This is a genomic window from Amycolatopsis sp. cmx-11-12 (assembly GCF_046269425.1).
Classification (GTDB): domain Bacteria; phylum Actinomycetota; class Actinomycetes; order Mycobacteriales; family Pseudonocardiaceae; genus Amycolatopsis.
Genome location: NZ_JADNQM010000015.1, coordinates 112033 through 167796 on the forward strand (window position 1 = coordinate 112033; position 55764 = coordinate 167796).

A 55764-nucleotide genomic window follows, 5' to 3' on the forward strand; every position below is an offset into this window, starting at 1 on the left:
GTCGCGAAACCGGCGAACCGGGGCACCTTGGACGAGTCGACGGGGCCGATCGGGCTCTGCTCAGGCACTGTGTCTCCTTCTTGGGGTGTAAGGGTTTCAGGACTTCGAAGCGGCGAGTTTCGCCGCTTCTTCTTCGGCGACCGCGCTGCCGTTCAGGCGGCGGGTCCACACGGTGAGGATCTCGTCCGACGTCCGCGGGGTGAGGAAGCTGACCAGCAGGTACACCGCCAGGCTGGAGCCGAGGCCCCAGTAGATCGGGCTGTTGGCCTCGACGCCGTCGACGAACATGAACGTGACGACCACGACGGTGCCGACGACCATGGACGCGAGCGCGCCCTGGCGGGTGCCGCGCTTCCAGGCCAGCCCGCCGATGATCGCGACCAGCAGGCCGCCGACGAGGATGTCGTAGGCGATGGTCAGCGCGTTGACCACGTCGTCCACGACCATGGCGATACCGATCGCGGCGATGCCGAGGACCAGGGTGGTGACGCGGTTCCTTGTGACCTCGTTGACGGCCTTCTTGAGGCCCAGCTTGGAAAGCAGGTCCGAGGTGCTCACCGTCGAACACGCGATGAGCGCGCCGCTCGCGGTCGACATCATCGCCGACAGCGCCGCGGCGAGCACCAGGCCGCGGATCCCGGCGGGCAGTTGCTCCTCGACGATGGTGGCGAACGCGTCCTGCGCGCCGGCCAGCGTCGGGTAGAGCGTCTTGGCCGCGGTGCCGATCAGCGCGCCGGCGAGGCCGTAGATCAGGCAGTAGACGCCGGAGATGACGCCACCGCCGGTCGCGATGCCCGGGGTGCGGGCGGTGAACACGCGCTGCCAGATGTCCTGTCCGATCAGCAGCCCGAAGCTGTAGATGAGGAAGTAGGTCAAGATCGTGTCGCCGCCGATGGCGGTGAGTTCGAAGTAGCTCTCGTCCAGCCGCGCGGCCATCCCGTCGAAACCGCCGGCCGAGACGATCGAGACCGGCAGCAGGATGAACAGGATGCCGATGGTCTTGACGACGAACTGGACGATGTCGGTCAGCGTGATCGACCACATGCCGCCGAGCACCGAGTAGAGCACCACGATCGAACCGCCGATGGCGATCCCGGCCCAGCTCGGGACGTTGAAGAGGACCTTGAAGATGGTGGCGAACGCCAGTGTCGAGGTGACGGTCAGCATCAGCGTGTAGGCCCACATGACGACGCCGGAGAAGGCGCTGGTGGAGCCGCCGTAGCGCAGGTCGAGCATCTCGCCGACGGTGTAGACGCGCAGCCTCACCAGCCGCCGCGCGAACAGCGTGTGCAGGACCAGGATGCCGACGCCGATCGCGATCACGAGCCAGGCGCCGGAGATGCCGTAGGTGTAGCCGAGCTTCACCCCGCCGACCGTCGAAGCGCCGCCGAGGACGACCGCGGACATCGTGCCCGAGTACATGAACCAGCCGAGGCGGCGGCCCGCGACCAGGTAGTCGGACTTGGTCTTGGCGAGCCGCAGCCCGAACCAGCCGACGCCGATCATGCCCGCTATGTAGAGCGCGATCACCGCGTAGTCACCGGCCACGGTGTCCTCCTTGCCATCGTCGTTCGGGTCACCGTAGGTTCACGCGTTGCCTGAACGACATGGGAGGATTCGTCCAAGGTTCCCGCTAATCGAGGACGAAATGACCCGAACCCACGATCCAGTCGACTCAGATGTGAATGTCCCGTTACGGGCCGTGGTCGGCAACCCGGAACTCGCGATCGACCCGGTCGTGGAGACGCTGCGTCCCGGCGCGCTCGACGCCCCGGTGCGCTGGGCGCACGTCAGCGAACTGCGGGATCCCGCGCCGTACCTGCTCGGGGCGGAACTGCTGCTCACCGCCGGGGTGAACCTGCCGGTCGAACCGGCCGAGGTCGACCGCTACGTCCGGCGGCTGGCCGACAGCGGGATCTCCGCACTGGGGTTCGGTCTCACCCCCGGCGCCCACGAGACGCTGCCGCCGCCGCTGCGGACGGCGTGCGCCCGGCACGGCCTCCCGTTGCTGACCGTCCAGCCGCGGACGCCGTTCCTGGCGATCAGCCGGGCGGTGTCGGTCGCGCTGGCCGAGGCGGGACAGCGGGAACAGCGGCGGGTCGCGGTCGCGCGCGAGGCGCTGACCAGGGCGGCCGGTGACGGGCTCGGCGAACTGACGAGCGCGCTGGCCGTGCGGCTGCGGGCGTGGGTGGCGCTGGTCGGCGTCGGTGACGTCCTCGCCGCCGATCACGGCACGCCGTCGCCGCTGCCGGCCGAGGTCCGGGAACTGGTCGCCACGCTGCGGGCCGGCCGGGGGATCCGCAGCGCGACGACGGAACTGGCCGACGGCACGCACGTCGTCGCGCAACCGGTGTACCCGCAGGCGACGGCGTCCCATCTTGTCGTGGTCGGCCGGGTCGAGCGATTCGACGGCGCGGACCGCGCGATCCTGTCGGTCGGGGCGGCGCTGCTGGGGCTGGCGGGCCGCGCGGGATCGGACGCGGCCGGATTGGGCGCCGCCGCCACCGCGTTGCTGCTGGGGGAGACCGGCGTGGTCGGCGCGGACGAACGGCGTCTGGTCGCCGGGATCGCCTACCGCCGTGGCCCCACCGAGGCCGCCGCGCGCTACGACTGGCTGCGTGCCCGGCTCGACACGCCGCTCGTGCGCCTGCGGCCGGGGCCGCGGTTCGACGCGATCGTCGTCGAGGCACCGGAGATCGGCGATCTCGACCGGCTCCGCGCCGACGGCTGGCTCGCGGTGGTCAGTTCACCCGTTCCGCCCGATCGCCTTCCCGAGGCCGTCACCGAAGTCGAACTGCTGCTGCGGCGGGCCGCCGCGCTGGAACGGCCGGTGGTGGCGGAGGCGTCAGGACTCGGGCTGGACGCGCTGATCACCCCGGTCGCGGCGGCCGGGTTCGCCGCCAAAGCCCTGGCGCCGCTGCGCGAACTCGACCGGAAAGGTGACCGCGAACTGGTCGAGACGCTGCGGACCTGGCTCGCGCATCACGGCGGCTGGGACCGGACGGCCGCCGAACTGGGCGTGCACCGCAACAGCGTCCGGCACCGGATCGGGCAGATCGAACGGGCGCTGGAGGTGGACCTGGCGGACCCGGAGATCCGGATGCGGCTGTGGTTCGCCCTGCGCTGGGCGTGAATGCTGACGCGCCGTAGTCCAATCAGGTCACTCTCAGGTAAATGTGGCAACGTGGTCCTGTGCGAATTCTGGTAGTCGAAGACGAAGAACCCCTCGCCGACGCGATCGCACGCGGACTGCGGCGCGAGGGGATGGCGGTGGACATCGCGCTCACCGGGGACGACGGGCACGAGAAGGCCGCCGTCACCCGGTACGACGTGGTGCTGCTCGACCGCGACCTGCCCGGGATGTCCGGTGACGACCTGTGCCGCGAGATCGTCGCGTCCGGCGAATTGACGCGCGTGCTCATGCTGACCGCGAGCAGTTCCGTTTCGGACCGCGTGGACGGGCTTTCCCTCGGCGCCGACGACTATCTCGCCAAGCCGTTCGCGTTCCCCGAACTCGTCGCGCGGGTGCGGGCGCTGGGCCGCCGCGCGACCCCGGCCGCACCGCCGCTGCTGACTTCGGGCGACGTCGAACTGGACCCCGCGAGACGGACCGTCCGCCGCGCGAGCGGCCCGGTCGAGCTGACCCGCAAGGAGTTCGGCGTGCTGGAGGTGCTGCTGTCGGCCGCCGGTTCGGTGGTCAGCAGCGAGGAGCTGCTCGAACGCGTGTGGGACGAGAACGCCGACCCGTTCACCACCACCGTCCGGGTCACCGTGATGACCCTGCGGAAGAAACTCGGCGAACCGGGGATCATCGAAACCGTCGTCGGCTCCGGCTACCGGGTGCCGGAGCAGGGGACCGCACGCGGGTGAACGCCCGCAGCCTGCGTGCGCGGGTCACGCTGCTCGCGACCGGGCTGGTGGCACTGGTCAGCCTGCTGTTGCTCTGGCTGACCTGGAATCTGGTCGGCGACGCCGTTTCCGCCGTCCCGCAGCTGCCGCCGGGCACCACGGTGCGGGTCGACGGCGTCGACGTCGACGCGTCCGCCGTCACCGAGCATCTGCGGGTGTACGCCCGGAATCGGGTGCTGTTGTTCGGCGCGGTCGCGTTCTGTTTCGTCGTGCTGGCGGCGGGGATCCTCGCGTGGACGTTCACCGCGCGGGTCTTGCAGCCGTTGCGTGAGATCACCGGGACGGCACGGCGCCTGTCGATCGAATCGATGGGGGAGCGGATCGGCGAGGTCCGCACCAAGGACGAACTCGCCGAACTGGCCGAGACCTTCGACGACATGCTCGACAGGCTGCAAGCCGCGTTCGACGCGCAACGGCATTTCGTCGCGAACGCCAGCCACGAACTGCGGACGCCGCTCGCGGTCATCCGCACCGAACTCGACGTCACCCTTGCCGACGAGCACGCCGACGAAGCCGAACTGCGGCGGATGGCGGGCGTGGTCCGCGACGCGACCGAACGGGCGGAACGGCTGGTCGGCTCGCTGCTGCTGCTCGCGCGCACGGACGGCGCGGGGCTGGTGGCCAGGGAACCGGTCGACCTCGCGGTGATCGTCGCGAGCGCGTGGCGCGCGGTGCGGGCCGACGCCGAGAAACGCGGCATCCGCACCGAATTCGCGACCCCCGGCGCGCCGACGTTCGGTGATCCCGCACTGCTGGAACGCATCGCGGGCAACCTGCTGGAGAACGCCGTGCGGCACAACGTCGACGGCGGCTGGCTGGACGTCGTCACGCAGGCCGGTCCACAGTGGTCGGTGCTGCGGGTGCGGTCGTCCGGTGGCCTGCTGGACCCGGCCGCGGTCCCCGAACTGTTCGAGCCGTTCCGCCGCGCCGGTGTCGCCAGGACCGCCCGCACTGGGGCGGGGCTGGGACTCTCGATCGTGCGGGCGGCCGTCCAGGCCCACGGTGGCATGGTCTCCGCGGAACCCGTTGTGGGCGGCGGTCTTTCGGTGACCGTCCACCTGCCCGCTCTGCCTTGACCCTCGGCTGGGGTTACGGTTCAAGGATGGTCCCCAGCATTCGGCTGAACAACGGAACGTCCCTCCCGCAACTCGGGTTCGGGGTGTACAAGATCGGCGACGACGAGGTCGCCGGTGTGGTCCGCACCGCCATCGAGGCGGGTTACCGCGCGATCGACACGGCTACCCTCTATGCCAACGAACGTGGTGTCGGCGAGGCCGTCCGCTCCAGCGGGCTGCCGCGCGAGGAACTGTTCGTCACCACGAAACTGTGGAACACCGAACACGGTTACGACTCGGCGTTGCGCGCCTTCGACACCAGCATGGGCGAACTCGGCCTCGAGTATGTCGACCTGTACCTGATCCACTGGCCGCTGCCGTCGCAGGACAAGTACGTGGAAACGTGGCGGGCACTGGAAAAGATCGCCTCCGACGGCCGGGCGAAGGCGATCGGGGTCTCGAACTTCCAGATCCCGCACCTGGAGCGGCTGATCGAGGAGACCGGGACCGTCCCGGCGGTGAACCAGATCGAGTGCCACCCGTGGCTTCAGCAGCCGTTGCTCCGGAACTTCCACGAGAAGCACGAGATCGTCACCGAGGCGTGGGGCCCGCTGGCGCGTGGCGGGGAACTGCTCTCCGACGAGAAGATCACCACCATCGCGCGGAAACACGGCAAGACACCGGCTCAGGTCGTGCTGCGGTGGCATATCGAGATGAACCATCTGGTGATCCCGAAATCCGTCACGCCCGAACGGATCGAAGAGAACATGGACGTCTTCGACTTCGCGCTCGACGCGCACGACGGCGCCGCGATCGCGACCCTGGAGCAGGGCAAGCGTCTGGGCCCGGACCCGGACACGCTGGGCGCCTGAGCCGCAATTAGTCCTCTAGTTGCGGGCTGCCAGCGCCAGGCCCGCCCGCAGCACGCCCGCCGCGTGCAGCAGCGCCTGTCGCGCCGAAGGGTCGACTCCCACCCGGCTGGCGAATCCGTGCAGCTGCCCGGGATGCCGCCGGTGGATCACCGGCACTCCGGCGTCGGCCAGTTTCCGCGCGTAGGCCTCGCCTTCGTCGCGCAGCGGGTCGAAACCCGACGTCGCGATGTAGGTCGGCGGCAGGCCCGCGACATCGTCGTACAGCACCGAAGCGTGCGGGTCGCGGTAGAGCGTCGCGTCCGAGAGGTAGCGGTCGCGGTACCAAGCGCGTTCCTCGGTGTCCAGCCGGAAACCGAGGCCGAACAGCTCATGCGACGGATGCGTGCCGAACGCGTCGGTCACCGGGTTCAGCAGGAGGCTGAACGCGGGCCGCTCGACCTCGCCGCGGGCGCCCGCGTGCGCGACGACGGCGGCGATCCCGTCCTCGACGGCGGCGGGGAACGGGTTCTCCGGAGCCAGCCGGTAATCCACCGAGACCACGCGTATCCCGGCTTCCTCGGCGAGGTAGCGGCAGGCGCCTTCGTGCGTCTCGATCCCGCCGATCCCCGCGCCGGCCAGTTCCCCCGCCTGGTTCAGTTCCGCGCGGGCCTTCGCGACGCTCCCGTTGCGGTGCGGGTAGTCGAACGGCGCCAACTTGGACATTTTGATCAGCACCTGCGAACTGGTCGCCAGCCGTTGCCCGTCCAGGCGGACGGGACGGCCGGCGACCAAGCGCAGCAAAGGTTCCGGAAGACCGAGTAAGAACCGGAGAGCGGCCATCAGTGAACGCACGAGCAGTCGCCTGCTCAGGGAAAGCATGGCGGAACCCTACGCTTACCGGACGTCCACGAAGATCGGATTCCCGTAGAGCCAGAGGTCTTCGAACGGATTCGACTGCCCGATCACGTCCGCGCTCGGCTCGATCCCGCCGGGCACGTGCTTCTTGCCGTCCGTACCGCGCGTGCGCACGAAGAACGATTCGCGCACGTTGCGGAAGGTGTGCCGGAAGGCGACCGTCCGCCCCGGAGCCCACCGCGGTTCGAAGGAACGCACCACGCGGGTACCCGGCGCCGTCTGGGTGTCGCGGTCGGCGGCGGGGCCGGTGACCGGTCCCGAGATGAGGTCGAGCCGCGCGAGCCGGGGGATCGTGCCGCCGCCGTTGGGCCGCGCCGCCAGTTTCGCCGAGACGACGACCGTGACGTCGGATCCGCGCCGGACCCGCAGTCTGCCGCCCATCGTCGCCGAGCTCCAGCCGCTGTACGCGCCGAACTCCAGTTCCTGTGCGAGCCCGCCGTGCACCACCCAGACGCGTCCCGCGCGCAGGCCTTCGAGCACACCTTCGTGGCTTCGGCGGGTCACGCCGACGACCGTGCGGCTGAACTCAGCGGGGGCGAAGTCCGCGTACGGAGGCTGAGTCTGCGGGACGCCGGTGTCGATCGGGTCCGGGTAGCCGCCGTGCTCGTCGTAGTAGCCGTCCGGGACGCCCGGCCGGACGAGGGTGTCGCCGCGGTTGTAGTGCGAGTCGGAGTTGCTGGTGATCCACCACGGCTTTCCTTCGGCCAGCAGGGAATCCCAGAGCCCGCCGACGGTCGCGGCGCTCCAGTCGAATCCGCCGTAGGTCCGGTAAGCCGACTCCGGGAAGCCCGGCCACGAGTTCGAACCGGGGGAGTTGCCGTACCCGCCGCGCGCGCCGCCGCCGCTTCCGAGCGGTTTGGGGAAGCCGTCGGCCTGCGCGCCGGGTGCGCCTTCCATGCCGATGACGATGCCGGGTGCGGCGTCGCGCAGCGCGCGGATCTCGTGCGGGGCGATCCGGCCGTTGCGCAGCGGGTGGTTGATCACCACCACCGGTGCGTGGATCCGCCGCGCGCGTTCTTCGGTGGCGAGCCAGCGGATCGCCTTGACCGCCAAGGCCTCGTTGTCCGGTGTGCTCGCTTCTGTCCCGGTCAGCCGCCAGTCGAAGGCGCGCTCGAACTCACGCAGCTTCGCGGCCTGGTGCGCGCCCGCCTGGAAGAACAGCGTCGCGTGCTCGGCGCCCGGCACGTTCCACTCCATGCCCTGCCACAGCAGGAGATCACGGTGCTCGCGCTGGGCAGCCCGGATGGCGGCGTTCGTCCGCTCCACCGACGACTTCTCGTGCGTGGCGTGGCCGTGATCGGTGATCACCGCCCAGTCAGCGCCGTGACGGCGGGCGCCGTCGGCGATTCCGTCCACTGTGTACATCGCGTCGTAGGAGTACTGCGTGTGGATGTGGTGATCGCCCACCAGCCACCGGTAGCGGTCGCGGCCGAAGAGGAGGTTGACGTCGATGCCGAGGTCGAGGGCTTCCGCCGGGGTGGCGGCGGCGAGGGGGACACCCGCGGCCGCCGCGGAGACGAGGCCCGCGCGCTTGAGGAATCCGCGGCGGTCGACGCCGGGCTTTTCGCTGTTCACCGGCGGCACGCTAAAGAGCTTCGCTGAACGGTCGGTGTCCGGACGGCCAACGCACGGCGCCGTGTGATGATCGTCGCTGTGGAGGAAGAAAGCCCGTCTCCCCGGGGGATGGCCGGGGAGACGGGCTTTCCCGCACCGGCCCAGGGTTTCACGAAAACGCAGCCGCTTGCCACAAACTCTGCGAAAAACGCAAAAGACCACCGCCTGCGACCAGAAGATCGCCGACGGTGGCCTTTTGGCAGCGGTCAGGAGAGCGGAACGCTCGCCACACCCGGCGCCAGGAACGGCTTGCCGTTGACCTTCTCGGACACCCCGGCCCGGTCCAGGTACGGCGTGATGCCGCCCAGCCAGAACGGCCAGCCCGCGCCGAGGATCAGGCACAGGTCGATGTCCTGCGCCTCGGCGACCACACCCTCGTCGAGCATGATCCGGATCTCCTCGGCGATCGCGGCCAGCGCGCGGTCACGCACCTGCTCGGACGTCGACGGCGAGTCGCCGCGCTGCCAGAGTGCGTCCACCTCGGGGTCGACGGTCGCGTTGCCGTGAGCGTCCCACTGCCAGACGGCCTTCTTGCCCGCCTTGACGAAGCGGTCGAGGTTCTCGCTGACGGTGAACCGGTCCGGGAACGCCTCGTGCAGGGTTTCCCCGACGTGCAAGGCGATCGCCGGGCCGACCAGCTGCATCAGCGTCAGCGGCGTCATCGGCAGGCCCAGCGGTTCCAGCGCCTTGTCGGCGACCTCGAACGGCGTGCCCTCGTCGACGGTCACCAGCACCTCGCCGAGGAACCGCAGCAGCAGCCGGTTGACCACGAACGCGGACGCGTCCTTGACCAGCACGCTCGACTTCTTGAGCTGCTTGCCGAGCGCGAACGCGGTGGCGAGCGCGGCGTCGTCGGTCTTCTCCGCGCGGACGATCTCCAGCAGCGGCATCACCGCGACCGGGTTGAAGAAGTGGAACCCGACCACGCGTTCCGGATGCTTCAGCTGCGACGCCATCGCGGTGATCGACAGCGACGAGGTGTTCGTCGCCAGGATCGCTTCGGGGGAGACGTACTGCTCCAGATCGGCGAAGACCTTCTGCTTGACACCCAGCTCCTCGAACACCGCCTCGATCACGAAGTCGGCGTCGGCGAAGGCGGACTTGTCGAGCGAGCCGGAGACAAGCGCCTTCAGCCGGTTCGCGCCGTCCGGCGAAACCCGCTTCTTGGCCAGGAGCTTGTCGATCTCACCGTGCACATAGGACACGCCCTTGTCGACCCGCTCCTGGTCGACGTCGGTGAGCACCACCGGCACCTTGAGACGGCGCACGAACAGCAGCGCCATCTGGCTGGCCATCAGGCCCGCACCGACGATGCCGACCTTGTTCACCTTGCGCGCCAGCGACTTGTCCGGTGCCCCGGCCGGCCGCTTCGCGCGCTTGTTGACCAGGTTGAACGAGTACAGCCCGGCACGCAGCGTGTCGTCCATGAGCAGTTCGGCGAGCCCGTCGGTCTCGGCCGCGTAGCCGCGGTCGAGGTCGTTCTCGCGGGCCAGCTCCAGCAGCTCGACGGCCTTGGTCGCGCCGGGGGAGGCGCCCTTGGTGCGTCCGTCCACAATGGCCTTGGCGCGGCCGATCGCGGCGTCCCACTCGGCACCGCGGTCGATCTCGCGGCGGGCGGGGGTGATCTCGCCGTTGACGACCTTCGCCAGCCACAGCAGCGACTGTTCGAGGTAGTCGGCCGAACCGAAGACCTCGTCGACGATGCCGAGTTCCGCCGCCTGTGCGACCTTCAGCATCTTGTTCTGCGCCAAGGCGTTCTCGATGATCACGGTGACCGCGGCGTCTGGCCCGATCAGGTTCGGCAGCAGCTGCGTGCCACCCCAGCCCGGGAACAGGCCGAGGAAGACCTCGGGGAACGCGATCGCGGCGGTGTTCTCCGACAGCGTGCGGTAGTGGCAGGAGAGCGCGAGTTCGAGCCCGCCGCCCATCACCGCGCCGTTGATGAACCCGAAGGTCGGGATCTCGGTTTCGGTGAGCCGCCGGAACACGTCGTGCCCGGTCTGCGCGATTTCCCGCGCCAGCGCCGGATCCGCGACCGCTTCGACGCCGGAAAGGTCGGCGCCGACGGCGAAGATGAACGGTTTGCCGGTGACCGCGATCGCGGAGGGCTCGGCCGCGAAGGCGGTGTCGATCGCGGCGTTGAGGCTCACCAGGCCCTGCGGGCCGAAGGTGTTCGGCCGGGTGTGGTCGTGGCCGTTGTCCAAGGTGATCAGCGCGACGGGCTTGTCGAGGCCGGGCACCTTCACCAGACGCGTGACCGCGTTCGTGACGACCTCGTCGGGGAAGGCGGCTTTCGCCTGCTCAGCGGTGAAAGTCATTGTTACTTGGCCCCCTCGGACGCCGAGTTCTCCCAGGCTGGGTTCTCCCAAAGAACGGTGCCGCCCATGCCGATACCGATGCACATGGTGGTCAGGCCGTAGCGCACGTCGGGGCGCTCGGCGAACTGACGCGAAAGCTGCGTCATCAGCCGGACCCCGGACGACGCGAGCGGGTGACCACAGGCGATCGCGCCACCCCACTGGTTGACCCGTGGGTCGTCGTCGGCGATGCCGAAGTGGTCGAGGAACGCGAGCACCTGGACGGCGAACGCCTCGTTGATCTCGAACAGGCCGATGTCGTCGATCGACAGGCCGGTGCGCTTGAACAGCTTCTCGGTGGCGGGCACCGGGCCGATGCCCATGACCTCCGGCTCGACACCGGCGAAGGAGTAGCCCACCAGGCGCATGCCGATCGGCAGGCCGAGTTCGCGGGCGGTGTCCTCGTCGGCGAGCAGTGCCGCGGTGGCGCCGTCGTTGAGACCGGCCGCGTTGCCCGCGGTGATCCGGCCGTGCGGGCGGAACGGCGTCTTCAGTCCGGCGAGCGTCTCGAGCGTGGTGCCCGGGCGCGGCGGCTCGTCTTCGGTCGCCAGCCCCCAGCCAAGTTCCTTCGAACGGGTGGCGACAGGGACCAGCTCGGGCCCGATCTTGCCGGTCTTCACGGCCTCGGCGTACTTCTCCTGGCTGCGCGCGGCGAAGGCGTCGGTGCGCTGCTTGGTGATCGCCGGGAACCGGTCGTGCAGGTTCTCCGCGGTCTGGCCCATCACGAGCGCCGTCGGGTCGACGAGCTTGTCGGCGATGATGCGCGGGTTCGGGTCGACGCCCTCGCCCATCGGGTGGCGGCCCATATGCTCGACGCCACCGGCGATGGCGATGTCGTACGCGCCGAAGCCGATGCCGCTCGCGGTGGTGGTGACCGCGGTCATCGCGCCCGCGCACATGCGGTCCAGCGCGAAACCGGGCACGGACTTCGGCAGGCCGGCCAGCAGCGCGGCGGTGCGGCCGATGGTCAGGCCCTGGTCCCCGATCTGGGTGGTGGCGGCGATCGCCACCTCGTCGACGCGCTCGGGCGGCAGCTCGGGATGCCGCCGCAGCAGTTCACGGATGGCGTTGACGACGAGGTCATCGGCACGGGTGCCGGCGTACATTCCCTTTTCGCCTGCCTTGCCGAAGGGCGTTCGCACCCCTTCGACGAAGGCGACATTGCGTACCGACCGCGCGTTCGGCGCGAGCGGTGTTGCTCCTGCGGCCACGAATGCTCCTGAAGTAGAGGTAGTCCTGACCGCACCCTAGCCCCGGTTACCCGTCGGTAACCAGGATGGTGGCCCGGTCGAGTGGGGGAAGGCACACTCCCGGGTGCGCTCGGGTCGGCCGCTTGGCCGATCCGAGCGCGGTGGGGAAGTTGCTATGTTCGAAGTGATCAGGGGGAGGGATCACGATGAACTCGCCGGGGCCGGCCGTCACCCGTCGTGCGCTGCTGGGGATGGCGGTCCTCGTGCCGCTGGCCGCGTGCACCCGCGGAACCCCGCCCGCGACGCCGTCGACCCCTCCGTCGCCCCCGCCTCCCACCACTCGGCAGTTCCACGACCGATTGATGGAGCTGGAGAAGAAGTTCGACGCCAGGCTCGGCCGGTCAGCCGGGTCCGGTTCATGTTCCCAATGTCGCATCTGAGACGCTCAGCGACTCAAATGCGACATTGGGAACCTCGCCGCTGAGAGACGCTCGCCTAGTTGCCGGTGGCGCTGGGGAGCAGGGCGGGGCAGCCGCCGGTGAGGTAGGCCGGGTCGTACTCGAAGTGCCACTTCTCGTTGTCGTAGCGGCGGCACCAGCCCAGCGCACCGCCGTTCTTGTCCACCCACGCGGCCGAGTTCAGCGGCTGGATGTCGACGGCGATTCCCTTGACGTGCATGGACGTCTCCGGCTGTAGCGCCCACTTCTTGGCCTGCTCCACCGAGCCGAACCGCTCGACGGCCTTGTCGAACTCGCGCTGCTGCTGGACCCTGCTGCGCTTGCCGTCATTCACGCACAGCACGACGTTCTGTGCTTTGGCCTTGGCGAGCAGGGCTTTCCACGCTTCGACCACGTCCGGGCGCATACCGGTGGTCGCTTCGTCGACATACCGTTTGTCGACGGCGCACGTCGGGCCGTCATCGGGCCCGGGGACCTCTTCGAGGATCGCGAGCGCCTGCCCGTTCACCGGCTTGACGGCCACGCCGGTGGCGCCCAGCGCCACCATCGCGAGCCCGACGAGCCCGAGCGCCACGAGCACGCTGATCACGGTCCTGCGGCTGGAGGTCACTGTGGTGGGCACCACTCCGAAGTTACCTCTCGGCCGGTGGGCCGCCAGGGTTTGTGACCTTCTTCCCACAATGCCGTCGCAGGCCAACCAAACCGGAAAGACGCTGGTGAGCAGGGGGTCTCGTGAGCGGCAGGGACGATTAGGGCCAAGGTGTCTTAGGTACCTACCGGTTCCGGGTGCGGTGTCGCGAAAGCCACTTTCGGGACATCAGACGTCCCGAAAGTGGCTTTCGCGACACCCGGGATGGCAGCCGCGCTCAATAACCGTCCCTACCACTCACGAGACGCTACTCAGCGGCCCAGGTGACCGAGCCAGCCGCCGTACCCCGTGATGTCCTCGGCGCCTTCGACGGCGATGGGTTCGCAGACGAACCCGGACACCTCGCTTCCGTCGGCCAGCCGCACTTTCCCGATCGCCAGCGGCGCGGGGACACCCGCCACGAACTCGCCGAAGCCGGCGAACGGCAGATCCCACACCTCGGCCTCGATCGGCTCGCCGCCGGAAGCGACCCGGACGAGACCGGGTTTGGGCGGCACGGTGTCCAGCGCGTAGAGCCGGTACTCGGCCGCCGTCGGCCCCGCCGAGACGAACCGGCCTCCGCGCGAGGTCAGTTCGTGGTTCAGCGGCTGCCCGCGCAGATGGGCGCCGACGACGGCGATCCGGGTCCGCCGCGGCACCAGGCGGGCGACGTCGGCGAGGATCCGGTCGGCGTACGCGGCCCCGACCAGCATCACCCCGAACGGCAGCCCGCCGACGGTTCCGGCGGGCACGGCCAGTGACGACAGGCCCAGCAGGTTGGTCGAGTTCGTGAACCGGCCCAGCCGGGCGTTCACGCCCAGCGGGTCGGCCTCGACTTCGGCGATCGTCGGATGCTCTGTCGTCGTGGGCAGCAGGACGCAGTCCACAGTAGACAGAACGGCCGACGCTTCCCGCGAGAGACCGTCGAGCGTCGCGAGGTCGGTGAACAAGCGGTGCGCCGGGATGTCCTTGGCCGCGCCGATGATCCGCCGCACGGCCGGGTCGACCACGTCCGGACGCGCGTCGATGAACTCGCCGACCGCCGAATACCGTTCGGCCACGAACGCGCCCTCGTACAGCAACCGGCCCGCGGCCAGGAACGCCGATATGTCGACGGGGACCAACTCGGCCCCGGCCTCACGGAACGACTCGGCCGCCGCGGAGAACGCCTCGGCCCAGCCATCCTGCAACGGGCCGCCCAACGAGGCAGGCACACCGATCCGGAAAGGACGGTGGACCACCGGAAGATCCCGTGGCTCGCTGAGACACGCGAACGCCGTCGAGGCCTCGTCGACCGTCCGCGCGAACACGGTCACGCAGTCGATGCTCGCGCACGCGGGCACGACACCGGTCGTCGGCAACAATCCCCGTGTCGGCTTCAGCCCGACGATCCCGTTGAACGCCGCCGGAACCCGGCCGGATCCGGCGGTGTCGGTGCCCAGCGCGAGATCCACGATCCCGAGCGCCACCGCGACCGCCGAACCCGAACTCGACCCGCCCGACACGAACGCCGGATCGATCGCGTTCCGCACCGCGCCGTGCGGACTGCGGGTACCGACGAGCCCGGTCGCGAACTGGTCCAGATTGGTCGTGCCCAGGATCAGCGCGCCTGCCGCGCGCAGCCGCGCCACCACCGGCGCGTCCTCGTCCGGGCGGTAGGCGTACTCGGGACAGGCCGCCGTCGTCGGCAACCCGGCGACGTCGATGTTGCCCTTGACCGCCGCGAGTTTCCCGTACAGCGGCAAGGATTCCCCGGCCGCGCGGCGGGCTTCCAGGTTCTCCGCGTCGGCGAGCACCTCGTCCTCGGGCCGCAGGTCGATCCAGATCTCGGGCCGGTCGACCCGCGCGATCCGGTGGTACGCGGCGCGCACCCGCTCCAGCACACTCATCCCGCGCTCCTTCCCAGAACCACCAGCGGCGTGCCGGGGGCGACCTGGTCACCGGGGGAGACGAGTACTTCGACGACCTCCCCGGCGGACGGCGCGGGGATCCGCGCCTCGGTCTTCATCGCTTCGAGGATCACCAGCGTCTCCGCCGGGTCGACCTTCCTGCCCGCCTCGACGTCCACCCGCCACACGGTCGCGGCGAACGGCGCTTCGACGACGTGGCCACCGGGCGGGGCCTCGACCTTCGTGGTCGGCACCTTCACTCCGACAGGTTCGGGGCGAGGGTCGAATTCGCCCGCCGCCGCCCAGGCCTGCCGCTCCGCCTCGAACGCCGAACTCTGCTTCGCCCGGAACCCGGCGATGTCGGCGGCGTTGTCGGCCAGGAACCGCTCGTGGTCGGCCAGCGCGAACTCGCCGTCGGTGATGTCGAGTTCCAGTTCCCCCGCCGAACTCCGCGCCCGCAGGTCCAGCAACTCCTCGGCGGACACGGGATACCACGAGATCCGGTCGAAGAACCGCAGCAGCCACGGCGAACCCGGCTCGAACGAGCCACGTTGCCGCCAGCCGCTCCACACCTGCACGGTCCGCCCGACGAACTGGTATCCGCCGGGGCCTTCCATCCCGTAGATGCACAGGTACGAGCCGCCGATGCCGACGGAGTTCTCCGCGGTCCACGTACGCGCCGGGTTGTACTTCGTGGTGACCAGCCGGTGCCGCGGGTCAAGGGGAGTGGCCACCGGCGCGCCGAGATAGACGTCGCCGAGCCCCAGCACCAGGTACTCCGCGTCGAACACCGTCCGATAGACGTCGTCCACACTGGACAGACCGTTGACCCGACGGATGAACTCGATGTTCCACGGGCACCACGGCGCGTCGTCGCGCACTCCCGCCATGTACCGCTCGATCGCCTCACGCGTCGCCGGGTCGTCCCACGACAACGGCAGCCGCACGGTCCTGCTCGGCACCACCAGATCGGCGGTACGCGGCAGATCGTGCTCCACCTCCTGGACGAGGCCGAGCAGTTTCGAGACCGGCAGCGCGTCCGGGTCGACGTGGACCTGGAGCGACCGGATGCCCGGCGTCAGGTCGACCACGCCGTCCAGGCCTTCCGTCGCCAGCCTGTCGGCCAGCGCGTGGACCCGCATCCGCAAGGCCAGGTCGAGTTTCATCGGCCCGTACTCGATCAGCAGGTTGTCGTCGCCACTGCGCCGGTAGGTGACCTCGGGATTCTCGTCCGATGTGGACAGACGGCCGAGGATGCCACCGTCGTCGATCGGTTTCCGGCTCGCCTTGACCGCCTTGCCGGGTGCCTCCCTCAGCGAAACCGCGTGCTCGGTGGTGATCGGCACGAACCGGACGGTGTCCCCCGGCCGCAACTGGCCGAGTTTCCAGCGCTGCCCGGTCACCACGGTGGCCGGGCAGACGAAGCCGCCGAGGCTCGGCCCGTCCGGGCCCAGCAGGATCGGCAGATCGCCGGTGTAGTCGACGGCGCCGATCGCATACGGCGTGTCGTGGATGTTCGACGGGTGCAATCCCGCCTCACCGCCGTCCTCCCGTGCCCACCGCGGCCGCGGCCCGACGAGCCGGACGCCGGTGCGCGCGGAGTTGAAGTGCACCTCCCAGTCGGTGGCGTAGAACGTCTCGACGTCGTCCGGGGTGAAGAACTCCGGAGCCGCGTGCGGTCCTTCGGACGCGCCGATCTCCCAGTGCGTCCCGAAAACCGGCCGTGCGGACTCCGGAACCGGCCCGAGGACGTCGTTCTCCGGGAGCGGACCGGGGGAGAGGACGTCGCCGGTCGCCAGCGCGCGTCCGCCGTGCCCGCCGAAACCGCCCAGCGTGAACGTCGCCGCGCTGCCCAGGAACTCCGGCACGTCGAAGCCGCCGCGAACGAGGACGTACGCGCGGAGCCCGGCCGTGCCGGTCCCGACGTCCAGCACCCCGCCCGCGGGCACCTCGACCGGTGTCCACTGAGGAACGTTCGCTCCATCGACGGTCACCGGCGACGGAGATCCCGTGACGCAAACTACTGCGTCTTCGGTGAACCGCAGCGAGACACCGTCCACAGTGCACTCAAGACCGGGAGTGCCTTCCGGATTGCCCAGCGCGCGGTTGCCCAGTCGCAGTGACAGGTCGTCCATCGGTCCGCTCGGCGGGACACCCACGTGCCAGAACCCGAGCCGTCCCGGCCATTCCTGGACGGTGGTCATCGTGCCACCCCGCAGGACCTCGATCCGCGGTTCGGGATCGGTGATCGCGTCGAGCGTCGCGGTGTCGTGCGTGACGTCGTGCAGCCGCTGATCGGCGGCCACCGCGCGCAACTGCCCGAGGTTCGTGCGGACGCCGTCCACCCGGCTTTCCCCGAGCGCGGCACCCAGCGCGGCCAGCGCCTCCGCGCGATCCGCACCGACCGTGATCACCTTGGCGAGCAACGGGTCATAGTGCGTCGTCACCTTCGTGCCCGCCTCGACCCAGGTGTCCACCCGGACCTCGGCGGGGAAGTCGGCGCGGGTCAGCAGACCCGCGCTCGGCCGGTGCCCGGCGGCCGGATCCTCGGCGTAGACCCGTGCTTCGACCGCGTGCCCGCGTGGTTCCGGGGCGTCGGCGAACATCCCGGTGTCACCGTCGGCGAGCCGGAGCATCCACGCGACCAGGTCGATTCCGTACACCGCCTCGGTGACCGGATGCTCGACCTGGAGCCGGGTGTTGACTTCGAGGAACGCGGCCTCTTCGCGGTCCGGGTCGTAGATGAACTCGACCGTACCCGCCGACCGGTAGCGCACCGACTTGCAGAGGTCGACCGCCGCCGAGACCAGCTTCTCCCGCACCGCTTCGGAAAGCCCTGGTGCGGGGCACTCTTCGAGCACCTTCTGGTTACGTCGCTGGAGCGTGCAGTCCCGCGTGCCCAGCGCCAGCACCTCACCCGCGCCGTCGCCGAACACCTGGACCTCGACATGCCGGGCCCGCGTCACCAGGCGTTCCAGGAACACGCCCGACGTCGAGAAGCTCTTCGCCACGATGCTCCGCACCGCGTCCCAGGCGTCGCGGAGTTCTTCGGCGGACGCGCAGGCACGCATGCCGATCCCGCCGCCACCGCCGGTGGCCTTGAGCATCACCGGGTAGCCGATCATGGTGGCCGCCGCTTCCGCGTCGGCGAGGGTGTCCAGCAGTCCGGTGCCCGGCAACAACGGGACCCCGGCTTCGACGGCCTGGTGACGGGCGGTGTGCTTGCTGCCGAAGACTTCGAGCTGGTCCGCGGTGGGACCGGCGAACCGGATCCCGGCCGCTTCCGCCGTCCGGGCGAAAGCGGCGTCTTCGGACAGGAACCCGTAGCCGGGGTGGATCGTGTCCGCCCCGGTCTTCAGTGCGGCTTCGATGATCGCGTCGCCGAGGAGATAGCTCTTCCTGGCGGGCGCGGGGCCCAGCCGGATGGCCTCGTCGGCGAGCCGCACGTGTGCGGCGGTGCGGTCCGCGTCGGAGTAGACCGCCACCGTCGCGATGCCCATCTCCTTGGCGGTCCGGATGATCCGGACCGCGATTTCCCCCCGGTTGGCGACGAGCAGTTTCACGCGTCACCGCCGGTGACGATCATTCTGACCGGAGTCGGATCGAATCCGTTGCACGGGTTGTTGATCTGCGGGCAGTTCGACACCAGCACCAGGACGTCGGTTTCGGCACGCAGTTTGACCTCCATGCCGGGTCCGGAAATGCCGTCGACGATGCCGAGCGTGCCGTCCTGTTCGACCGGAACGTTCATGTACCAGTTGACGTTGCTGACCAGGTCCCGTTTCGAGAGGCCCCATTTCGCGCCCTCGGTCAGGAAGTTCTCGACGCAGGCGTGCTGGTACCGCGTGTGCTGGCCGTAGCGGAGGCTGTTCGACTCCTTGCTGCACGCGCCGCCGATCGTGTCGTGCCGCCCGCAGGTGTCCTCGACGACGGTGAGCAGCGGAGCGCCCTCGCCGGTGCGCAGCACGCTGCCGGTGGTGAGGAAGATGTTGCCCTGCGCGGCGATCGTGGCGGCCGCGCTGTACCGCTTGGCCGTGTCGGCGGCGTCGTAGCAAAGGAAGTCGACGGCCTGGTTGCCGCCGAGATCGATGATCGCGAGGGTCTCGCCTTTGCGGAGCACGGTTGAGTACGGAGCCCGCGCGGCGACCTCGGTGTCGGAGATGATGGTCATGCCAAGCCCCTTGCGGTGAGGTAGTCGGCGGTGTTCTCGAAGGCGCGCTGGGCTTCGGGCGACGCCGTCCATTCAGGACTGTCCGGAGTGGACGGTGTGCTGCGCTGAGCGAGGACTCGCAGCGGTGTGACCGTGTAGTCCGGGCGCGGGTCGAGTGGATGCGCCACGTTCGCGATCAGGACGACGACCGGCAGCTCGGTCCGCAGGACCACGGATTTGCCCGCGCCTGCCGAGCCGGTGAACGTCAGCCCGCCGTCGGCCTCCACGTGGATGCCCTGGAAGAACGACAGGCTCGGCGGCAGATCGCGCGGGGTGAGGCCGTGTTTCGCGGCGGCCAGCGTGAACAGCGCGTTCCCGGACGGCGAACCGCTCTGCGGGCTGCCATCGCCGTAGCGTTCCGCGTTACCGTCCACAGTGGACGTACCGCACAGCGCGTCGTGCTTTCCGCTCTCATCGGTGACGACCGTCGCGAGCACTCGTGCCTGATCGGAAAGCAGCGCGATCGCCTCGCCGAGGTACGCGTTCCACTGGACCTTCACGGTGTCCGCGACGTTCAGCCGCTCCCACGGCTGGTCGGCGTTGAACAGCAGCAGATGCGCGCAGGCGTCGCCCTCGACGTCGGTCAGCCGCAGTTCGGTGCCGCGGGCGAGGACCTTGTGGGTGTAGCCGCCGCCGGCGACGGTCTCGGCCCAGACCAGCTTCGCCGGGTCGATCCCGGGCGGCGGATCCGGCCAGGTGGACGCCGGGATGGAGGGCATCGCTTCGGTCACCGTGCCCGCTTGGGCGCGCGCGTGGTCGCGAGCGCCGTACGTGGTCGATGTCGTGCTCATGGAACCTTCCTTCAGATCGCGGGGACGGGAACCGTGGTGAGCGCGGAGCGGCGGCGCCAGCAGAGATAGCCGGTGAGGATCGCGGCGCCGACGAACTCGATCGGGAACAACAGGGCCCAGACGGAGCCGGTGCCCGCCAGGTCGTAGATCTCGGCTCGTGGCCAAGCGATGTTGACGATCATCATCGCGCCGTACCCTACTGCCGCGACGTTGACCGGAATAGCCCATCGCCCCAGGGAGAAATGGCCGGGTTCGGCGGCGAAACGGCCTTGACGGCGCCGTACCAGCAGCGGTCCGGTCACCAGGAGATAGGCGAGGTAGACCACGACCACCGAGGTGCCGGTGATGGTGCTGAAGATGGTCGGATTCCCCAGATTCAGCGCCAGAAGCCCGATCGCGAGCGCGCCGGACAGGACGGCGGGCGCGATCGGCGTCCCGGTGCGGGCGTTGACCGCGGAAAGCCGTTTGGCGCCGGGAAGCGCGCCGTCGCGGGCCATCGCGTAGATCAGCCGGACGGTGCCGGTCTGGATGGTCAGGGTGCAGACGACGACCGCGATCGCGACGTCGGCGAGGAAGATCCGGCCGAGCGTGTCCCCGAAGACGGCCGTGATCACATACGGCAGGCCCTTCCCGGCGAGCTGGCCGTCGGTGAGGCTCGGTGCCGCCATCAGCGCGGTGATGACGACGGCGAGGCCGCCGATCCCGGAGATCAGGAGTGCGCGGAGCACGGCGCGCGGCGCGGTGCGGCGGGCGTCCTTGGTCTCTTCGGCGACCGAAGCCGCGGTGTCGAAGCCGTACAGGACGTACGCGGCCATCAGCGCCGAAGCGAGAACGCCGCCTGCTCCTGGGCTTTCGCCCGCCGGTGCGAGCACGACCTGCGGACCGCGGACGGCGAAGAGCGCGAGCCCGATGATCAGGATGAGGACGCCGACGAGTTCGGCCGCTACCCCGACGTCGTTGATCCGCGCCATGAGCCGCACACCGCCCGCGTTGATCGCGGTGGTGAAGACGATCAGCAGGGCGCCGAGCAGGACGGCGTTGGTGGCGCCGGTCGGGGACGTGATCGCCGGATCCCCGCCGACGAGCTGGAAGCCGCCCCAGACCGAGGGGAGGACGACCTGCAACGCGATGGCGGCACCGGCGAGCGCGACGACGCAGCCCACCAGCATCATCCAGCCCGCCAGCCAGCCCGCGAATCCAGGGGAGAGGTGTTTCGCCCACTGGTAAACCGATCCGGCCAGCGGGAATCGGGCCGCGAGTTCGGCGAAGTTCAGCGCGACGAGCAATTGGCCGATGATCACCAGCGGCCAGGTCCAGAAGAAGAGCGTGTCACCGAAGGAATAGCCGAAGGCGAACAGCTGGAACACCGTGGTCAGGATGGAAACGAAGGAGAAACCGGCGGCGAAGGCGGAGAAACCGCCCAGTGTCCGGCGGAGTTCTTGGCGGTAACCGAAGGCGGAAAGGTCTTCGGACGGCATTACGGGGGCTCCTGTCTGAAGGGCCGAATTTCGATCGAGTGACCGAAATTAAGCGCATGCGGAGTCCTTCTGATCTCCGCCCGGTAAGCGCGGTGTTAAGTGATACCGGATTCGGTAACCTGGGCCGACCACCGGACGTAACAAAGATCGCCGCGAAGAAATGGCAGGATCGGATAGATGACTAAAACGACCGGGGTGGGCAGGCCGAGAGCCAGCGGTGCTGCCGCGAGCAAGCGGGAAGCACGGCTCGCGGTTTTGGACGCGGCGGGGGAGCTGTTCACCGGCGCCGGGTACGCCGCGACGACCACGCGGGCCATCGCCGAACGCGCCGGCTTGCGCCAGGCGTCGCTCTACTACCACTTTCCGTCCAAAGAGGACATTCTCGCGGCGCTGCTGGAGGACACCGTCCGGCCGTCACTGGACGTCGCGGGCGGCCTGTCGGTGCAGCTGGCGCCGGTCGGCGCGCGGCTGTGGGCGCTGGCGTACGCGGACATCCACCTGCTCGGCAGCGCGCGGCACAACCTCGGCGCCCTGTACCTGCTGCCGGAGATCTCCTCGCCGAGGCTGGCGCGCTTCCGAGCCGAGCGGGCGGAGCTCAAAAACGTCTACGGCGCGCTCGTCGCGGCGGCCGGCGTCCGCGACGACCTGCGCGGCATCCGGACCGATCTCGTCTTCGGACTCGTCGAGAGCATCGCGATCGTCCGGCGTGACCAGCCGGATCTGGACGTCGAGGCGCACGCCGTCGAAGGCGCGGACAGCGTCCTGCGGCTCGCCGGTCTCGGGGAACCGGACGCCGATCTGCGCGCTTCCGCGCGCACGTTGCTGGAGGACTGAAAGCCGGGTCAGGCTGGGGTGGCGTGGAGCGCCTTGCTCAGCGCCGCCACGGTCAGCTCGATCTGCCACGGCCTGGCCCCGCCGTCACCGAGGACCTTGGCGACCGAGTCCTCGCTCAGGTCCGCGGGCGGGCGCCAGCAGGTGCGGCGCACGAGTTCCGGCAGCAGCAGGTTCTCCACCGGCAGCTTGCGGTCCTCCGCGATCGCGGCGAGCGCCGCGCGGGCGGCCGAGAGCCGGGCGGCGGCGTCGGGATCCTTGTCCGACCACCGGTTCACCGGCGGCGGGCCGTCGGTCTGCTGTGCCGGGGTGGGCAGTTCGTCGGCCGGGAGCGCGCGGGCGGTCTGGAGATGCCGCAGCCAGCTCGCGGTGTACTTGCGCTGGACCCGGCCGCTGAACACCGGCAGTGCCTGCAACTGGTCGACGGTCTTCGGGTCCGCGGTGACGGCGTTGATGATCGCGCTGTCGGGCAGAATCCGGCTCGGCGCGCGGTCGCGTTTGCGGGCGAGTTCGTCCCGCGCCTGCCACAGTTCGCGCACGGCGGCGAGGCCGCGCGCACTGCGGATCTTGTGCACGCCGGACGTCCGCCGCCACGGCTCGGCCCGAGGGGCGGGCGGCGGCGCGGTGCGGACGGCCTCGAACTCCTGCTGGGCCCACTCGAGCTTGCCCTGGGCCGAGAGGTCGGCTTCGAGCTTCTCGCGCAGTTCGATGAGCAGTTCGACGTCGAGGGCGGCGTAGTTCAGCCAGTCGACGGGAAGCGGGCGCTTCGACCAGTCGGCGGCGCTGTGCCCCTTCTCCAGCTGGTAGCCGAGGAGGAGTTCGACGAGGGTGCCGAGGGCGACCCGTTCGTATCCGGCGAGCCGTCCGGCGAGTTCGGTGTCGAACAGGCTCTTCGGGCGCAGGTCGAGTTCGGCGAGGCACGGCAGGTCCTGAGAGGCCGCGTGCAACACCCATTCGGCGTCATTGAGGACTTCCGCGAGGGGTTCGAGCTGCCCTTCGAGCGGAATGGGGTCGATGAGGAAGGAGCCGGCACCTTCGCGGCGCAGCTGGACCAAGTAGGCCTTCGGCCAGTATCGGTAGCCGGACGCGCGCTCGGTGTCCACGGCGATGGCCCCGCTGCCGCCCGCGATCTTCGCGCAGGCTTCGGCGAGTGCTGTCGCGTCGGCGATCACCGGTGGAGTGCCTTCGGCGGGCTCGCGTAACAAGACGGCGGCACTGATGTCATCAGTGCCGGTCATAGAGTCCGCCTGCGGTTCTCCGGGTCGGTCGCCTTCCATAGGTGAAGACCCTACGGGACGAGCGGGCCGCGCCTGGTCCGCCCGCCCCGCAGGGCAGTTCGCCTTTGTCAGCGGATCACGCCGGCACGCATGGCCAGCGCCACCATCTGAGCCCGGTCACCCGTGCCGAGCTTGCGCCCGATGCGGGAGAGGTGAGACTTCACGGTGAGAGCGGAGAGGCTGAGTTCCTCGCCGATCTCCTTGTTGGACTGGCCGTCGGCGACGAGTTGCAGCACCTCGACCTCGCGCGCCGAAAGCTCGCGCGGGGTGTTGTCGGTGCCGGCGACTCGGGTGCCGGTGGCCAAGACCGGTGCGACGCTCGGGTCCGCGTAGACGCCGCCCTCGAGCACCCTGCGGACGCCGTCGGTCACTACGACCGGCGATGCCGACTTGAGCAGGTATGCCTGGGCGCCGGCCTGGAACGCCGACCTGACCGCGTACGGGTCGTCCGATGAAGCGAGCACCACTACTCGAGGCCAGCCATGGCTACGGAGTTCCGTAACCAGCTCGATGCCGCTGCCATCCGGCAGTCCGAGATCAAGGATCGCCAGGTCACAAGGCCCAGTGGCCTGTGCTCGCGCCCTCGCCTCGGCCACCGTGGCGGCCTCGTGGACGGTGCCCGCACCCATCTGTGCGAGTCTTGCTGAGATTGCCTCCCTCAACAGCGGGTGGTCATCGACCACCAACACGGAAAAAAGCTCTTCCCGCGGATGCGGAACCATGCTCGCCGGCAATGAACCGGCTGGCGTGGATCGGACGGCCTGAGAAATGCCGACGGTAGCCACGTCACTACCTCCCTGGAGTCGGTCGTGCCCCCCGACCGGCACCGGGACTTTCGGCCGTTTAGCCGCGCCAGCTTTAGACCGAAAGTGGTGTCGTCGTTGGCACTGTAGCCGCCCTGAGGCCTTCACGGGGGGATCGAATGGGTATCTATCTCAAACCAGTGGTTACTCAGGGAGTTCGTTGTAACACGATCGGGCTAGTACACAGCCGGTGGCTAACACATCGCCCAAAGAACACGATGCACTCCAGTTACCGGGGTCCAATCGACTGTGCAGATGGGCCGTGCACCTGCCGGTGCCTCTGCCCGGGACCCCGGGAAACCGGTGCTCCGCGGGCCGGAAACCGGCCCCCGCTTGGGACTTGATCAACTTCGCGGAGCGTCATGATCGCTTCGCTCGGTGACTGTGACGGTAACGCTCCGGAGGCGTTTCGAGAGGGCTAGGCGGCCTGCCACGGTGTACTTGATCTTGTTGCTGACGGTGACACTGTGCGTAGCACGAACGGGGTGGTCCAGACCTCTAGGCGGTCGGCTCGCTGCTGGTCGGAGCTGGTCTAGTCCATCTGGCCCTGAAGGCCGTCTCGATGGCGTACGGACGCTCTGAGGGGCTCGCGTACGGAGTACGTGAAGGTGCTTCGGTGGCTCTTGCGGGTTGTCGACAGTACGTGAAGGACCCCTTGCTTGCGCTAGGCGCAATGAAGGGGGCCTTCATGTACTTGGGTCGCGGATCCGGGCGGGGGAGCAAGGGGCCTTTAGTGTCGGCAGCTTTACTAGCGTCGCTAGATGGCCAGGGATCGCAAGATGACCCGAATGCTATGTCTCGATTACTGGGATTCCGGCGTGTCGGGACAGGGTCAGGTCTCGGTCGGCAGGGTGGACGGGGCGCTTTGAGCCTTCGTCGTCCCGAGCGCGGGGCGAAGGGGACTGTCCCCGCGTGGCATGCGGGGAAGCGTCCTTCTGCTCGCCGCCGTTGTGGCTGATCCCTCCGACGCCAGGTCGGCGACGTCGTGAAGGCCTCCTTCCCTACTCTCAAGGTAGGGAAGGAGGCCTTCACGGACTAGGCAAGGCGCTCAGGAGGACTGGCGCTGCTCGAACAGGGTCACGCCGACCGGCGGCAGCCCGACGACGCTCGCCATCACCTGACAGAAGGCCTGCCCGTGCGGCCGCAGCGCGGCGTCGGTCGGCGTCCAGGACGCCCGCAGCTCCAGGTCGTCAGTGCGTGAGGGGCCGGAGATGTCGCCGAAGCGGGCCGACGACGTCTCGGTGACGGTGCCGCCCAGCGCCGTCCACTCGGCACCGGAGCTTTCCAGCGCGTCGGTGAGCCACGACCAGCCGACGGCGGGGAGGAAGGGATCGGTCGCCAGTTCCCGGTCGAGTTCCGCGCGGACGTACATGACCAGCCGCAGGACACCGTCCCAGCCTTCCTGGCCGTCCGGGTCGTGCAGCAGCACCAGCCGCCCCGACGCCAGCACGTCCGCCGGGCCTTCCACCTCGCAGCTCACCGCGTAGGACCACGGCGCCAGCCGCTGCGGCGGGCGCATCGTCTCCAGCTGCACTTCGGGACGGGGCCGGACCGATTGCAACGCCGCGACGGCTTCACGGAAGAGATCGGGTACTGACGTCATCGCGGTCACCAACCGACTGTAAGACGCGAGTGTCCGGTTCGGGGCGCAGACGCGCCGAGAGTAAGGCCGCGGAGCGCCCATGGCACCATGAACCGTGATGTCTCCTTCAGCTGGTTCTCCCGCGCAGATCGTCACTGCGGCCCGTCGTGCCCTGCCCGGTTCGCCGTTCCTGGCCGCCGCGCGCGGCGAACGCCCGGACCGCACTCCCGTGTGGTTCATGCGCCAGGCGGGCCGGTCGCTGCCCGAGTACCGGGCGCTGCGCGAAGGCACCTCGATGTTCGACGCGTGCTTCGACCCGGAGATGCTCGCCGAGATCACGCTCCAGCCGATCCGCCGTCACGGTGTCGACGCGGCCATCCTCTTCAGTGACATCGTCGTCCCGCTCAAGGCGGCGGGCCTCGACATCGACATCGTCGCGGGCACCGGCCCGGTCGTCGCCGAGCCGATCCGCGACGCCGCGGGCGTGCGCGCGCTGCCGGTGCTGGACCCGGAGCAGGTGGAGCGGGTCGCCGAAGGGATCCGGTTGCTGGTCGGGTCGCTGGGCGAGACGCCGCTGATCGGTTTCGCCGGCGCGCCGTTCACCCTGGCCTCCTATCTCATCGAGGGCGGGCCGAGCCGCAACCACGAGCACACCAAGGCGCTCATGCACTCCGAGCCGCAGCTGTGGCACGAGCTGGCGGGGCGACTGGCGGACATGGCGATCACCTTCCTGTCCGCGCAGCTCCACGCCGGAGCCGACGCGATCCAGCTGTTCGACTCGTGGGCGGGTGCGCTCTCGGAGCGGGACTACCGTGAGTTCGTCCTGCCGCATTCGGCGAAGGTGCTGACCGCGGTCGCCGGGTACGGCGTGCCGCGCATCCACTTCGGCGTCGGCACCGGCGAGCTGCTGGTGGCCATGCGCGACGCGGGCGCCGACGTGGTCGGCGTCGACTGGCGGATCCCGCTCGACGAGGCCGTCCGGCGGCTCGGCGGCGGTGTGGTGCAGGGCAACCTCGACCCCGCGCTGCTGCACGCGTCCTGGCCGGTGCTCGAAGCGGAGGTCCGGCGCATCCACGCCGAAGGCCGCGCCGCCGACGGCCACATCTTCAACCTCGGCCACGGCGTGCTGCCCGGCGTCGACCCGGACGTCTTGACGCGCGTGGTCGGGCTGGTGCACGAGCTCCCGGCATGACCACCGTCGCCGTCGTCGGTGGCGGTATCTCGGGGCTGACCGCGGCCTACCGCCTGCGGACGCTGCTCGGCGACGACGCGCGGATCGTCGTCTTCGAGGCGACCGATTCCCTCGGCGGGAAACTCCGCACGATCGAACTCGCCGGTGAGCGTTACGACGTCGGCGCGGAGGCCTTCCTCGCCCGCCGTCCCGAGGCGCTCGCCCTGGTCCGCGAGGTCGGGCTTGGTGAAAGCCTCGTCCATCCCACCAAGGCCCGCGCCAAGATCCACGCCGGCGGATCCGTGCTCGGCCTGCCGCCGGGCACGGTCATGGGCGTTCCCGCCTCGGCCGACGCGGTCTCCGGAGTGCTGTCGGAGAAGGGCCGCGCGCTGGTCGAAGCCGAATCGTCCCTGGCTTCAGTGGAACTCCCGGCCGGGGATGTGCCGCTGGGCCCGCTGCTGCGCGAGCGCTTCGGCGACGAACTGGTCGACAGGCTCGTCGATCCGCTGCTGGGCGGCGTCTACGCCGGGGGAGCGGACGGGCTCGGGCTGCGCGCGACGATGCCCGGTCTCGCGTCCGCGGTCGATCGCGGCGCGCGGTCGCTCACCGAAGGCGCTGCCTCGCTCATGCCCGCCTCGCCGAGCACGGCGCCGGTCTTCGGAACCTTGCTGGGCGGGCTCGGCACCTTGATCCAGCGGCTCGCGGAACTGTCGCGCGCCGAGATCCGGACCGGGGCCACGGTGACGGCGCTGAACCGCACCGCCACCGGCTGGGAGGTCGACGGTCTCGAAGCCGACTCCGTCCTCCTCGCCGTCCCGGCGCCCTCGGCCCGGCGACTGCTGGACGGCGTCGCGGGAGTGGCGTCCTCGGCGCTCGCCGAGGTCGAGCTGGCGTCGATGGCGGTGATCGCGCTCGCGCTTCCGCCGGGGACCGCGCTGCCGGAGTCGTCCGGCGTGCTGATCGGTGCGGGTGAGCGGGACGCGGCCGGGAAACCGTTCGCCGCCAAGGCGTTCACCTTCTCCTCGCGCAAGTGGGCGCAGTACGGCGACGGCCCGGTCCTGGTGCGCGGCTCCGTCGGCCGGTTCGGCGAACCGGGCGCCCTGCACGCCGACGACGACGAACTCGTGCGCGTGGTCCGCGACGATCTCGCCCGGCTGACCGGGGTCACCGCCGCGCCGATCGAAACGCTGGTCACGCGTTGGGGCGGCGGGCTCCCGCAGTACGGCACCGGGCACCTCGAACTCGTCGAGCGGATCGAACGCGCCGTCGCGGACGTTCCGGGGCTCGCCGTGGCCGGTGCGACGCTGCACGGTGTCGGGCTTCCCGCGTGCATCGCCACCGCCGACGAGGCCGCCCGCCGCATCGCCGGGATCACACCGACCCACGAGGGCTCCTGAGCACCGGCAGTGCCAAGATGGCGGTATGGCGCGGCTGAACTACAACGAGCTCAATGACACCATCCGCTACACCGCCTGGTCGGTCTTCCGGGCCGAGCAGGGCAAGCTCGGTGACGATCGCGCACGGGCGACCGCGGAGACCACCGAGTACCTCGACGCGCTGGAGGGCAAGGGCGTCGTCGTCCGCGGCCTCTACGACCTCTCCGGGCTGCGCGCCGACGCCGACTACATGGTCTGGTGGCACGCCGAGGAGATCGAGCAGGTCCAGGCGGCCTACAGCGGTTTCCGGCACACGCCGCTCGGCCGCGCCTCGGTGCCGGTGTGGAGCCAGGTCGCGCTGCACCGCCCGGCGGAGTTCAACAAGAGCCACATCCCGGCGTTCCTCGCCGGTGAAGAGGCCCGCAAGTTCATCTGCGTCTATCCGTTCGTGCGCTCCTATGAGTGGTACCTGCTGCCGGACGACGAGCGCCGCAAGATGCTCGCCGACCACGGCAAGGAGGCCCGCGACTACCCGGACGTCCGCGCCAACACGGTCGCGTCGTTCGCGCTGGGCGACTACGAGTGGATCCTGGCCTTCGAGGCCGACGAACTGCACCGCATCGTCGACCTGATGCGCCACCTGCGCGGCACCGAGGCGCGTCTCCACGTGCGCGAGGAGATCCCGTTCTACACCGGGACCAAGGTGGAACCCGCCGAGCTGATCACCCTGCTGCCCTAGTGAACGCAGTGGACGCACGCGTCTGGACCACGCTCACCGGCGACACGCTCGCCGAAGACGCCGTCGAGGTCACCGGCCCCGAATCCGTGCTGCCCGGCACCTTCCGGGTCGAGGAAGCGGCGACGACCAGCATCGCCGCGGCGACACTCGCGGCCGGGGAACTGTTGCGACTGCGGGGGATCGAGCCCGGCCGGGTCTCGGTCGACACCCGGCACGCCGCGACGTCGTTCCACAGCGAGCAGTACATCCGTGTCGACGGGGAGCCGGTGCCGTTCAGCGCGCCGCTGTCCGGCGACTACCGCGCGAACGACGGCTGGGTGCGGCTGCACTGCAACTACCCGCGTCACGTCTCCGCCGTGTGCTGGGGCCTCGGCGTACCGGCGACCCGCGAGGCGTTCGAGAAGGTCGTCGCGGCCAAGTCGAAGTTCGAGGTCGAGTCGGCGGTGATCGGCGCCGGCGGTGCCGCGGCCGTGCTGCGCACCCGCGAGGAATGGCTGGCGCACAAGCAAGGACAGGCGTCGTCGGCGTTGCCGGTCGCCGAGATCCGGTCACTCGGGACGTCGGAGCCGGTGCGGCTGTTCGAGTCCGATCGGCCGCTGGGCGGCGTGCGGATCCTGGACCTGACCCACGTCATCGCCGGGCCCGTCGCGGGCCGGGTGCTCGCCGCGCACGGTGCCACCGTCATGCACATCGGGTCGGACCGGTTGCCGACCGTGCCGCCGCTGGCCGTCGACACCGGGATGGGCAAACTCTCGGCGTACGTCGACCTGGAGACCGAAGCCGGACGTTCGCGGCTGCGCAAGCTGATCGCCCGCGCCGACGTCGTACTGCAAGGCTTTCGGCCGGGATCGCTGGTGGCCAAGGGTTTCTCACCGGAGGCGATGGCCGAACTCCGGCCGGGGATCGTGGTCGCGGACCTGTCCGCCTATGGCTGGGAAGGGCCGTGGGCGCGCAGGCGTGGCTTCGACAGCTTGGTGCAGATGGCGTCGGGGATCGCCGACGAAGGCGGCAAGACCGCCGGGATCGACGGCCCGGGACCGCTGCCGGCGCAGGCGCTCGACCACGCGACCGGCTGGCTCACCGCGGCGGCGATCATGACCGCCCTCCGCCGGGCGGCCACCGAGGGCGGCAGCCAGCACGTCCGTACCTCGCTCGCCGGAACCGGGGAGTGGCTGAATTCCTTGGGACGCAAGGAACCCGGCGTGACCGAGTTCGACGCCGCCGAGTTCCTGGAGGACGTCGACAGTCCGCTGGGGCGGCTGACCCGGGTCAAGATGGCGGGCGTTCTGCCGGGCGCGAATCCACAGTGGACGGAAGGAACGCACGTGGCGGGAAGCGACCGACCGGTCTGGTGACCGCCGCAAGTAGGTGACTAATTGCGGCGTTGGCGTAGCCAGGTCGTGAACCGGCGCCGGGGTTTCGGGACCGCGCCGCGTTCGACGAGCCAGATGCCGAACTCGTCCGCGTAGGCCCGCGCGCGGATCGTGTCGGTCTTCGGGTGGCTCGTCGAATACTCGCGGAACAGGGCGGCGAACCGGTCGCCGAGCGCTTCCGCGAGGTCCGGCCGCAGGAAGGCGGCGAGCCTGCTCTGCTTGGTGCGCAGCACGTTCGCCTCGATGCGGAGCCTGTCCGCGTCGAAGCCGGCCGGGGCGTCGCCTCCGGCGAGGAGCGCCTTGAGTAGCTCGGCCTGCTGTCCGGCGAGCCGCTCCCGGGGCGAAGTCACGGCGTGACCGCTTCCCGCAGCGCGGCCAGTTCGGCCGCCAGTTCGCTGTCGGGCGGGTAGTCGTCGTCGCGTTCCAGCAGCACGCCAGGCGGTCCTGTACGTTTCCGAAGCTCTTTAAGCAGGTCCAGCACCTCCGGGACGACCGGATGGGCGTGCGTGTCGTGGTAGACGCCGTCGCGTTCGACGCCGCCCGCCATATGCGCGTACGCCAGCCGTTCCCACGGGATCTCGTCGAGGAACCGTTCGGGATCGGTGCCGAGGTTGCGGGCGTTGGCGTACAGGTTGGCGACGTCGATGATCAGCAGGCAGCCGGTCCGGTCGGTCAGCTCCCGCAGGAACTCCGACTCGGAGAACTCCGCGTCCGGCCATTCCAGCACCGCCGCGATGTTCTCCACCGCGAACGGCGCGGCCACGATGGACTGGGTCAGTTTGACGTTGTCCACCAGGACATCGAGCGCTTCCCGGGTGCGGGGGAGCGGCATCAGGTGACCCGAGTCCAGTCCACCCGCGCGCACGAAGCACACGTGGTCACTGGCCATCGGCGCGCCGAGTTCGCGGGTGATCTCCGCGAGGTGCTCGACGCGCGCCGTGTCCAGCGGTTCGGCCCCGCCCAGCGACAGCGAGACCGCGTGCGGCAACACCGGGATCCCCTTGTCCCGCAAGGCGACCAGTGTCTCGGGGAGATGTCCGGCGTGCAGGTTCTCGGCGACGACCTCGACCCAGTCGACGCCGGGCAGCCGCGCGATCGACAGGTCCAGTTCGTGCCGCCACCCGATGCCGATCCCGAGCCTGCCCGGCCCGTCAGCCACCGCAACCCCCGCCACCGCAGGAACTCCCGCCGCCGCTGCTGCACGAGCTTCCGCCGCCGCTACTGCACGTGGAGCCGCCGCCGGACGAACCGCCGCCGCCGAAGCCACCCGAGAGGGGCGGCGGGATCAGCGCGGCGCTCAGCTCTTCGTCCGGGTACAAGGCGAGGCCGCCGAACGCGACCGCCACGGCGGCACCGCCCAGGAGAGCGCCACCGGCCGCGCCGCCCATCGACGGATCGTGGGCGATACCGCGTTTGCGTTCCCGTCCGTGGAGGGACCTGGCCCGGTGGAGGACGCGGTCCCCCTCGCTGGTCGGGCGAGGGCCGACCCGCTTGTTCCTGGCGGCACGGGCGAGGAGGGTCGCGATCCCGGCGACGATCACCAGGAAGATCAGGAAACCGACCGGGTGGTCACTGGCGATCCCGGCGATCAGGCGCACCACACCGAGGATCAGCGCGCCCAGGTAGATGCTGAACACGACCTGGCGGATCTGCGGCGTCTTGTCGACGACGACCAGGCCCCGCGCCTCCAGATCCTTGGCGAGTGCCTGCATCGGCCCCGACATCCGCAGGCGGTCGCGGATGCCGCGGGTCGTGGAGTTGTGGCCCGGCCGGGCGGCCTTGGCGACGGCCTTTTCGATCGGGTCGGCGGGCTCCGGACCCGCCAGCTGGAGCTTCCTCAAGCTGCTGACCCGCAACGTCCCGCGGTTGACCAGTGCCGCGATGGCCGTGTCGACCACCCGGTCCGGGCCGCCGGCGAGATAGGCGAGCTCGTACACCGTCGGCTCCGGTCCGCTCACGGCGGCGCGCGGCGTCGTGCGGCCCAGCTTGACCGCGATCGTCCACAAGAGACCGACGACCAGCGGGAACACCAGCAGTGCGCCATAGATCGCCAGGAACGTGGGTCCGGGGATGCCCCAGGTGTCTTCCATCGCACGGGCCTTTCACGAGCAGGTGCACTTACCGTAGTCGGACGCTTTTCCGTCCGGTCGTGGTTCCGTGATTCGAACAGCCTGAGTGGACTTTCGTGACGGCAGTTGAGCCGTCAGAAAGTGCCGGCACTCCCATAGGACTCGGAGCCCGTCCCGTCGCCCCAGGCGAAGGTGCGAGTGTCCTTGCCCGGTCGCCCGCTGTAGCGGCTCAGGATGCGGGCGATTTCGCGATCGGGATACGCGGCGAAGCCGCCGATGGCCACCGCGCCCGCCGCACCCGAAACGAGGCTTTGATCCGTCTCCGCCTCGGCCAGCACCTCACGGCCCGCGGCGGTCGTCCTGCCCTCGTAGTCGGTCCGGCCGAACCGGAGGGTGACGATCAGCAGGGCCAGTGCGACGACGAGAAGCGCGATCAAGACCCAGGTGCCGACGCCGGCGATCCACCGGACCGTCCCGATCCCCAGAAGAACGGCGTAGACGGCGGCGGTGATCCGCCACGTGAGCCGTCGTCGTCCTTCCGCGACGACCAGGCCGCGGCGGCCCAAGTCGGCCCACAACGCCCGCATCGCGGGCCCACGGCTCATCCACGCCCGCAGCCAGTAGTCGGGTATCACGGAGAGCGCACCGGCGAGTTCCAGCCCCAGCGGATCGACCGGGACCAGCGGGGTGCGGTAGAGCCTGCCCGAACCGCCGAGCCGGGCCTGTTCGCGTTCGAGCATCGCGGCGACCACCGTTTCGGTGACTCGCGAGGTGCCGCCCGCCAAGGCCGCCACATGCTGCACGTTCGGCAGCCTGCCGCCGTCGTGGAAGCCGCGCCGGAGCCAGAGGGTGTGAAGCCCCGCGATGGCGAAGGGGAGCGCGATGGCCAATGCGTACAGCCAAGCGAAATCCGGTCCCGAGATGCCCCAGGGGTCGTTCATAATAGACACCGCCCTCCCCGACGCTTCCTGTTCATCGAGAACGCGTCGGAGAGGGCGGTGGTTCGCTTCGGTTGGTTACGACTCGGGAACGAGCGTCAGCGAGATCGAGTTGATGCAGTACCGCTGATCCGTCGGCGTGGCGTATCCCTCGCCTTCGAAGACGTGCCCGAGGTGGCTGTGGCACGACTTGCACAGCACCTCGATCCGGCGCATCCCCATGGCGGTGTCCTCACGGAGGAGGACGGCGTCGGTATCGGCCGGGTCGTAGAACGACGGCCAGCCGCAGTGGCTCTCGAACTTCGTGTCGCTGCGGAACAGCTCGGCGCCACAGGCGCGGCACTGGTAGACACCGGTGGTCGTCGCGTCGGTGTACTCCCCGGTGAAGGGGCGCTCGGTACCCGCCTTGCGGAGCACGGCGTACTCGTCGGGGCTGAGCTGTTCCCGCCATTCCTGCTCGGACTTGACCACGCGCGGCGTGGCTCCGACAACGGGTTTCATGCCTTTCACCGGTTCCACGTTACCCCGCGAGCCACGCGATGGCCCGGCCGATGATGTCCCATGCGGTGACCATCACGCCGAGCACGATGAGGATCACGACCAGTGCCGAAATCCACCAGCGCAGACCGCCGAGACGGTTGCTGGAGTCGGCGAAATCGGAGACACCGTCGAGGCAGGCTTCCACGGTGAAGTTCGGGCCGCAGCGTTCGATGCGGTCCAGATGCTCGGCGAAGGCGCGAGCTTCGGGGTCGTACGGGTCGAGACCTACCAGGTCCTCGCGGAAACGAGGATTCTGGCCAGGTCCGAAAGGTCCGCTATCGGCCATACCAGCAACAGTAAGCCACGAGCGGCGATTGGCCTACCACCGGCGAGGCGGGTCTCACCACAGCCACGTTGCGTCAGTTGCCGAGTACTCGCGTGTCAGCGTCGATTAAGTACGTCCCGCCCACCTGGACGACGCGCAGTGCAGGGCGAGGGCCGTCGTTGACCGTCACGTTCATGTCGATCGAACCGTCGGGGTTCCCGCCGCCGCTGTCTGCGTGCGCCTGCCTGGAGCCAGTGACCTTATGCGCGGTCCAGTAGTCGGCGAAAGCCTGCTCTGAGCCGTACACGGCTTTCGCGGCGTCGGTGAGCTTGTTCCAGCTTTCGGACGTCCCGATCTTGCCGGTGTCGAAGAAGCCGAGGACGAACTGACCGACGCCGGAGAAGTTCGTGACCTTCTCGCTCGGGGTCTTCCCCAAGCCTGCGGGCGCGGGACGTGACGAAGACGGGGAACTCGACTTGGGCGCCGAGGTGCCGGGCAGTGGGTTCGCTCCGGCGTTGTCGCCGCTCTGGCCACCGGTGCCGCCGTTGCCGGAGTTCAGCACCAGGAACACGATCACGGCGATCACCACGACCGCGGCGCCGGCGCCCGCGAACAGGACGGCCTTGCGCTTGCCGTCCGAGGGCTTCGCCGACGACGGTCGCATCGGGGCGGCCGCGGACGGCGGCGGGCTCATCGCGGCGACCGGGCGCGGTGGGGTGTTCGGCGGGGCCGCCTGCGAGCGCATCGGCATGAACGCGGCGGTCGGCGTGTGCTGCTTGGCGGGCGGAGACAGGGGAGGGGTCGCGGCGGACTGGGCGGGTTTCTCGGTCCGCTGCCACGGTGGCCGGTCCCCGCCGGGAATGCCGTGCCCAGGGGTGTCGGGCACGGCGGGCTGTCTGCCGCCCGCTCCGAAGAGCCGCGGCGAGGCCGCCGTGCCCGCGCTGGATTCGTTCGCCGCCAGTGCGGCGAGCCGTTCCCGGGCCTCGGCCATGGTCGGGCGCTCGGTCGGTTCGGTGCGCAGGAGGCTCATCAGCAGCGCCGTCGCGGCGCCCGCCTGCTGCGGCGGGTTGATCTGCCCGTTCGCGGCCGCGTACAGCAGCGCGAGCTGGTTGGAGCTGTTCCCGTACGGCGTCTGGCCCTCGATCGCCTGGTAGAGCGTCGCGCCGAGCGCGAAGACGTCGGAGCTGGGCACCGGGTCCGAGCCCCGCGCCAGTTCGGGCGCGAGGTAGGCCGGGGTGCCGCCGATCAGGCCGGTCTGGGTGAGCGTCATGTCGCCCGCCGCACGCGAGATGCCGAAGTCGGTGATCTTCGCGGTGCCGGACTCGTCGATCAGGATGTTCCCTGGTTTGACGTCGCGGTGCACGATCCCGGCGCGGTGCGCGGCGACCAGCGCCGACGCGACCTGCTCGCCGATCTTCGCGACGCGCCCCAGCGGCAGCGTGCCCTCATCGGAGATGATCGCCGAGAGGCTCGGGCCGTTCAGGTACTCCATCACCAGGCAGGGATCGCCGCCGTGCTCGGCGATGTCGAACACCACGATCGCGTTCGGATGCTGGAACCGGGCCGCGTTCTTCGCCTCGCGCATGGCGCGCTGGCGCATGTTGTCGCGTTCGGCCTCGGAGACACCTGGTTGCGGGAGGATCTGCTTGACCGCCACCGAGCGCTCGAGGCGGACATCGATGGCACGCCAGACCACCCCCATGGCACCGCTACCAATTTGCTCGACCAGGCGGTAGTGCCCAGCGATCAGCTGACCGGTGTCGATGGCGACTGCTCCTGACACATTCTTTGACTAGCACATTCCGGGGTGATGGTGGCGTTACGCCGTCGTGATGGTCCCGCGCACCCGATCGAGTGTAGCGGGCGGCGGTTTCGGATCCCCGTCAGCTCGCCGGTGCGGAGGCGGGCGTTTCTTCCTCGGCGACCGGTTCGGCCACCGGAACGGCCTTCCGCCGGAAGACCTTGATCAGCCCGATGGCCCCCGCGGCGGCGAACACGGCGTAACAGATCAGCAGGGCGGGCGGTGTTTCCCCGGTCAGCGCGTCGCCGAGGACGACGACCGCGACCGTCCCCGGCAGGCTGCCGAGCGCGGTCCCGATCAGATACGGAACGAAACGGACCGATGACACTCCGCACAGGTAACTGAACGGAGCGAACGGCACCATCGGGATCAGCCGTAAGGAGGTGATCGCCAGAATCCCGCCGTCGGAAAGCCGGTCGTTGACCGCGCGGACCTTGGCCCGGTGCAGATGACGGGTGACGAGGTCGCGGCCGAGCGCCCGCGAAAGGGTGAACGAGAGCCCGGAGGCGACCGTGGTCGCCAAGATGCCGACGACGATGCCCGTCGTGGCACCGAGCAAAAGTCCGCCCGCCAGGTTGAGCACGGTGCGCGGGATCGGTGCCACCGTCAGTACCGAATAGACCAGGAAGAACACCAGCGGCGTCGCCGGACCGAGTCCCGCCGCCCAGGCCCGCAGCCCGGCAGGGCTCGGGATCGGCAGGAGCACCGCGGCCGTCACGAAGAGGGCGAGCACGGTGAGCGCGAGAATTAATTTGGTACGGCCGGACACTGCGTCAACCGTACGGTATTCGCTGTGATCGACACCGAGGCGCTGCGGACGCAGCCCGAACTCACCGGCGAGAACGTCGTGCTCACCCAGCTCGACGAGTCATACTTCGAGACCGGCTGGGAGGCGCTGCGGGAACCGGAAAGCCGCAGGCTGACCGGCACGCACACCGAGTTCACCCCCGAACAGGTCCGGACCTGGCTAGCCGGACGGCCGGGCTTGGACGATCGCGCGGATTACGCGATCGTGCGCAAGGACGATCGCGCGCACGTCGGCGATCTGGCGCTCACCGACGTCGACAAGGACAACCGCTCCGCGGCGTTCCGCATCGCGTTGAACGGTCCGGAGTTCTACGGCAAGGGCTACGGCACCGAGGCGACCAGGCTGCTGCTGGGCTATGCGTTCGACGTCGTCGGCCTGCACCGCGTCTCGCTCGAGGTGTTCGACTACAACCCGCGGGCCCAGCGCGCCTACGAGAAGGCCGGGTTCGTCCGTGAGGGGCTCCAGCGGGAAGCGCTGTGGTGGGACGGCGAGTGGCATGACGTCGTCACGATGTCCGTGCTGGGGACCGATCCCCGGCCCTGATCGGCGATACGGTGTGCGCATGCCCAAGAACGGTGAGCCGATCGAGGTCGAGGTAGGCGAGCGCAAGGTCCGGGTGTCCAGCCCGGACAAGGTGTACTTCCCGGCCCGCGGGATCACGAAGCGCCAGGTCGTGGAGCACTACGTCGCGGTCGGCGAGCCGTTGCTGCGCGCGGTCGGGGAGCGGCCCACGACGCTGAAGCGCTACGTCGACGGCGTCGAGGGCGAGTGGTTCTACGCCAAGCGCGTGCCGAAGGGCGCCCCGGAGTGGGTGGAGACCGCGAAGATCACCTTCCCGTCGGGCCGGACCGCCGAGGAGGTCTGCCCGACCGAGGTCGCCGTGTTCGCCTGGGCGGCGAATCTGGGCACCTTCGACTTCCACCCGTGGCCGGTGCGGCGTCCCGACGTCGACCACCCCGACGAACTCCGCATCGACGTCGACCCGCCGGACGAGGCGGGGTTCAGCGACGCGGTCGAGGTCGCCGGCGTGGTGCGCGAGGTGCTCGACTCGGCCGGTCTCGTCGGCTACCCGAAGACGTCGGGCGGCCGCGGCGTGCACGTCCTGGTGCGGATCCGGCCCGAATGGGACTTCATCGACGTCCGGCACGCGGTGATCGCGCTGGGGCGCGAGGTCGAGCGCCGGATCCCCGAGAAGGCGACCATCGCGTGGTGGAAGGAAGAACGCGGCGGCCGGGTCTTCATCGACTACAACCAGGCCGCGCGCGACCGCACGGTGGCCTCGGCGTGGTCGGTCCGCGGCACCCCGCGTGCCACCGTGTCGACCCCGCTCACCTGGGACCTGCTGACCGAGGTCGACCCGGACGACTTCGACGTCCTCACCGCCGGCGCCTTCTACGCCGAGCGCGGTGACCTCCACGCGCCGATGGACGAGCAGGCGTTCGGCATCGAGACGCTGCTGGAGTGGTACGCGCGGGACGAGCGCGACCACGGCCTCGGCGAGATGCCGTATCCGCCGGACTATCCCAAGATGCCGGGTGAACCGAAGCGGGTCCAGCCCAGCAAGGCGCGTGACGACACCTAAGCCCGCCCGATCCGGCCCAGCGAGCGGTCGGCGACGGTCAGCGCGAGGAACAGCACGCCGGCGATGAGCATGAACACGGCCAGGTGGTGCAGTCCGCCGCTGTCGGCGCGCTGACCGAAGAACGCTCCGCTGGCGGCGGAGGCGACGATGGCGCCGAGGTAGCCGAAGGTGCGCAGCAGCCCGGCCGACGAGCCGATGCGTTCGGCGTGGGCCTGGTGGTACACGGAATTCTGCAGCGCGAGGTTGTTCAACCCCTGCGGGACCCCGAGGACGATCACGACGGCCAGCAGCATCCACACCGGGCTGTCGGGGGTCAGGAACAGCAGCAGGGCACAGGCGGCGATCTGGCCGAGCGAGCCGGCCAGGAGCTTGCCGCGGACGGCTTGACGGCGTCCGGTGATGGTGGAGGCGACGATCGCGATGCCGAACAGCGGCAACAGCACCAGCCCGGCTTCGGAGGCGGACAGCCCGTGTCCCTGCTCCATCCACTGCGTGTAGCCGTAGAGGAAGGCGTAGCTGACGACGAAGCTGAGGAGAGCCCGGCCGTAGGTGGCCAGCAGCGGCAGATTGCCGCCGAGCAGGCGGACGTCGATGAACGGCTGCCGTGTCCGCAGTTCGCGCCAGGTGAACCCGGCGCCCGCCACGACGGTCACGGCGAGTAGCCACCAGTCCGCGCCGCGCGGGTTCATCAGGAACAGCAGCAGGCAGACGAGGGCGGCGGCGAACAGGCCCATGCCGGGCAGGTCCAGTTCGCGCACCAGATGGCGGACGTCGCGGCGGGGGACGGGTGTCGCGGGGAGGCGGCGGATCCCGAGGTACAGGCCCGCCAGGGCGAGCGGGATGTTGATCGCGAGTGTCGCGCGCCAGCCGCCGACACCGATCAGCAGTCCGCCGAGGCTGGGCCCGATGACGGCGATGGTCTGCGTGGTGACGGCGAGCGCGGTGAGGACACCGGCGGGGCTGTCCTTCCCGGTGCGCTCGGCCTCGCCGCGGATGAGGTACATCGCCGCCGGATAGCCGGCGCACGTGCCGAAACCGAGGAGCACCCGCGAGGTGACGAGCACGCCGAAGCCGGGGGAGAGCATGCCGATGATCCCGGCGATCCCGGTCAGCGCCGTGCCCGCCAGGAACAGGCGGCGAGGACCGAAGAGGTCGATGAGCCGTCCCACGACGGGCTGGCCGATCGCGGTGGCCAGGTACAGCGCGGAGATCAGCCACGCCGTCTCGGCGGGCGGGGCGCCGAAGGCCACTCCGATCGGCACCAGGGACACGGAGATGATCGACGAGTTGACCGGGTTGAGGGCCGCGCCCAGCATCATCGGGGGCAGGAGCCGCCGGTCGAAGCCCGCGCTCATCGCCGCACGACCCGTTCCAGCACGGCCGCCGCTTCGATCAGCGTGCGGCGCTCCGCTTCGGTGCACCGCGCCTCCAGGACCTGGGCGAGCCAGCCTTCCCCGGCGCGACGGCGCTCTTCGAGGAAGGCATGGCCGTCGTCGGTGACGAAGACCAGTTGACGCCGTCCGTCCTCGGGGTCCTGGCGACGGGCGGCCAGCCCCCGCTCCACCAGGACGCCGACGGTGGTGGCCACCGACTGGTGACGGATGCCTTCGAGGGCCGCCAGGTCGCTGACCGACGCTTCGCCGTCTTTGTCGAGACTGCTGAGCACGGACGTCTGGGACGGCGTGAGGTCACCGCGGCCGTAGTTCTCCCGCAGGCGGCGCCGGAGCCTGCTGAAGGCCACGCGGATGTCGTGGGCCGCGCGTGCGGCGGTCGTGTCCATATCCGCAGGCTAACTTGCGCAGCTGAAACTGCGCAATTATGACTGCGTATCTACCGACCGCGAACGGGGAACGCATTTCGTGACGACTCGTGCGGTATCGGTGACCAATTCGTACTTGTCATCCGTTTCTTCTTCGGTTTGCTCGCGGAGTGATTGCGCTTTCGTGTCGATCCAGAAACCTGTCACCGCCGCGCGGCGAACCGATACGAGACTGTGTGACGCGTGCGGCCCAGTCGTAACGGCAGGTCTCCTGCCAGCGACATTCCCCGTCGAACGCTTACGCTGGGGGAGACGAAGGAGTGCCTGTGGACGACCTGATCGCCTTTCTCGCCGCGCGTGTCGGACAGCGTCAGGCGTTGATCATGCAGGCGGTCAAGAAAACCGAGATCAGCGAATCGCTCAATCGTGGTGAGACCAAGGTCGTCATCGAAAAGAAGATCCGGTCGCTGAACGACATCGAACTCGACGTGGTCAATCTGATGATCAACGAGATCGAGGCGACCCGGCGGCTCCTGCAGGCGCACCGCACCACGGTGTCGGAGAAGGTCCCGGGATTCCCCCTGTACGGCAACGAGTACTGGTGCGAGACGTGCAACGTGCCCGCCGACGAGGCCGGGACGAACTGGTGCCTGACCTTGCGGCTGCTCGCCCTGCCCCACGCCGACCACCCGGACTACAGCGAGCGCTGGCGCCCCTGAGCGGGGAATGCCCGCCGGGTCCGGGCGCGTTGATCCGAGGGTGATCACGCTTTCGGTACTGGACCGGTCCCCGACCCGCCGCGGTGGCGACGCGCCCCGCGCGTTGCGGGACACGGTCGCCTTCGCCCGGGACATCGAAGCGCTGGGCTATCACCGGTTCTGGGTCTCCGAGCATCACAGCGTGCCCGGCGTCGCCGGTTCGGCGCCCACGGTGCTGGCGGCCGCGGTCGCCTCGGCGACCGAGCGGATCCGCGTCGGCACCGGCGGCGTGATGCTGCCGAACCACCGGCCGCTGGTGGTCTCGGAACAGTTCGGCGTCCTCGAATCGTTGTTCCCCGGCCGGATCGACATGGGACTGGGCCGGTCGGTCGGGTTCACCGGCGGGGTCCGCCAAGCGCTCGGGCACGAGAAGGACGACGCCGACCGCTTCGGCGACCAGGTCCGGGAACTGCTGGGCTTTCTCACGGGTGACCAAACGGCGTATCCGGGCGTGCACGCCATTCCGGCGGAAGGGCTGCACGTGCCCGCGTTCCTGCTGGCCACCGGTGCCGGGGCGCGGCTGGCCGCGGAACTGGGGTTGCCACTGGTGATCGCGCCGGTCCGGGGTGAGGGGCCGCTGCTCGAAGCCATCGAGGGCTACCGCTCCGGCTTCCGTCCTTCCGCGCAGGCTTCGCGGCCGTATGTCGTGGTGTCCACGGCGATCGCGGTCGCGGAGACGGCCGAAGCCGCGCGACGACTGCTGATCCCCGAAGCGTGGTCGACCGTCTATTCGCGCACGCACGGGGTTTTCCCGCCGCTGTCGCCGGTGGAGGAGATCCTCACGGGGTCACTGTCCGAACGGGACCGGGAGAGACTGGACCGGGCGCTCGACGGTCAGATCGCCGGCACTCCGGACGAGGTCGGCGACCGGCTGGCCGGTCTCGTCGCCAAGACCGGCGCCGACGAGATCTTGGTGACCACCAGCACCTTCGACCAGGCCGAGCGGTTGGATTCCTACCGGGCCCTCGCCGAAGTGGCGGGGTTGCGGAGACTTGCCGCGGCGTCGTGACACCCCTCGCGTTTAGTCCTCTAGTTGCGGTAGTTCGTGACGCGTACAACCGCAACTAGAGGACTAATTGCGGCTTAGAGGCGCAAGAGAAGCTGGGTGAGGATGCGCTGCGCGGGGTCGTCAAGGTCGATCCCGGAAACCTCGGAGGCACGCCGTACCCGGTACCGTACCGTGTTCGGGTGGATGTTCAGCTCGCGCGCCGCGCGCCGGACATCGCCGAACGCGTCGAGGTAGGCGAGTACGGCGGGCACCAGGATGCCGCCGTGCTCGGCGTCGTGCGTGACCAGTTCGATCAAACGAGGATCGCGGATTCTCGGTTGGTCGCCGAGGAAAGCGAGTACCTCGGACAGCAGGACCTCGGCGCGGACGTCGGCCAGTGAGGCGACGTCCGCGGTGCCGTGCCCGCGCGCCATCGTCGCCAGTACACGGTCCGCGTCGCCACGCGAGGCCGCCGCGTCGGAGAGTCGCGGGACGACACCGCCCAGTGCGGCACGCACCCGGACGTCGAGATGTCGTTGCGCGGTGCCGACGATTTCCTTGGCCAGCGCCAGGATCCGCGTCTCGGCGTGCTCGGGCAGATCCGGCAGGAGCGCGTAGACCCGGCCGCCGATCACGCTCACCAGCGCGCTCCGCCGGTACGCGGCGGTGTGCACGGTGATCAGGTGCACGAGTTCGGCTCGCCGCAGTTGCCGGTCGGTCGCCGCCCGGTCACGGGGGAGCGAGAACCCCAGCACCACGGCCGGTTTCCCGGGATCCGCACCGATGTCGTCGGCGACGGACTCGACTTCGAGGCGGCCGTCGAGCAACCCCGCCAGCAGGTCCTCCCGCAGCCGGAGTTCCGGGCTCGGCAGGGTCCGGTGCCGGATCAGCTGGGGCGCGAGCGCCCGGCTCGCGCCGAGCAACGCGATTTCCGCGCTTTCGGTGAGCGGATGCGCGCCCTCCTGTACCCAGATCGTGCCCAGCGGCTGTGATCCGGCGTGGATCCCGGCCGCGATGCGGCGCCGGATGCCGAGATCGGGCCGCTCGTCGATGCGGACGATGCCTTCCCCGGCGCGAAGCCGCTGGTAGACACCCCATTCGCGCAGCATCGCGAGGTATCGCTCCGGGCCTTCGCGGCCGAGGATCGACAGGCGGCGCAGTTCGTCCACCTCGTCACCCGCCCGCGAATAGGCCAGCACGCGGCTCGCGGTGTCCTCGATGCTGACCAGGCCGCCGGTGAGCGTCGCGATGGTCTGCGCGAGCGAGAACAGGTCGCCCAGCACCTCGCCGCTGTCGGCCTCGCCGCCGGCGCGGGCCGCGTCCACGACACCCCTGGCCAGCGCCTCGACCTGCTCCCAGCGCGCCTCGTGGCCGACTTCGATCAGCGCGATGCCGGAGTCGGTGGCGACGTTCACGACCGACGAGCCGTTCTTGACCGCCACGGCGGCCGCGCCCGACCGTCCCGCCGCCCGGATCGCGCTCGCGGCGGCCCGGCCGCGGGCCCCGATCACCAGGACGAGATCACCCGGATGGGCGTCGGGCGGATCCTCCGGATCGTGGATGACGACATCCGCCACCTCGATCCCGAGCCCGCTCGGTGCCGCGAGCACCCTGACCAGCGGTTCCCCGAGCGTGGCGAGGACATGCCGCAGCGACGCGCCAGTTGTCGGTTCCGTAGTCGCTGTAATCGCTGTCATCACCGAATTAAGCCGATCGGACAAGATGGTCACCCTGATTCTAGCCAGTCGAACAAGCCGCGGCGGAGTCGTCCGGTCTACCGTTCGGGGTGAGACCTCTAACCGGCGAAGTGAAGTCAGGAGCAGTCAGTGGACGCCGTGACCCAGACCCCCGCCCCGAAGAACGAGCCGGTGCTGAACTACGCACCGGGCAGTGCCGAGCGCGCTGAACTCGAGGGCGCGCTCAAGTCGCTGGGCGGCGCCGACCCCATCGACATCACCGTGACGATCGGTGGTGAGCAGCGCGAGGGCGGCGGCGAGAAGATCGAGGTCGTCCAGCCGCACAACCACAAGGCCGTGCTGGGTGTCATCCACAGCGCGACCGAGCAGGACACCCACGACGCGATCGCCGCCGCGAAGGCCGCCGCCCCCGGCTGGCGCGCGCTGTCCTACGACGACCGCGCCGCGATCATCCTGCGTGCCGCCGACCTGCTGGCGGGTCCGTGGCGTGCCCGGCTGAACGCCGCCACCATGCTCGGCCAGTCGAAGACCGCCTTCCAGGCCGAGATCGACTCCGCCTGCGAGCTGATCGACTTCTGGCGGTTCAACGTCGCCTTCGGCCGTCAGATCCTCGCCGAGCAGCCGGTCAGCTCGCCCGGTATCTGGAACCGGATGGAGCACCGCCCGCTCGAGGGCTTCGTGTACGCCATCACGCCGTTCAACTTCACCGCGATCGCCGGAAACCTGCCGACCGCGCCCGCGCTGATGGGCAACGTCGTGCTGTGGAAGCCGTCGCCGTCGCAGAGCTACGCCGCGCACATGCTGATGCGCCTGCTCGAAGAGGCCGGTATGCCGCCGGGCGTGATCAACCTGCTGCCGGGACACGGCAAGCCGGTTTCGGAGGTCGCCCTGACCCACCGCGACCTGGCCGGGATCCACTTCACCGGGTCCACCGCGACGTTCCAGCACCTGTGGGGCACCGTCGGCGCCAACATCGGCGGCTACCGGACGTACCCGCGCCTGGTCGGCGAGACCGGCGGCAAGGACTTCGTGCTCGCGCACGCCTCGGCCGACGTCGACATCCTGCGCACCGCGCTGATCCGCGGCGCGTTCGAGTACCAGGGCCAGAAGTGCTCGGCCGCGTCCCGCGCCTACGTTCCGCGTTCGCTGTGGGCGAGCCTGAAGGACGAGCTGGTCTCCGAGACCGAGGCCATCACCTACGGCGACGTCAACGACCTGGACAACTTCGGTGGTGCCGTGATCGATCGCCGCGCCTTCGACAAGCACGCCGCCGTGCTGAAGAGCGCCGCGGAGGACGCCGAGGTCGAGGTCATCGCCGGTGGCACCGCGGATGACAGTGTCGGCTATTTCGTGCGCCCGACGATCCTCGTTTCGGACAACCCGAAGCACGAGATCTTCCGCACCGAGTACTTCGGCCCGATCCTCTCGATCCACGTCTATGACGACGCCGACTTCGACAAGGTGCTGAAGCTGGTCGACGAGACCGCCGACTACGCGCTCACCGGTGCCGTCATCGCCAACGACCGCACGGCCGTCGCGAAGGCGGCCGAGGCACTGCGCTTCGCCGCCGGCAACTTCTACGTCAACGACAAGCCGACCGGCGCTGTCGTCGGCCAGCAGCCCTTCGGCGGCGCCCGCGCGTCGGGCACCAATGACAAGGCCGGTTCGGTGTTCAACCTCCTCCGCTGGACGAGCCCTCGCTCGATCAAGGAGACCTTCGTTCCGCCCACCTCCGTCCGTTACCCCCACCAGGGCTGAGTCCTCAGGAGTCCGTGATGTTGCGTGCCCCGCTGCTCGCCGCCGCTCGATCCCAGCGGATGCGCGAACTGGTCGAGTTCGTCCCCGCCACCCGATCGGTGGTGAGCCGGTTCGTCGCCGGCGCCGGGACGTCCGAGGCCGCCCGGGTGGTCCGCGAACTGGCCGACGACGGCCTTCGGGTCACCCTCGACCACCTCGGCGAGGACACCACCGACGCCGAGCAGGCCGCCACGACCGTCCGCGCCTACGAGGAACTGCTGTCCGCGCTGGCGGCCGACGGCCTCGCGTTCGGTGCGGACGTCTCGGTGAAGCTGTCCGCGGTCGGTCAATTCCTGCCCGCCGACGGTGAGAAGGTCGCGCTGGAGAACGCCCGCAAGATCTGCGCGGCGGCCGAAGCGGTCGGTGCCACGGTGACCCTCGACATGGAGGACCACACCACCACGGACTCGACGCTGGGCATCCTGCGGGAACTGCGCACCGAGTACCCGTGGGTCGGCGCGGTGCTTCAGGCCTACCTGCGGCGGACCGAACAGGACTGCCGCGACCTCGCGGGGGAGGGCTCCCGCGTCCGGCTGTGCAAGGGCGCCTACGCCGAACCCGAAGAGGTCGCGTTCCAAGGCAAGTCCGAAGTGGACAAGTCCTACGTTCACTGCCTGAAGATCCTCATGCAGGGCAAGGGTTATCCGATGGTCGCCTCGCACGACCCCCGGATGATCGCGATCGCCGAGAAGCTCGCGATGGACGCGGACCGCAAGGCGGACGACCACGAATTCCAGATGTTGTACGGGATCCGTCCCGAAGAGCAGCGCCGGATCGCGGGTGACGGAAAGACGATGCGCGTCTACGTCCCCTACGGCGACGAATGGTACGGCTATTTCATGCGCAGGCTGGCGGAACGCCCGGCGAACCTGGCGTTCTTCCTGCGCGGACTCGCCACCCGGGGCTGACCCGGTCACTGGTGGCACAGTTCCGCTGAAGTACAAAGGGGCCCTTCCCGGCGAAATCCGCCAGGAAGGGCCCCTTCTTTCGTTTCTTCAGGCTTCTTGAGCCTCTTCCTTGAGCTTGTCCATGTCGATGTCGCGCGCCTGCTGGATGAGGTCTTCGAGCGTCTTCTCCGGGAGCGCGCCGGGCTGCGCGTAGATGACCGTCTTGTCGCGGATCACCGCGAGCGTGGGGATCGAGCGCACGTCGAAGGCGGCGGCCAGCTGCTGCTCGGCCTCGGTGTCGACACTCGCGAACACGATGTCGTCGTGGTTGCCCGACACCTTTTCGTAGGTCGGCGCGAACTGGCGGCACGGCATGCACCAGCCCGCCCAGAAGTCGATGATCACGAAGTCGTTCTCGGACACGACCTGATCGAAGTTGGCGGCGGTCAGCTCAACTGTGCTCATGTCCGGCGTAACGAAACAGGCCGGACGCACATTCCCGCGAGAGCGCGTAGCGTCTTTAATGGAGCAACTCAGAAGGAGGTGCGCATGGCCGACGGAGACATCCTCAGCCGGATCGACGAGCTGGTCAGCGTGGAGCACGAACTCCGCTCGCGGGCGATCGGGTCCGGGCTGAGCTCGGACGACCGGTCCCGGCTCGCGAGTGTGGAGCAGCAGCTGGACCAGTGCTGGGACCTGCTGCGGCAGCGGCGGGCGCGCGTCGAGTTCGACGAGGACCCGGACCAGGCTACGACGCGGCCGATCTCAGAGGTGGAGTCCTACCGGCAGTAGAACCACTGAGACTCAGGCCGGGCAGAGGGTTCCGTCCACGGGGATCTTCCCGTCGATCAGGAAGGCCCGCGTCGCGTCGGTGACGCAGGGGGAGAGGCTCAACGCGCCGTGTCCGGCGCCCTGCCAGGTGATCGTCACCGCGCTCGGCATCTGGTCGGCGGCCCGGCCGGTGCCCTGTTCCGGTGTGACCGGGTCGGTCGCGGTGCCCGCGACGAGGATCGGCGGTGCGCCCGGGGCGCCGGCGGGCGGGAGCGGTTCGCGGCGGACGGGCCACGGGCTGCACCACGCCAGTTGCTGCGCGGCGAAGACGCCGAACTGCGGGTACTTGTCGCGCAGGGTCGTGGTCACGCGCGTGAGTTCTTCGGCCGAAAGCCGTGTCGCGCTGTCGTTGCATTTGGTCGCGAGCGTGCCGTCCAGCCGGGACGGCCGTGCCTTGGTGTCCTTCAGCACCGGCTCCGCGAACGCGGCCAGCGGCGTGACGTCGCCGGTCTGCGCGGACTTGAGCGCCTCGGCCAGTTCCACCCAGCGCGAGCGCTGCGCGAGCCCGGAATAGACGGCGTACAGCGCGATCCCCGGCGTGATCTCCACCCCGTCGGTGGTCGTCGCGGGGGCGGCGCGGAGCCGGTCCGCGACGGCGGTCACGGCCGCACGGGCGTCGCCGATCGGGCAGCCCTTGGCGATGCAGTCGGCGCCGAACGCGTCGAGGGTGGCCTGCGCGCTCGCGGCGACGGCTTCCTGGACGGCGGTCGCGTCGGGGGCCGGGTCGGGCAGCCCGTCGAGCATGACGCGGCCGACCTGCGCGGGGAACCGCACGGCGTATTCGGCGAGGACCTTCGAGCCGTCACCGCGTCCCAGCGCGTGCAGCTTGTCCAGTCCCAGTTGCTCCCGAAGTTCGTCGAGGTCGCCCGCGGACCGCCAGCTGTCCATCGCGACCTGCGAGTCGTCCAGTTCGATCGCGCACTGCTGGCCTGCCCTGCGTGCCGCGTCGACCACGGGTTCGAGGTCGCCTGCGGTCGGATCGCCGCCGAGCAGGTCGGTGCGGATCTCCGCCGGGATGCACTGCACCGGCGCGGAAGTCCCGGTCCCTCGCCGGTCCACGCCGATCAGGGAGAACTTCTGCAGGTACTCGGGCGGCAGCGCCGCGGCGAGCCGTGCGGCGTACAGCGACCCGGGCTCACCGTCGACGTCGTTGACCACGACCAGCGGGATCGGCCCGCCCCCGGTTTTGACCACCGACAGCCGCGAGAGCCCGCGGCCGGGCAAGTCCGGCGCGTCGAGTGTGGTCGGCACCCTGGCACAGGAGAACTTGAGCGTGTCCGGCACGGACGGCTGGCCCAGCCGCTGCCGGGTCGCCTCGTCGCAGTCCTCCCATTTGATGGACGGCGACCGCGGTTCGGTGAGCGGCGGCAGCGGCACCGGCTGCGCCGCCGACGAACCGCCGGGAGCGGGTTTGCCGTCGTTGTCGATCACCGCCGGCCGGACCGACGGCCCGGCCGTGCAGCCCGCGAGCACGGTCGCGACCATGGCCGTCATCAGGAACAGCCGTGGCGTGCGGCGGGCGGTGCTCACGGGCTGGTCCTCACTTCCAGGGCATGACAAAAGCTCGGGATGAGCTTCGCAGGTGACGTGTCAGGCCCCGGTTAGCGGGTGCGTTTGACCTCGCCGCGGAACACCGCGTCCAGGTCGTACCGGGCGACCTCTTCGAGCTGGGCGTAGGTGCAGGAATCCGGTTCGCGGTCGGGACGCCAGCGCTTGAACTGCGCGGTGTGGCGGAACCGCGACGGATATCCGCCTTCCGTGTGCTCGTAGCCGACCTCGACCACCTTTTCCAGCTTCAGCGGCACCCACGGGGCTTCCTTGGACTTCCACCGGGTGATCCCCCCGGGGATCCGCTGGTGCTCCCGCACGTTGTCGCCCAGCCACGGGTGATCGGCCCCGTCGGTGATCAGCGGTGCCAGCTCCTCGGCCAGTTCACGCCGCCGGGTGACCGGGAACGACCCGACGACGCCGGGGTGGTGCAGCACGCCGTCCTCGTCGTAGAGCCCGAGCAGGAACGAGCCGACCATCTCGCCCGCTTCGCCGTCGACGTGCCAGCGCAGTCCCGCGAGCACACAGTCGGCGGTGCGCGAGTGCTTGTACTTCAGCAGCACGCGTTTGCCGGGGGTGTACGGCTCGTCGAGCGGTTTGCCGATGACGCCGTCGAGTCCGGCGCCCTCGAACAGCTCGAACCAGTGCCGCGCGATCGCCGGATCCGAGGTGGCCGGGGTCAGGTGGATGCCGTCGGAGGCCAGTTTCTCCAGCCGTTCCCGGCGTTTCGACGTCGGTTCGTCCAGATAGGACTCGTCGCCGAGCGCCAGCAGGTCGAACGCGATGAACTCCGCCGGGGTCTGCTCCGCCAGGAGTTTGATCCGGCTTTCGGCGGGGTGGATCCGGTCGGTGAGCGCGTCGAAGTCCAGCTTCCCGTCCCGGCCGACCACCAGTTCGCCGTCGAGCACGATCCGCTCGGGCAGCGCCGCCTTCAGCCGCTCGACGACCTCGGGGAAGTACCGGTTGAGCGGCTTCTCCGACCGCGACTGCAAGGTCAGCTCGTCGCCGTCGCGGAACACCAGGCAGCGGTACCCGTCCCACTTCGGCTCGAACAGCAGACCGCCGGAATCGGGGATCGCCTTCGCCGGTTTGGCGAGCATCGGTTTGACCGGTGGTGTCAAGGGAAGCGACATGACGGCATTCTCGCGCAGGCGACGTGCTCAGCGCACCCGTTGCGGTGCTCCCGTGTCGAGTTCGAGCCGGACGGCGGTCGGCAGCACGTCGACGCCGAGCGATTCCCGCGCGCGGGCCAGCACGGTGAGGTCGAGCTGCTCCCACACCCGTTTCAGGTCGGAGCCCTCGCTCAGCCAGAGCGTGATCCGCAGCGCCGGGTTGTCGCTGTCGCCGACCGCGCGGACCCTGGCACGTCCGACACCGTCGATCGTCTCGGCGTCGGCGCGGACGGCCTCGGAGATGGCCGAGGAGGTCACCACGAGGTCGTCGTCGAGTTCGAGGTCGGGACGGCCTTCCGGGCGCAACGACCGGAAGAACCACCACAGTCCCAGCCACAGCAGGAGGACACCGAGCACGATCGCGCCGACGCGCGAGGGGAGCGCGTTCCGCGAGAGCCAGTCGAGCGCGATCGGATCCACAAGGGAGCGGTTGGCGCGGTACGTGCCGAGCCAGCCCGCGCCGACCGCGATCACCGTAGCCCCGCCGAGCAGAACGAGCAGTCCGATGAGGACGGTCAGGATGCGTTCGGTGCCGGTGGACCGGCCGAGCGCCTTGGCGGAGACCGAACGGGTCATCGGCGGTCCTTCGGGGAGTCGACGACGACGGACACCTTCGGCCGCCGCACCAGGGGGACGTCGTCGAGCAGGCCGGAGACCGTTTCCAGCAGCCGCGGCCGCAGCTCGCCTTCGGTTTCCAACCTGCTCGTCGCGCGGACACGGATCTTCTTGGCGGTGACGGTGACCTTGGCGCCCGCGACGTTGTCCTGCGCGCGCACGGTCAGCCCCACCAGCCTCGCCAGCGAACGCGGCGAGGTGGTCACGCTGACCTCGTTCGCCGGATCGGTCAGCCGGATGGCGCGCCGTCCGGCCGAGGCCGCCGCCAGGATCAGCAGCAGGCCCACGACCGCGACGGCGATCGCGACGTACCGGACCGCCGGAGCGCTCCAGGGCAGTTCCGCGAGCCTGTCGCGCCAGTCGTCCCACGGGACGAACAGTGGTCCCCGCCCCGGCCGCCACCAGCCCCAGCTGACCTCCAAGGCCAGCAGGACCCCGGCGGCGGCCAGCGCCAGCCCGATCAGGGCGGACAGCAGGCGGACGAACAAACGCATGCCAGTTGCTCCTTCTAGCGGACGCGGGGCGCGATGTCGGGCAGGAGCGCGGAGACCGTCACCGAGATGTCGCGGACCTGGTACGAGGTGATCCGTTCGACCTCCTCGGTGACCCGGGCGCGCAGATCGCCGACGATCCGCCGCACCGGTGCCGGGTACTTCAAAGCCACGTCGAGCACGAGGTCGACGTCGTTGCCCTCACCGCCGACCTTCGCGCTCGCGCCGTGGGTCCCCAGGCCGAGCCCGGCGATCCGCCGCTCGGCGAGGGTGATCCCGTCGACCTGGTCCGCGGCGTGCTGCGCGATCTTGCGGACCACGGACGGCGCGATGGTGAGGGTGCCGCGATCCTCAGGGTCGGGCGGCACGGTCATTTGTCGCGGCCCCGGCCGAACAGGTCGCCGAGGTCGAGTTCGCCGTCGAGTACCCGGCCGAGGACGAGGCCGATGACGCCGACGGCCAGCGTCACCAGGAACGCGGTGAAGCCCTGTGTCGCGGCGAGGCCGAGGATGAGCCCGGCGAGCAGGCCGGTCTGGGTGCCGTTCATCATTCGACCCGCGAGGTCTCGGTCTCGCCGCCGTCCTCGTCGGGCAGGTGGATGTCGTTGACCGAGATGTTGACCTCGATCACCTCGAGGCCGGTGATCTGCTCGACCTGGCCGATCACGTTGCGGCGCACCGCCCGCGCGACGTCGACGATGCGGGCGCCGTACTCGACGACCACGTCGAGGTCGATCGCCGCCTGCTTCTCGCCGACCTCGACCGAGACACCGGACGTGGTGACCGTGCCGGAACCGGGGATGCGCTCGCGGATCGCGCCGAAGGCCCGCGAGACCCCGCCGCCCAGGGCGTGGACCCCGGTCACCTCACGGGTGGCGAGACCGGCCACCTTCTGCACCACCACCGACGAGATCGTGGTCTTGCCGGCGGCTCCTTCCTCGTTGAGGGACGACCCCGTCACCGGGGTGTCGGGCTTGCTCGCGCTCGGCTGCGCCATGAGGTTCGCTCCTTCTCGCACCTGCGCCGCACGACCTGCGCGCACGGCGTTCCTAACGCTCTCACCGACCAGGACACACGCGCATGCCGAGTCGTCCCGGAATGTCCCCCGAATGGGGTAATCACTTCCGGGGTTCAGTCCGGGTGGACGTCGACGACGTGGACGTTGATCGCGGGCGGGGCCGAGCCGAGCTGGCCGGTCAGCGCCGCGGTGACGCGGTGCCGCAGCAGTTCCGCGGCGGCCGCTTCGACGCCGAACCGGATCGTCACCAGCACCTGGAGCACGTCGTCCTCGAGCGCGACGGCCGAGACGTGGACCCCGCCGAGGTCGCGGCCGATCTCGGCGGCGAGCCTCCTGGTCATCAGGACCAGTGCCCGTTCCGACACCTGGGTCTTCCCTCCGGCCGAGGGCAGGTCGAGCGGTGCCGTGGTGTGCCTCCCGCGGGCGCCGCCGACCGAACGGAGCACTCGTTCGACGAGCCCCGGCGGCGTCGGCACGGGACGGCTCGCGGCGGCGCGCACCTGCTCCCACCGGGGGTCGTCGCGCGGATCCTCGCTCATCACCGTTCCCCGGGTCGGAAGTTGTCGCCGAGCTTCGCCAGCAGCGCCACCCTCGCGCGGTGCAGACGGGCACGCAAGGCGGGCACACTGACTTCCAGAACCTCGGCCACCTCCTCGTAGGTCATCCCTTCGAATTCTCGCAGAATCAGCGGGATCCGCTGGCCGACGTCGAGTTCGGCGATCGCGCGCAGCACCGTGCCGACCTGTTCGGCGCTCACCACGTGACCCTCCGGACCAGGCACGATCCCGGCGTCGCCCTCGTCGAGCGGCACGGTCGGTTTCCGGCGCCGGACCTGGCTGAGCGCGCCGTTCGTCGTCACCCGATAGAGCCAAGTGGGGAACGCGGACTCGTGCCGGAACCCGGGCAGCGCGCGCCACGCGGAAAGCCAGGCCTCCTGGACGACGTCCTCGGCCTCCGACGCGCTGCCGGTGATCCGCAGCGCCACGCGGTACATCCGGGCCGTGTGCCGCCGCACCAAGGTGTCGAAGGCACCGTGGTCCCCGGCGGCGGCCCTGGCCGCCAGTTCCTGGTCCGGAACCGGCGCGGGCTCGCTCACCCGCCCTCCCGGCGGCGGTAGCGCAGCATGGTGAATCCGTCCTCGAAGAGCAGCGACGCGAGGTCCATCCGGCGTGGTTCCGGGGCGGGGCGGCCGTCGGCGATCCGGCGCTCGCCCGCACCCGCGAGCAGGGGGGCGACGGTCAGGCACAGCTGGTCGACGAGGTCGGCCGCGATCAGGTCGCCGAACAGCGCCGGCCCGCCCTCGCAGTCGACGCGGTACAGCCCGCGTCCGGCCAGGAGTTTCAGTGCCACGTGGAGGTCGACGTCGTCGGTCCCGCCGACGAGCACGTCGGCGCCCGCGCGTTCCAGCGCGGCCCGAGGCGCCTTCTCGGTGGTGATGACGATCGGCGGGACCTTGGTGTCGGTGAACAACGGGCCCGCGGGGTCGAGTTCACCGGAACGGGTCACCACCGCGATCGGCGGGACCTCGGACAGCCCGAGCGAGACCCGGCGGGCGGCGCGTTCGGGAGAGATCCGCGCGCCGCGGTAACCCTCGGCGCGAGCCGTGCCCGCGCCGACCAGGATCACGTCGGAAAGCAGCCGCCCCAGCAGGAAGATCCGCTTGTCGGCGGGGTGCGAAAGGCCCTCGGACAGCTCGTCGACCGCGACCGCGCCGTCGGCGGAGCTGACGAAGTTGACCTGGACCCAGGGACGGGTCAGGTCCTCGGGATACCCGTAGAGCCGCTCCAGGTCGGCGTCGGAGACGGGATCCGCCGGTGTCGTTGGCCACAAAAGCTGCACACCTCCATCCCAGCACGAGCCCGACGGCACCGCTGAGCGGGGGATACGCCCGGTCAGGGAGGGTGAACGGCCGTCGCCGGTGCCGTTACTCTCGGCGAATGCCCGCCCGCCTGATCGATCGCCGTCCGGAGCTGTCCGCCGACGAGCTGATCACCGCGCTCGTCCCGCCGCCCCGGTTCGACGCGGTCCGGTTCTCCACCTACGTGCCCAACCCGGACGAGCCGAGCCAGGCCGAGGCCGTCGTCGACTGTGGCGCGTTCGCGAAGCGTGTGGCGGAAGCCGCGAACCGGAAGCCGAAGTCGAAGCTGCGCGCGCTGTTCGGCGGCGGGGACGACGCGCCCACCGGACCGAGGGGGCTCTATCTGGACGGCGGTTTCGGCGTCGGCAAGACCCACCTGCTCGCCTCGACGTGGCACGAGACGCCGTCGCCCAAGGCGTACGGGACGTTCGTGGAGCTGACCCACCTCGTCGGCGCGCTGGGGTTCGCCGAGGCGGTGCGACGGCTTTCCGAGCACCGGTTCCTGGCGATCGACGAGTTCGAACTCGACGACCCCGGCGACACCATGCTCGTCACCCGGCTGCTGCAGGAGCTGATCTCGGCCGGGGTGTTCGTGGCGGCGACCTCCAACACGCTGCCCGACAAACTCGGCGAGGGCCGGTTCGCCGCCGCGGACTTCCTGCGCGAGATCCAGTCGCTGTCCGCCCGGTTCGGCGTCTGCCGCGTCGACGGCCCGGACTACCGCCACCGAGGACTGCCGGACGCACCGCCGCCCGCGAGCCCGGAGGAGCTGGAAGCCTCCGCTGCGGCGCATCCCGAGTCCACTGTGGACGATTTCGACGCGTTGTGCGAGCACCTCGGCGAGCTGCACCCTTCGCGCTACGGCAGGCTTCTCGACGGAGTGAGCCGCGTGCACCTGCATGACATCCACCCGGTTCCGGACCAGAACGTCGGACTGCGGCTGGTCGCGTTCGCTGACCGGCTCTACGATCGCGCGATCCCGCTGGTGGTCTCGGGCGAGCCGGTGCCGCTGCTGTTCACCGAGGAGATGGTGAACGGCGGTTACCGCAAGAAGTACCTGCGCGCCGTCAGCCGTCTGACGGCACTGGCACGCGACGCCGTGCAGCCCAGCTGAGCAGCACCCGCGTCGCGCACACGACGGCGATGGCGAACAGCGTGCCGCCCACGACGTCGGTCAGGTAGTGATAGCCGAGGCCGATCATGCCGATCGTGACCCCGCCGAGCACCACCGCGCCCACGATCGAGATGACGGCCGTCGCGACGCCGGGCCGGGCGAGCAGGACGAGCACGGTCAGCACCGCGACCAGCGCGACGGTGTGCCCGCTGGGGTAGGCGAGCCACGTGTTCTTCCAGCGGCCGAAAAGCGGTTTGAGCACCCAGGTGTTGGCGAGAATGGCGATGAGCGGGCCGACGATGGTCAAGGCCGCTTCGGGCCTGCGCCGTCCCAGCAGGCAAAGGGCGGCGGTGAGGACCGCGACCGGGATCAGGACGTAGGCCTCGGTCGGCAGCACGAGGAGCCGCAGCAGGTCTTCGCCGAAGGTGCGCCGCACCCACTCGTCGGCCAGGGCGTCGGGGCCCGACAGTCCTTCGCCGGAGACCAGCAGGCCGAGGACGACCATGACCACGGCACAGGTCGCCGCGACCAGCCCGTACGGCGCTCTTCCGCTCATCCGGCGAGATTACGTGACCACCCGCCAGAACGGCTTGTCGCGGAAATCACGCCAGACCCACCGCAAGTAGGTGGCGCCCCACCCGTGATCAGGCGGAGAACTCCCGTGATCAGGCGGAGAACTCCCGTGATCAGACGGAGAACTCACGTGATTACGCGAGTTCTCCGTTCAATCAC

56 protein-coding genes (1 of these 56 only partly in view) are annotated in these 55764 nt (G+C 69.9%); 18 read left to right on the plus strand and 38 right to left on the minus strand.

Going from position 1 to position 55764, the window contains the following annotated elements:
- Together speB and ACLARN_RS21665 are read right to left on the minus strand one after the other, a co-directional pair.
- A protein-coding gene (gene speB, locus ACLARN_RS21660) for an agmatinase (protein WP_409493260.1) crosses the window boundary here: on the minus strand, window positions 1–68 show its 5' end (the start). 886 nt of this gene lie to the left of the window's left edge; 68 of the gene's 954 nt are visible here — the first part of the coding sequence; it begins with the start codon at window positions 66–68; the stop codon falls past the left edge of the window.
- Between the two features lie 28 nt (window positions 69–96).
- Complete coding sequence (locus ACLARN_RS21665; RefSeq protein WP_409493261.1) at window positions 97–1548, minus strand: sodium:solute symporter; 1452 nt, start codon at window positions 1546–1548, stop codon at window positions 97–99.
- Window positions 1549–1648: 100 nt separating this feature from the next.
- Between ACLARN_RS21665 and ACLARN_RS21670 the strand changes: the two genes are divergently transcribed.
- The 4 genes from ACLARN_RS21670 to ACLARN_RS21685 are packed head-to-tail and all read left to right on the plus strand — an operon-like array spanning window position 1649 to window position 5836.
- Window positions 1649–3133 carry a PucR family transcriptional regulator gene (locus ACLARN_RS21670; protein WP_409493262.1) on the plus strand — a complete coding sequence of 495 codons (1485 nt, stop codon included), beginning with the start codon at window positions 1649–1651 and terminating at the stop codon, window positions 3131–3133.
- A 59-nt stretch (window positions 3134–3192) separates the two neighbouring features.
- On the plus strand, window positions 3193–3870 hold the full coding sequence (locus tag ACLARN_RS21675) for a response regulator transcription factor (RefSeq protein WP_007033550.1): 678 nt from the start codon (window positions 3193–3195) through the stop codon (window positions 3868–3870).
- The gene (locus ACLARN_RS21680) at window positions 3867–4985 is read left to right on the plus strand and encodes a sensor histidine kinase (protein WP_409493263.1); all 1119 of its coding nucleotides are present in this window, start codon (window positions 3867–3869) and stop codon (window positions 4983–4985) included. The genes ACLARN_RS21675 and ACLARN_RS21680 overlap by 4 nt, the downstream gene beginning before the upstream one ends.
- A 26-nt stretch (window positions 4986–5011) precedes the next feature.
- Complete coding sequence (locus ACLARN_RS21685; protein WP_409493264.1) at window positions 5012–5836, plus strand: aldo/keto reductase; 825 nt, start codon at window positions 5012–5014, stop codon at window positions 5834–5836.
- Window positions 5837–5851: 15 nt separating this feature from the next.
- Here ACLARN_RS21685 and ACLARN_RS21690 read toward each other — a convergent pair whose 3' ends face one another.
- From ACLARN_RS21690 to ACLARN_RS21705, 4 genes are all read right to left on the minus strand, one after another.
- Window positions 5852–6694 carry an alpha/beta hydrolase gene (locus ACLARN_RS21690; RefSeq protein ID WP_409493265.1) on the minus strand — a complete coding sequence of 281 codons (843 nt, stop codon included), beginning with the start codon at window positions 6692–6694 and terminating at the stop codon, window positions 5852–5854.
- Window positions 6695–6709: 15 nt separating this feature from the next.
- Window positions 6710–8305 (minus strand): histidinol-phosphatase, encoded by a 1596-nt coding sequence (locus ACLARN_RS21695; RefSeq protein ID WP_409493266.1) that lies wholly within the window; start codon window positions 8303–8305, stop codon window positions 6710–6712.
- 245 nt (window positions 8306–8550) lie between these two features.
- Window positions 8551–10662 (minus strand): 3-hydroxyacyl-CoA dehydrogenase NAD-binding domain-containing protein, encoded by a 2112-nt coding sequence (locus ACLARN_RS21700; protein ID WP_409493267.1) that lies wholly within the window; start codon window positions 10660–10662, stop codon window positions 8551–8553.
- Between the two features lie 2 nt (window positions 10663–10664).
- A complete protein-coding gene (locus tag ACLARN_RS21705; RefSeq protein ID WP_409493268.1) occupies window positions 10665–11912 on the minus strand; it encodes a thiolase family protein in 1248 nt (415 codons plus the stop codon).
- Between the two features lie 185 nt (window positions 11913–12097).
- Here ACLARN_RS21705 and ACLARN_RS21710 point away from each other — a divergent pair, with 185 nt between their 5' ends.
- Window positions 12098–12331 (plus strand): hypothetical protein, encoded by a 234-nt coding sequence (locus ACLARN_RS21710; protein ID WP_409493269.1) that lies wholly within the window; start codon window positions 12098–12100, stop codon window positions 12329–12331.
- Window positions 12332–12386: 55 nt separating this feature from the next.
- On the opposite strand, the gene ACLARN_RS21715 is transcribed toward ACLARN_RS21710, so the two are convergent.
- The 6 genes from ACLARN_RS21715 to ACLARN_RS21740 form a co-directional block, all read right to left on the minus strand.
- Window positions 12387–12974, minus strand: a complete 588-nt coding sequence (locus tag ACLARN_RS21715; RefSeq protein WP_409493270.1) for a D-alanyl-D-alanine carboxypeptidase family protein — start codon at window positions 12972–12974, stop codon at window positions 12387–12389.
- Window positions 12975–13249: 275 nt separating this feature from the next.
- The gene (locus ACLARN_RS21720; RefSeq protein WP_409493271.1) at window positions 13250–14866 is read right to left on the minus strand and encodes an allophanate hydrolase; all 1617 of its coding nucleotides are present in this window, start codon (window positions 14864–14866) and stop codon (window positions 13250–13252) included.
- Window positions 14863–18429 (minus strand): urea carboxylase, encoded by a 3567-nt coding sequence (uca, locus tag ACLARN_RS21725; RefSeq protein WP_409493272.1) that lies wholly within the window; start codon window positions 18427–18429, stop codon window positions 14863–14865. The genes ACLARN_RS21720 and uca overlap by 4 nt, the downstream gene beginning before the upstream one ends.
- Entirely contained in the window at window positions 18426–19037 is a 612-nt protein-coding gene (locus tag ACLARN_RS21730) for an urea amidolyase associated protein UAAP2 (RefSeq protein ID WP_409493273.1), read from the minus strand. The genes uca and ACLARN_RS21730 overlap by 4 nt, the downstream gene beginning before the upstream one ends.
- Window positions 19034–19867: an urea amidolyase associated protein UAAP1 gene (locus ACLARN_RS21735; RefSeq protein WP_409493274.1), complete on the minus strand. Its 834-nt coding sequence runs from the start codon at window positions 19865–19867 to the stop codon at window positions 19034–19036. The genes ACLARN_RS21730 and ACLARN_RS21735 overlap by 4 nt, the downstream gene beginning before the upstream one ends.
- A gap of 11 nt (window positions 19868–19878) precedes the next feature.
- A complete protein-coding gene (locus tag ACLARN_RS21740; RefSeq protein WP_409493275.1) occupies window positions 19879–21345 on the minus strand; it encodes an amino acid permease in 1467 nt (488 codons plus the stop codon).
- A 177-nt stretch (window positions 21346–21522) separates the two neighbouring features.
- On the opposite strand from ACLARN_RS21740, the gene ACLARN_RS21745 reads away from it, so the two are divergent.
- Window positions 21523–22179 (plus strand): TetR/AcrR family transcriptional regulator, encoded by a 657-nt coding sequence (locus ACLARN_RS21745; protein WP_409493276.1) that lies wholly within the window; start codon window positions 21523–21525, stop codon window positions 22177–22179.
- Window positions 22180–22187: 8 nt separating this feature from the next.
- Here the strand turns inward: ACLARN_RS21745 and ACLARN_RS21750 are convergent, their stop codons facing one another.
- From ACLARN_RS21750 to ACLARN_RS21760, 3 genes are all read right to left on the minus strand, one after another.
- Window positions 22188–23414 (minus strand): HRDC domain-containing protein, encoded by a 1227-nt coding sequence (locus ACLARN_RS21750; protein ID WP_409493277.1) that lies wholly within the window; start codon window positions 23412–23414, stop codon window positions 22188–22190.
- 107 nt (window positions 23415–23521) lie between these two features.
- Window positions 23522–24238: a response regulator transcription factor gene (locus ACLARN_RS21755; protein ID WP_034318331.1), complete on the minus strand. Its 717-nt coding sequence runs from the start codon at window positions 24236–24238 to the stop codon at window positions 23522–23524.
- A gap of 1066 nt (window positions 24239–25304) precedes the next feature.
- Window positions 25305–25868, minus strand: a complete 564-nt coding sequence (locus tag ACLARN_RS21760) for a DUF3000 domain-containing protein (RefSeq protein WP_409493278.1) — start codon at window positions 25866–25868, stop codon at window positions 25305–25307.
- Window positions 25869–25956: 88 nt separating this feature from the next.
- Here ACLARN_RS21760 and hemE point away from each other — a divergent pair, with 88 nt between their 5' ends.
- Genes hemE through ACLARN_RS21780 form a run of 4 tightly spaced genes read left to right on the plus strand, consistent with a single transcriptional unit; the run spans window position 25957 to window position 30479 of the window.
- Window positions 25957–27030 carry a uroporphyrinogen decarboxylase gene (gene hemE, locus ACLARN_RS21765; RefSeq protein WP_409493279.1) on the plus strand — a complete coding sequence of 358 codons (1074 nt, stop codon included), beginning with the start codon at window positions 25957–25959 and terminating at the stop codon, window positions 27028–27030.
- On the plus strand, window positions 27027–28406 hold the full coding sequence (gene hemG / locus ACLARN_RS21770) for a protoporphyrinogen oxidase (RefSeq protein WP_409493280.1): 1380 nt from the start codon (window positions 27027–27029) through the stop codon (window positions 28404–28406). The genes hemE and hemG overlap by 4 nt, the downstream gene beginning before the upstream one ends.
- A 25-nt stretch (window positions 28407–28431) precedes the next feature.
- Window positions 28432–29124, plus strand: coding sequence for a hydrogen peroxide-dependent heme synthase (gene hemQ / locus ACLARN_RS21775; RefSeq protein WP_409493281.1), 693 nt, complete (start codon window positions 28432–28434; stop codon window positions 29122–29124).
- Window positions 29125–29132: 8 nt separating this feature from the next.
- A complete protein-coding gene (locus ACLARN_RS21780; RefSeq protein ID WP_409493282.1) occupies window positions 29133–30479 on the plus strand; it encodes a CoA transferase in 1347 nt (448 codons plus the stop codon).
- A 17-nt stretch (window positions 30480–30496) separates the two neighbouring features.
- On the opposite strand, the gene ACLARN_RS21785 is transcribed toward ACLARN_RS21780, so the two are convergent.
- The 8 genes from ACLARN_RS21785 to ACLARN_RS21820 all read right to left on the minus strand — a co-directional run bounded on the left by ACLARN_RS21785 (window position 30497) and on the right by ACLARN_RS21820 (window position 36879).
- Entirely contained in the window at window positions 30497–30847 is a 351-nt protein-coding gene (locus tag ACLARN_RS21785) for a hypothetical protein (RefSeq protein WP_409493283.1), read from the minus strand.
- A complete protein-coding gene (locus tag ACLARN_RS21790) occupies window positions 30844–31656 on the minus strand; it encodes a DUF692 domain-containing protein (RefSeq protein ID WP_409493284.1) in 813 nt (270 codons plus the stop codon). Before ACLARN_RS21790 ends, ACLARN_RS21785 begins: the two co-directional genes overlap by 4 nt.
- Window positions 31649–32587 (minus strand): TIGR04222 domain-containing membrane protein, encoded by a 939-nt coding sequence (locus ACLARN_RS21795; protein WP_409493285.1) that lies wholly within the window; start codon window positions 32585–32587, stop codon window positions 31649–31651. Before ACLARN_RS21795 ends, ACLARN_RS21790 begins: the two co-directional genes overlap by 8 nt.
- A 113-nt stretch (window positions 32588–32700) precedes the next feature.
- Window positions 32701–33507: a TIGR04222 domain-containing membrane protein gene (locus ACLARN_RS21800; protein WP_409493286.1), complete on the minus strand. Its 807-nt coding sequence runs from the start codon at window positions 33505–33507 to the stop codon at window positions 32701–32703.
- 75 nt (window positions 33508–33582) lie between these two features.
- Complete coding sequence (msrB, locus tag ACLARN_RS21805; RefSeq protein ID WP_409493287.1) at window positions 33583–34005, minus strand: peptide-methionine (R)-S-oxide reductase MsrB; 423 nt, start codon at window positions 34003–34005, stop codon at window positions 33583–33585.
- Between the two features lie 19 nt (window positions 34006–34024).
- Window positions 34025–34330: a hypothetical protein gene (locus ACLARN_RS21810; protein WP_061988756.1), complete on the minus strand. Its 306-nt coding sequence runs from the start codon at window positions 34328–34330 to the stop codon at window positions 34025–34027.
- Window positions 34331–34403: 73 nt separating this feature from the next.
- Entirely contained in the window at window positions 34404–36011 is a 1608-nt protein-coding gene (locus ACLARN_RS21815) for a protein kinase domain-containing protein (RefSeq protein WP_409493334.1), read from the minus strand.
- A 181-nt stretch (window positions 36012–36192) separates the two neighbouring features.
- Entirely contained in the window at window positions 36193–36879 is a 687-nt protein-coding gene (locus ACLARN_RS21820) for a TVP38/TMEM64 family protein (RefSeq protein ID WP_409493288.1), read from the minus strand.
- 24 nt (window positions 36880–36903) lie between these two features.
- Between ACLARN_RS21820 and ACLARN_RS21825 the strand changes: the two genes are divergently transcribed.
- Window positions 36904–37461 carry a GNAT family N-acetyltransferase gene (locus ACLARN_RS21825; RefSeq protein ID WP_409493289.1) on the plus strand — a complete coding sequence of 186 codons (558 nt, stop codon included), beginning with the start codon at window positions 36904–36906 and terminating at the stop codon, window positions 37459–37461.
- Between the two features lie 19 nt (window positions 37462–37480).
- On the plus strand, window positions 37481–38500 hold the full coding sequence (locus tag ACLARN_RS21830; protein WP_409493290.1) for a DNA polymerase domain-containing protein: 1020 nt from the start codon (window positions 37481–37483) through the stop codon (window positions 38498–38500).
- Here ACLARN_RS21830 and ACLARN_RS21835 read toward each other — a convergent pair.
- Both ACLARN_RS21835 and ACLARN_RS21840 read right to left on the minus strand, forming a co-directional pair.
- Entirely contained in the window at window positions 38497–39855 is a 1359-nt protein-coding gene (locus ACLARN_RS21835; RefSeq protein ID WP_409493291.1) for an MFS transporter, read from the minus strand. The genes ACLARN_RS21830 and ACLARN_RS21835 overlap by 4 nt on opposite strands.
- Window positions 39852–40280, minus strand: a complete 429-nt coding sequence (locus ACLARN_RS21840) for a MarR family winged helix-turn-helix transcriptional regulator (protein ID WP_409493292.1) — start codon at window positions 40278–40280, stop codon at window positions 39852–39854. The genes ACLARN_RS21835 and ACLARN_RS21840 overlap by 4 nt, the downstream gene beginning before the upstream one ends.
- A 305-nt stretch (window positions 40281–40585) precedes the next feature.
- Here ACLARN_RS21840 and ACLARN_RS21845 point away from each other — a divergent pair, with 305 nt between their 5' ends.
- Both ACLARN_RS21845 and ACLARN_RS21850 read left to right on the plus strand, forming a co-directional pair.
- Window positions 40586–40978, plus strand: coding sequence for a DUF6221 family protein (locus tag ACLARN_RS21845; protein ID WP_409493293.1), 393 nt, complete (start codon window positions 40586–40588; stop codon window positions 40976–40978).
- 7 nt (window positions 40979–40985) lie between these two features.
- Window positions 40986–42026, plus strand: coding sequence for an LLM class flavin-dependent oxidoreductase (locus tag ACLARN_RS21850; protein ID WP_409493294.1), 1041 nt, complete (start codon window positions 40986–40988; stop codon window positions 42024–42026).
- Window positions 42027–42100: 74 nt separating this feature from the next.
- Here ACLARN_RS21850 and ACLARN_RS21855 read toward each other — a convergent pair whose 3' ends face one another.
- On the minus strand, window positions 42101–43702 hold the full coding sequence (locus ACLARN_RS21855) for a PucR family transcriptional regulator (protein WP_409493295.1): 1602 nt from the start codon (window positions 43700–43702) through the stop codon (window positions 42101–42103).
- A gap of 129 nt (window positions 43703–43831) precedes the next feature.
- Between ACLARN_RS21855 and pruA the strand changes: the two genes are divergently transcribed.
- Both pruA and ACLARN_RS21865 read left to right on the plus strand, forming a co-directional pair.
- Window positions 43832–45460, plus strand: a complete 1629-nt coding sequence (gene pruA / locus ACLARN_RS21860; RefSeq protein WP_409493296.1) for an L-glutamate gamma-semialdehyde dehydrogenase — start codon at window positions 43832–43834, stop codon at window positions 45458–45460.
- A gap of 17 nt (window positions 45461–45477) precedes the next feature.
- Window positions 45478–46407 (plus strand): proline dehydrogenase family protein, encoded by a 930-nt coding sequence (locus tag ACLARN_RS21865; RefSeq protein WP_409493297.1) that lies wholly within the window; start codon window positions 45478–45480, stop codon window positions 46405–46407.
- 87 nt (window positions 46408–46494) lie between these two features.
- Here the strand turns inward: ACLARN_RS21865 and ACLARN_RS21870 are convergent, their stop codons facing one another.
- Window positions 46495–46851 (minus strand): thioredoxin family protein, encoded by a 357-nt coding sequence (locus tag ACLARN_RS21870; RefSeq protein ID WP_020637318.1) that lies wholly within the window; start codon window positions 46849–46851, stop codon window positions 46495–46497.
- Window positions 46852–46935: 84 nt separating this feature from the next.
- Between ACLARN_RS21870 and ACLARN_RS21875 the strand changes: the two genes are divergently transcribed.
- A complete protein-coding gene (locus ACLARN_RS21875; protein WP_409493298.1) occupies window positions 46936–47178 on the plus strand; it encodes a DUF2630 family protein in 243 nt (80 codons plus the stop codon).
- A gap of 12 nt (window positions 47179–47190) precedes the next feature.
- Here ACLARN_RS21875 and ACLARN_RS21880 read toward each other — a convergent pair whose 3' ends face one another.
- From ACLARN_RS21880 to ACLARN_RS21925, 10 genes are all read right to left on the minus strand, one after another.
- The gene (locus ACLARN_RS21880; protein ID WP_409493335.1) at window positions 47191–48711 is read right to left on the minus strand and encodes an alpha/beta hydrolase; all 1521 of its coding nucleotides are present in this window, start codon (window positions 48709–48711) and stop codon (window positions 47191–47193) included.
- Window positions 48712–48818: 107 nt separating this feature from the next.
- Complete coding sequence (locus ACLARN_RS21885; protein ID WP_409493299.1) at window positions 48819–49898, minus strand: ATP-dependent DNA ligase; 1080 nt, start codon at window positions 49896–49898, stop codon at window positions 48819–48821.
- 27 nt (window positions 49899–49925) lie between these two features.
- Complete coding sequence (amaP, locus tag ACLARN_RS21890) at window positions 49926–50513, minus strand: alkaline shock response membrane anchor protein AmaP (protein WP_409493300.1); 588 nt, start codon at window positions 50511–50513, stop codon at window positions 49926–49928.
- Entirely contained in the window at window positions 50510–51046 is a 537-nt protein-coding gene (locus ACLARN_RS21895; protein ID WP_409493301.1) for a DUF6286 domain-containing protein, read from the minus strand. The genes amaP and ACLARN_RS21895 overlap by 4 nt, the downstream gene beginning before the upstream one ends.
- Before the next feature lie 14 nt (window positions 51047–51060).
- A complete protein-coding gene (locus tag ACLARN_RS21900; protein WP_409493302.1) occupies window positions 51061–51417 on the minus strand; it encodes an Asp23/Gls24 family envelope stress response protein in 357 nt (118 codons plus the stop codon).
- Window positions 51414–51590 (minus strand): hypothetical protein, encoded by a 177-nt coding sequence (locus ACLARN_RS21905; RefSeq protein WP_005157087.1) that lies wholly within the window; start codon window positions 51588–51590, stop codon window positions 51414–51416. Before ACLARN_RS21905 ends, ACLARN_RS21900 begins: the two co-directional genes overlap by 4 nt.
- On the minus strand, window positions 51590–52039 hold the full coding sequence (locus ACLARN_RS21910) for an Asp23/Gls24 family envelope stress response protein (protein ID WP_409493303.1): 450 nt from the start codon (window positions 52037–52039) through the stop codon (window positions 51590–51592). Before ACLARN_RS21910 ends, ACLARN_RS21905 begins: the two co-directional genes overlap by 1 nt.
- 134 nt (window positions 52040–52173) lie before the next feature.
- The gene (locus ACLARN_RS21915; RefSeq protein ID WP_409493304.1) at window positions 52174–52599 is read right to left on the minus strand and encodes a hypothetical protein; all 426 of its coding nucleotides are present in this window, start codon (window positions 52597–52599) and stop codon (window positions 52174–52176) included.
- Window positions 52599–53156: an RNA polymerase sigma factor gene (locus ACLARN_RS21920; RefSeq protein WP_409493305.1), complete on the minus strand. Its 558-nt coding sequence runs from the start codon at window positions 53154–53156 to the stop codon at window positions 52599–52601. The genes ACLARN_RS21915 and ACLARN_RS21920 overlap by 1 nt, the downstream gene beginning before the upstream one ends.
- On the minus strand, window positions 53153–53899 hold the full coding sequence (locus tag ACLARN_RS21925) for a pyrimidine reductase family protein (RefSeq protein WP_409493306.1): 747 nt from the start codon (window positions 53897–53899) through the stop codon (window positions 53153–53155). Before ACLARN_RS21925 ends, ACLARN_RS21920 begins: the two co-directional genes overlap by 4 nt.
- 98 nt (window positions 53900–53997) lie before the next feature.
- Here ACLARN_RS21925 and zapE point away from each other — a divergent pair, with 98 nt between their 5' ends.
- Window positions 53998–55032: a cell division protein ZapE gene (gene zapE, locus ACLARN_RS21930; protein ID WP_409493307.1), complete on the plus strand. Its 1035-nt coding sequence runs from the start codon at window positions 53998–54000 to the stop codon at window positions 55030–55032.
- Here zapE and ACLARN_RS21935 read toward each other — a convergent pair.
- A complete protein-coding gene (locus ACLARN_RS21935) occupies window positions 54986–55588 on the minus strand; it encodes a phosphatase PAP2 family protein (protein WP_409493308.1) in 603 nt (200 codons plus the stop codon). The two genes, zapE and ACLARN_RS21935, sit on opposite strands and share 47 nt — an antisense overlap.
- Window positions 55589–55764 lie beyond the last annotated feature (176 nt).

What these genes read in the sequence shown, in the direction of transcription:
- ACLARN_RS21670 (WP_409493262.1), top strand. Translation starts at nt 1,649, where the DNA reads ATGACCCGAACCCACGATCCAGTCGACTCAGATGTGAATGTCCCGTTA.
- ACLARN_RS21685 (WP_409493264.1), top strand. Translation starts at nt 5,012, where the DNA reads ATGGTCCCCAGCATTCGGCTGAACAACGGAACGTCCCTCCCGCAACTC.
- ACLARN_RS21690 (WP_409493265.1), bottom strand. Translation starts at nt 6,694, where the DNA reads ATGCTTTCCCTGAGCAGGCGACTGCTCGTGCGTTCACTGATGGCCGCT.
- ACLARN_RS21700 (WP_409493267.1), bottom strand. Translation starts at nt 10,662, where the DNA reads ATGACTTTCACCGCTGAGCAGGCGAAAGCCGCCTTCCCCGACGAGGTC.
- ACLARN_RS21710 (WP_409493269.1), top strand. Translation starts at nt 12,098, where the DNA reads ATGAACTCGCCGGGGCCGGCCGTCACCCGTCGTGCGCTGCTGGGGATG.
- ACLARN_RS21720 (WP_409493271.1), bottom strand. Translation starts at nt 14,866, where the DNA reads ATGAGTGTGCTGGAGCGGGTGCGCGCCGCGTACCACCGGATCGCGCGG.
- ACLARN_RS21730 (WP_409493273.1), bottom strand. Translation starts at nt 19,037, where the DNA reads ATGACCATCATCTCCGACACCGAGGTCGCCGCGCGGGCTCCGTACTCA.
- ACLARN_RS21735 (WP_409493274.1), bottom strand. Translation starts at nt 19,867, where the DNA reads ATGAGCACGACATCGACCACGTACGGCGCTCGCGACCACGCGCGCGCC.
- ACLARN_RS21740 (WP_409493275.1), bottom strand. Translation starts at nt 21,345, where the DNA reads ATGCCGTCCGAAGACCTTTCCGCCTTCGGTTACCGCCAAGAACTCCGC.
- ACLARN_RS21745 (WP_409493276.1), top strand. Translation starts at nt 21,523, where the DNA reads ATGACTAAAACGACCGGGGTGGGCAGGCCGAGAGCCAGCGGTGCTGCC.
- ACLARN_RS21750 (WP_409493277.1), bottom strand. Translation starts at nt 23,414, where the DNA reads ATGACCGGCACTGATGACATCAGTGCCGCCGTCTTGTTACGCGAGCCC.
- hemE (WP_409493279.1), top strand. Translation starts at nt 25,957, where the DNA reads ATGTCTCCTTCAGCTGGTTCTCCCGCGCAGATCGTCACTGCGGCCCGT.
- hemG (WP_409493280.1), top strand. Translation starts at nt 27,027, where the DNA reads ATGACCACCGTCGCCGTCGTCGGTGGCGGTATCTCGGGGCTGACCGCG.
- hemQ (WP_409493281.1), top strand. Translation starts at nt 28,432, where the DNA reads ATGGCGCGGCTGAACTACAACGAGCTCAATGACACCATCCGCTACACC.
- ACLARN_RS21795 (WP_409493285.1), bottom strand. Translation starts at nt 32,587, where the DNA reads ATGGAAGACACCTGGGGCATCCCCGGACCCACGTTCCTGGCGATCTAT.
- ACLARN_RS21800 (WP_409493286.1), bottom strand. Translation starts at nt 33,507, where the DNA reads ATGAACGACCCCTGGGGCATCTCGGGACCGGATTTCGCTTGGCTGTAC.
- msrB (WP_409493287.1), bottom strand. Translation starts at nt 34,005, where the DNA reads ATGAAACCCGTTGTCGGAGCCACGCCGCGCGTGGTCAAGTCCGAGCAG.
- ACLARN_RS21810 (WP_061988756.1), bottom strand. Translation starts at nt 34,330, where the DNA reads ATGGCCGATAGCGGACCTTTCGGACCTGGCCAGAATCCTCGTTTCCGC.
- ACLARN_RS21815 (WP_409493334.1), bottom strand. Translation starts at nt 36,011, where the DNA reads ATGGGGGTGGTCTGGCGTGCCATCGATGTCCGCCTCGAGCGCTCGGTG.
- ACLARN_RS21830 (WP_409493290.1), top strand. Translation starts at nt 37,481, where the DNA reads ATGCCCAAGAACGGTGAGCCGATCGAGGTCGAGGTAGGCGAGCGCAAG.
- ACLARN_RS21835 (WP_409493291.1), bottom strand. Translation starts at nt 39,855, where the DNA reads ATGAGCGCGGGCTTCGACCGGCGGCTCCTGCCCCCGATGATGCTGGGC.
- ACLARN_RS21840 (WP_409493292.1), bottom strand. Translation starts at nt 40,280, where the DNA reads ATGGACACGACCGCCGCACGCGCGGCCCACGACATCCGCGTGGCCTTC.
- ACLARN_RS21850 (WP_409493294.1), top strand. Translation starts at nt 40,986, where the DNA reads ATGCCCGCCGGGTCCGGGCGCGTTGATCCGAGGGTGATCACGCTTTCG.
- ACLARN_RS21855 (WP_409493295.1), bottom strand. Translation starts at nt 43,702, where the DNA reads ATGACAGCGATTACAGCGACTACGGAACCGACAACTGGCGCGTCGCTG.
- ACLARN_RS21865 (WP_409493297.1), top strand. Translation starts at nt 45,478, where the DNA reads ATGTTGCGTGCCCCGCTGCTCGCCGCCGCTCGATCCCAGCGGATGCGC.
- ACLARN_RS21870 (WP_020637318.1), bottom strand. Translation starts at nt 46,851, where the DNA reads ATGAGCACAGTTGAGCTGACCGCCGCCAACTTCGATCAGGTCGTGTCC.
- ACLARN_RS21875 (WP_409493298.1), top strand. Translation starts at nt 46,936, where the DNA reads ATGGCCGACGGAGACATCCTCAGCCGGATCGACGAGCTGGTCAGCGTG.
- ACLARN_RS21880 (WP_409493335.1), bottom strand. Translation starts at nt 48,711, where the DNA reads ATGACGGCCATGGTCGCGACCGTGCTCGCGGGCTGCACGGCCGGGCCG.
- ACLARN_RS21885 (WP_409493299.1), bottom strand. Translation starts at nt 49,898, where the DNA reads ATGTCGCTTCCCTTGACACCACCGGTCAAACCGATGCTCGCCAAACCG.
- amaP (WP_409493300.1), bottom strand. Translation starts at nt 50,513, where the DNA reads ATGACCCGTTCGGTCTCCGCCAAGGCGCTCGGCCGGTCCACCGGCACC.
- ACLARN_RS21895 (WP_409493301.1), bottom strand. Translation starts at nt 51,046, where the DNA reads ATGCGTTTGTTCGTCCGCCTGCTGTCCGCCCTGATCGGGCTGGCGCTG.
- ACLARN_RS21900 (WP_409493302.1), bottom strand. Translation starts at nt 51,417, where the DNA reads ATGACCGTGCCGCCCGACCCTGAGGATCGCGGCACCCTCACCATCGCG.
- ACLARN_RS21905 (WP_005157087.1), bottom strand. Translation starts at nt 51,590, where the DNA reads ATGAACGGCACCCAGACCGGCCTGCTCGCCGGGCTCATCCTCGGCCTC.
- ACLARN_RS21910 (WP_409493303.1), bottom strand. Translation starts at nt 52,039, where the DNA reads ATGGCGCAGCCGAGCGCGAGCAAGCCCGACACCCCGGTGACGGGGTCG.
- ACLARN_RS21915 (WP_409493304.1), bottom strand. Translation starts at nt 52,599, where the DNA reads ATGAGCGAGGATCCGCGCGACGACCCCCGGTGGGAGCAGGTGCGCGCC.
- zapE (WP_409493307.1), top strand. Translation starts at nt 53,998, where the DNA reads ATGCCCGCCCGCCTGATCGATCGCCGTCCGGAGCTGTCCGCCGACGAG.
- ACLARN_RS21935 (WP_409493308.1), bottom strand. Translation starts at nt 55,588, where the DNA reads ATGAGCGGAAGAGCGCCGTACGGGCTGGTCGCGGCGACCTGTGCCGTG.